The organism is Streptomyces sp. SCA2-17, assembly GCF_044336695.1.
Genome location: NZ_CP117521.1, coordinates 5581451 through 5639121, shown reverse-complemented (window position 1 = coordinate 5639121; position 57671 = coordinate 5581451). Strand labels below are relative to the sequence as shown.

Here is a 57671-nt window from a genome sequence, read left to right as displayed (position 1 = left end):
CGCAATGACGAATACCCCACCTTTCCTGCCATCGCGACGGGGCGCGCGGCGTCCGTGGGGCACACCCCTTCCTGCCCGTACCGACCAGTCGGTAACGTGCGCTCATGACTTCTCTCACCGGGTCCCTGCCGGAGCGTGCCGGACGCCGCTGTCAGCAGCCCCTCAACACCCTTCACGCCACGGTGTACTTCTCGCCCGACATCGTGCGGGAGATGGGCGCGCTGGGGATCGAGGACCGCTCCGCGGTCAACATCGCCGGGCGGACGGCCGCGTTCGGGCGCGTCGGCGCGGGCACGGTCGCGGCCGCGTTCTACAACTACAACTACGAGCTGCTCGCCCGCCACCTCCCGGGCGTCTGGGACGTCGCCGCCCCGCAGGACGTCCTCGCCGCGCGGCTGCGCGCGGCCGACGCCACCCTGCGCCGGCTGCTCGGCGAGGACGCGATCGCCTCCCCGGAGATGGCCGAGGCGGCGGAGCTCGCCCTGCGCGCCACCGAGGGCTGCAGCCGCGGCGGCCGGCCCCTGTACTCCGCCCACGCCGACCTGCCCGTGCCCGAGGCGCCCCACCTCGCGCTCTGGCACGCCGCGACGCTGCTGCGCGAGCACCGGGGCGACGGTCACGTCATGGTGCTCGTACGGGCGGGCCTCGGCCCGGTCGAGGCGCTCGTCAGCCACAGCGCGACCGGCGGCGGCATGAGCGACAAGTGGCTCGTCCAGACGCGCGCCTGGTCCCCGGAGGTGCTGGAGGCCGGCCGGGAGCGGCTGCGGGCGCGCGGGCTGCTGGACGGGGCCGGCGAGCTGACGGAGGCGGGGAAGGCGCTGCGCGAGGAGCTGGAGGCGGAGACGGACCGCCTCGACGCCGCGCCGTACGAGCACCTGGGCTCGGCGGGCGTGGCGCGCCTCACCGAGCTGGGCTCGGCCTTCGCCAAGGCCGCAATGCTGGCGGGCGCGTTCCCGGCGGACCTGCTCGGCAACGGCTGAGGCGTCGCGGGCTCCCGGACGTAGGGCGCCGCGCGGTCGGGCGCGGCGCTGTCAGCGGCACCTGCCACAATGCAGTCCGCAGCCCGAAGAGAAAGCGGAGCGTGATCGTGACGGCAATTGGTGCGTCGCCCGGGGCGTCGATCGAAGGCAGGATCGCCGAGGAGCTCGGCGTGCGGGAGCGGCAGGTGAAGGCCGCGGTCGACTTGCTCGACGGCGGTTCGACCGTGCCGTTCATCGCCCGCTACCGCAAGGAAGCCACCGAGATGCTCGACGACGCGCAGCTGCGCACCGTCGAGGAGCGGCTGAGGTACCTGCGCGAGCTGGAGGAGCGCCGCACGGCGGTCCTGGAGTCCGTGCGCTCCCAGGGCAAGCTGGACGAGGCGCTGGAGGCGCGCATCCGCGCCGCCGACTCCAAGGCCCGCCTGGAGGACATCTATCTGCCCTTCAAGCCCAAGCGGCGCACGAAGGCGCAGATCGCGCGGGAGGCCGGCCTGGAGCCGCTGGCGGACGGCCTGCTCGCCGACCCGGGCACCGAGCCGCTCGCCGCGGCCGCCGCGTTCGCCGGCGCGGACAAGGGCGTCGCGGACGCGGCCGCCGCGCTGGAGGGAGCCCGGGCCATCCTCACCGAGCGGTTCAGCGAGGACGCCGACCTCATCGGCGAGCTGCGTGAGCGCATGTGGACGCGCGGGCGCGTCGCCGCGAAGGTCCGCGAGGGCAAGGAGGAGGAGGGCGCGAAGTTCGCCGACTACTTCGACTTCGCGGAGCCCTTCACCGAGCTGCCCTCGCACCGGGTGCTCGCCATGCTGCGCGGCGAGAAGGAAGAAATCCTCGACCTCACGCTGGACCCGGAGCCGGCGCAGGAGCCGGACGGGGCGGCGGCCGCGGGCCCGAGCGCGTACGAGCAGATGATCGCGCAGCGCTTCGGCATCGCGGACCGGGGCCGGCCCGCGGACAAGTGGCTGGGCGAGACGGTGCGCTGGGCCTGGCGCACGCGCGTCCTCGTCCACCTCGGGATCGACCTGCGGCTGCGGCTGCGGCAGGCCGCCGAGGACGAGGCGGTCCGCGTCTTCGCGGCGAACCTGCGCGACCTGCTGCTCGCCGCCCCGGCCGGCACCCGCGCCACGATGGGCCTCGACCCCGGCTTCCGCACGGGCGTGAAGGTCGCGGTCGTGGACGCGACGGGCAAGGTCGCCGCCACGGAGACGATCTACCCGCACGTCCCGCAGAACAAGTGGGACGCCTCGCTCGCGGCGCTGGCCCGGCTCGCCCGGGAGCACGGCGTCGAGCTCGTCGCCATCGGCAACGGCACGGCCTCCCGCGAGACGGACCGGCTGGCGGCCGATCTGATCTCCCGTCACCCGGAGCTGAAGCTCACGAAGGTGATGGTCTCCGAGGCCGGCGCCTCGGTCTACTCCGCCTCCGCGTTCGCCTCCCAGGAGCTGCCCGGGATGGACGTCTCGCTGCGCGGCGCGGTCTCGATCGCGCGGCGCCTCCAGGACCCGCTCGCCGAGCTCGTCAAGATCGACCCCAAGTCGATCGGCGTCGGCCAGTACCAGCACGACCTGTCCGAGGTGAAGCTGTCCCGCTCGCTCGACGCCGTCGTGGAGGACTGCGTCAACGGCGTCGGCGTCGACGTGAACACCGCGTCCGCGCCGCTGCTCGCGCGCGTCTCCGGCATCAGCTCCGGCCTCGCCGAGAACATCGTCGCCCACCGCGACTCCCACGGCCCCTTCCGCTCCCGGCGGGCGCTGAAGGACGTGGCCCGGCTGGGCCCCAAGGCGTACGAGCAGTGCGCGGGCTTCCTGCGCATCCGCGGCGGGGACGACCCGCTGGACGCCTCCAGCGTCCACCCCGAGGCCTACCCCGTGGTGCGGAAGATGGTGAAGAGCACGGGCGGCGAGGTCGCCTCCCTCATCGGCAACACGTCCGTGCTGCGCTCCCTGCGGCCTGACGAGTTCGTCGACGCGACGTTCGGTCTGCCGACGGTCACCGACATCCTGCGCGAGCTGGAGAAGCCCGGCCGGGACCCGCGGCCCGCGTTCAAGACGGCGAGCTTCAAGGAGGGCGTCGAGAAGATCGGCGACCTGGAGCCGGGGATGGTCCTGGAGGGCGTCGTCACCAACGTCGCCGCGTTCGGGGCGTTCGTGGACGTGGGCGTCCACCAGGACGGGCTGGTGCACGTGTCGGCCATGTCCCGGACGTTCGTGAAGGACCCGCGGGACGTCGTCAAGCCCGGTGACATCGTGCGGGTCAAGGTCATGGACGTCGACATCCCGCGCAAGCGGATCTCGCTGACGCTGCGGCTTGACGACGAGTCGCCGTCCGGCGGGGGTGGCGGGGGCAGCCGCCCGCGCCCGGAGCGGGGTGCCGAGCGCGGCGGACGCCGTGGTGCGGGCACGCCCCAGCGTGGTGCGGGGGCGCCCCAGCAGCGACGCGGCGGCCCCCGCGAGGCGGCTCCGCCGGTGAACGACGCAATGGCGGAGGCGCTGCGCCGGGCGGGGCTCCGCTAGCGCGGGGCGACGTACGGGCCGGGTCCGGCGGACTACGCATTCCGCCGGACCCGCGCCGTCGTGGCGTATCGCCGTTGCGGCGGGCATTTTTCACCTGGCCACGGCACGATGCCCCTGCACGCGCCGGTCGCAGCAAGCCCCTCCGCCGCAACGGCGACCCTCTGCCCGCCGGTCACGGCATGCGCCTTTCTTCCGCCGCGGCGATCAGCCACAACGTGGCAACCCGGCGGTGCCGAGCCGCGGCACGGTGGCCCCCCAACTGCCGGTCACGGCATGTGCCCGCCGTGCGGCCCCTCAGGTGTTCTCCCCCTCCCCGGAGGGGAAGTCCGGGACCGGGGACTCGTACAGCCACGCGGTCAGCAAGGGGCGTAGCGGGCGGCCCGCGGTGGACTCCGCGTGGGTCACGAAGCGTTCTGTGTCCGCCGTCGAGCCCCGGTGCGCCGTGTGCCAGGTGCGGAGGATCCGGAAGAAGCAGTCGTCGCCCACCGCCAGCCGCAAAGCGTGCAGCGTGCACGCGCCGCGTACGTAGATCCGGTCGTCGAAGAGCTGCCGCGGGCCGGGGTCGGCGATGCACAGGTCCTGTCCGCCGCAGGCGAGCCCCTGGCGGGCCGCCCGGGCGAGCGTGTCCGCGTCGTCCTCGCCGAGGTGTTCGGACCACAGCCACTCCGCGTACGTGGCGAAGCCCTCGTTGAGCCAGATGTGCCGCCAGTCGGCGACGCCGGCGCTGTTGCCGAACCACTGGTGGGCGAGCTCGTGGGCGACGAGGGTCTCGGAGCCCCGCCGCCCGTCGACGTGGTTGCGGCCGAAGACGGACAGCGTCTGGTTCTCGACGGGCACGGCGAGCTCCGCGTCGACGATGACGGCGCCGTAGGTCTCGAACGGGTAGGGGCCGAAGAAGCCGCTGAAGGCGCGCAGCATCCGCGGCTGCCGGGCCAGGTCGTGGCGGGCCTGTTCGGCGAGGTGGGCGGGGTAGGCGTTGCGGAGGGTGCCGCGGACGTCGTGGGTGAAGCGGCCGGTGCAGACGGCCGCGAGGTAGGAGGCCATGGGCCCGGGGTGGTGGTAGGTCCAGGCCGTGGAGTCCGCGGTCTCGCGGCGTTCCCTGAGGGTGCCGTTGGCCAGGACGTGGTGGCCCCGGGGCACGGTGACGGTGAAGGTGTAGGCGGCCTTGTCGTCGGGGCGGTCGTTGCACGGGAACCACGACGGCGCACCGACCGGCTGGGAGGCGACGAGGGTGCCGCCGTGGGCGTCCCCCGTACGGTCCCAGCCGATCGGCCCGAACGGCGTGCGGACGGGTCCGGGCCTGCCGCCGTAGTGGACGTCGGCGACGAACGGCTGCCCGGCGGCGAGGTCCCGCGGGGCGGCGAGCACGGCCTTGCCGCCGTGCTGGTGCACGGTGACGGGCCGCCCGTCGAGGTACGCGCTGCGCACCTTCAGCCGGGCGAGGTCGAGGGCGACGCGGCCGGTGCGCTCGTTGGCGACGGCCCGGATGCGGGCGTGGCCGTCGAGCCGGGCCCGGCCGGGGTCGTAGCCGAGCGTCAGGTCGTAGGCGAGGGTGCGGTGGCCGTCGGAGCCGTTGCGGGGGAAGTAGCGCGGCCCGCGGGCGGAGTGCAGGGCGGCGTCGGCGGCGGCCGCGGTCAGCGGGAGGGCCGCCGCGGCCCCGAGCAGGGCGCGGCGGCTGCACCGGAAGCGGTCGCGAAGGCTCATGCGACCGCCTCCGGGGTGCTCCCCGAGGGAATGGCGCCGGCGCCCGGCACCGGCGCCGCGCCCGCGATCGGGTTGCCCGCCCAGCGCGTGCCCGCCGGAACCGTCTCGCCGCGCATGACCAGGGAGGCCGGGGCGAGGGAGACGCCCGCGCCGACGGTGCTGCCGGGCAGGACGATGCCGTGCGGGCCGAGGGACGCTCCCGCGTCGAGGCGGACGGCGTCCATGCGCATGATCCGGTCGTGGAAGAGGTGCGTCTGGAGGACGCAGCCGCGGTTGACGGTGGCGCCGTCGCCGAGGGAGACGAGGTCGGTCTCGGGCAGCCAGTGCGTGTCGCACCAGACGCCGCGCCCGATGCGCGCACCGAGGCTGCGCAGCCACCAGTTGAGGACGGGTGTGCCGGTGAACGGCCCGGCCAGCCACGGCACGGCGAGGGTCTCGACGAAGGTGTCGTAGAGCTCGTTGCGCCAGACGAACGAGGACCACAGCGGGTGCTCGCCGGCGGTGAAGCGGCCCACGAGGAGCCACTTGGCCGCGGTGGTGGTCAGGCCGGCGGCGAGGCCCGCGGCCAGCAGCAGCGGGGCGCCCACCGCGGCGGCGAGCAGCAGGCCGCCGGTGTCGAGGGCGTCCTGCTCGGCGAGGAGGACGAGCTCCGCGAGGGCGAAGCCGGCCATCAGCGGGAGCACGCGGCACAGTTCGACGGCGGCGCGGGCGGCCACGAGGCGGCGCGCCGGCTCGAAGGTGCGGTGCGCGTCGGTGACGGCCGCCTTGCGCGGCAGCGGCATCGCGGGGCGGCCGAGCCAGGAGCTGCCGGGTTCGCTGTGCTCGGGCGCGTCGGAGAGGACGCCGATCAGGGCGTGGTCGGGCACGCTGCGGCCGGGGCCGACGATCCCGGAGTTGCCGACGAAGGCGCGCCGGCCGATGTGCGCGGTGCCCAGGCGGAGCCGGCCGCCGCGCAGTTCGTACGGGGCGACGAGCGTGTCGTCGGCGAGGAACGCACCGTCGCCGACGGTGAGGAGGGAGGGCAGCGGGAGGACGGTCGAGATTTCGGCACGCCGGCCGACACGGGCGCCGAGGAGGCGCAGCCACACGGGCGTGGCGAGGCTCGCGTAGAGCGGGAAGAGGCTCGCCCGGGCGCCGTCCAGGAGCCGGGTGACGAGCCAGGCGCGCCAGGCGACGGCGCCCCACGCCGGGTGGTCGCCGGGCCGGATGCCCCGGCCGAGCAGGCGTACCGCGGCGGCGACGAGGAGGGCCCAGGACAGGCTGCCGGCGATGGTGAGCACGGGGACGGCGGCGAGCAGCGTCAGGGAGACGGACAGCAGGGTGGTGCAGTCCTTGACGAGGTAGTAGGTGCCGACGAGCGCGGGCAGGGCGGCGAGGAACGGCAGGAGGGGCAGGGCGCCCAGCGTGAGGGCGTAGGCGGCCTTCGCGCGCGGGGAGGGGAGCGCGGGCGCTCCGGCCGGTACGGGCTCGGCGCGGCCGGTGCTGCGGGCCGGCGACCCTTCCCACCGCTCCCCCGCCGCGGCGTGACCGTCCAGGCAGGCTCCGGGCGCGAGTTCGGCGCCCGGAGCGAGGGTCGCTCCGGGCATCATCGTGCTGCGGTGGCCCGCCCGGGCTCCCGCGCCGAGGGTGATGCGGCCGATGTGCAGGTCGTCGCCGTCGAGCCACCAGCCGGAGATGTCGGCCTCGGGCTCCACGGAGCAGCCGTCGGCGAGGGTGGCGAGGCCGGTCACGGGCGGCATGGCGTGCAGGGCCACGCCGCGGCCGGTGGTGCAGCCGAGGGCCCGCGCGTACCGGGCGGCCCAGGGGGTGCCCAGGAGCGCGGGGACCCCGAAGGAGGCGACGGTGCGTTCGGCGGCCCACAGCCGGATGTGCACGCGGCTGCCGCGCCGGTACGTGCCGGGTGCGATGCCGCGGGTCAGCAGGCGTGCGGCCGTGGCGCCGACGGCGAGGCGGGCGGGGGCGCTGAGGAGGACGAGCCAGCCGGCGAGCACCAGCCACCAGGAGGTGTGCGGGGCCCACTGCCGGGGCGCCAGCAGACCGAGGACGTCGTCGGCGGCGGCGAGGGCGACGAGCCCGCGCAGCCCGGCGACGCCGAACAGGGCGGTCTGTACGAGGATCTGGGCCGCGCCGGCGCGTCTGCGCACGGGGCGGACCGTGCGGGCGGCGTGCTCGGGGCGGGGGCCGGGGGCGGTGAGGGAGTCGAGGTGGGCGGCCATGTCGCGCAGGACGGGGTGCCGGTAGAGGCCGGCGACGGAGACCCCGGGGTGGTGCTCGCGCAGGGCGGAGGCCATACGGGCGGCGGTGAGGCTGGTCCCGCCGAGGGCGGTGAAGTCGGAGCCGGCGGTGGGCCGGGTGCCGAGGTGGAGCTCCCACAGGCCGGCCAGGCGGGCGGCGGTGCCGTGCAGTTCGCCGCCGTCCGGTTCGCTGCCGCCCGCTTCGGCGCCGGTCCCGGCGGGTCCGGGCGGCGGCCAGGGCAGGGCGTCGCGGTCGACCTTGCCGGAGGTGCGGGTGGGCAGGCCGGCGAGCTCGCTGAGGACGGGCACGAGCGCGGCGGGCAGGCGCTCGGCCAGCAGCGCTCTGGCCTCCTCGCGCCGGTAGGAGGCGTCCGGTACGACGTAGCCGACGAGGATGTGCCCGCCGGCAAGCGTGTTCCGTACGGCCGCGGCCGCCCCGCGCACGCCCGGCAGGGCGCCGAGCGCCGCGTCGATCTCGCCGAGTTCGACGCGCCGGCCGCCGAGCTTGATCTGGTCGTCGGCGCGGCCCGCGAAGACCAGGCCCTCGGGGTCGGCCCGGACGAGGTCGCCGGTGCGGTAGGCACGGGGGTCGCCGAGGGCGGGCGAGGGGCGGAAGCGGTCGGCGTCCTTGACCGGGTCGAGGTAGCGGGCGTTCCCGGCGCCGGCGACGACGAGTTCGCCCTCGGTGCCGTACGGCACCGCTTCCCCGGCCTCGTCGACCACGGCCAGCCGCCAGCCGGCCAGGGGCAGCCCGATGCGGACGGGCTCGCCGGGCAGCAGGCGCGCGGCGCAGGCGACGACGGTGGTCTCGGTGGGGCCGTAGGTGTTCCACATCTCGCGGCCGGGCACGGCGAAGCGGCTGACGAGGCCCGCGGGGCACGCCTCGCCGCCGACGATCAGCAGGCGCACCCGGTCGAGGGTCTCCGGGGGCCAGAGCGCGGCCAGGGTCGGCACGGTGGAGACGACGGTGATGCCGCGCTCGGCGAGCCAGGGCCCGAGCTCGTGGCCGGCGCGGACGAGGGAGCGGGGCGCGGGGACCAGGCAGGCGCCGTGCCGCCAGGCCAGCCACATCTCCTCGCAGGAGGCGTCGAAGGCGACGGACAGGCCGGCCAGTACGCGGTCGCCGGGGCCGAGGGGCGCGTCCTGGAGGAACAGCCCGGCCTCGGCGTCCACGAAGGCGGCGGCGCTGCGGTGGGTGACGGCGACGCCCTTGGGGGCGCCGGTGGAGCCGGAGGTGAAGATGATCCAGGCGTCGTCGCCGGGGCGGACGGGGCGGGCGGGCCGCGTGTTCCCAGGGGTGGAACCGTGCGCCGGGGAGAGCCGGCCGCCCGGGCCGAGGACCGCGCGGACGCCTGCCTCGCCGAAGACGGTGGCGGCACGCTCGTCGGGGTCGTCGGCGTCGACGGGCACGTAGGCGGCCCCGCAGCGCAGGACCGCGAGGATCGCCAGGTAGAGGTCGGCGGTGCCGGAGGGGACGCGGACGCCCACGCGGTCGCCGGGGCCGATGCCCGCCCGGTGCAGGAACGCGGCCCGGCGGGCGACCTCGTCGCACAGGGCCCGGTAGCTGAGGACCTCGCCCGCGGCGTCGAGGGCCGGAGCGCCGGGGTGGCTCGCCGCGGTGGCGTCGAGGATGTCGAGCAGGGTGCGCGGCGGAGCCGGCGGGGCGCCGCCGTAGAGCGCCCGGGCTCTGTGCGGGGTGCCGGGTACGGAGACGGTGGAGTGGGACATCGGGGCGGCCTCACTAGATGCCGTGGTGCGGTGGTGGAACGGGCGTCCTTCGGACGTCCGACACCACAGACGGCGGGTCGCGCGAGACCGGTTCGTATCCCGGTGCCAACATTCCGTAAATCGAACAGAGTCCGTACAGCCCCGTACGGCCCCGGGAAACCGCGATGACCCGCCCGCCGCAGGGGATTTGCGGCCGGCAGGTCAGGCGGTACGGCCGTGCGCCTTGGGGAAGGTTTGGCCTGGACCTGGAGTTGTTTTCGGACACCCGTGGGGCAGCGGCGTCAGAGCTCCGTAAGGCGTCCCTGTGAAACCTCTATGCGGCGGGTCGTGTGGACCGCGTCCAGCATCCGGCGGTCGTGCGTGACCAGGAGCAGCGTGCCGTTGTACGAGGCCAGGGCCGACTCCAGCTGCTCGATGGCCGGCAGGTCCAGGTGGTTCGTGGGCTCGTCCAGGACCAGGAGGTTCACGCCGCGGGCCTGGAGCAGGGCCAGCGCCGAGCGCGTCCGCTCCCCCGGGGAGAGGGTGGCGGCCGGGCGCAGCACGTGGTCGGCCTTCAGGCCGAACTTCGCCAGCAGCGTGCGCACGTCGGCGGGCGCGAGCTCGGGGACGGCCGCGCCGAAGGCCTCCAGCAGCGTCTCCGTGCCGAAGAACAGGGCGCGCGCCTGGTCGACCTCGCCGACGACGACGCCCGGGCCGAGCGCGGCGTGCCCGGCGTCCAGCGGCAGCCGGCCGAGGAGCGCGGCCAGCAGCGTGGACTTGCCGGAGCCGTTGGCGCCGGTGACGGCGATCCGGTCGGCCCAGTCGACCTGGAGGTCGGCGGGGCCGAAGGTGAAGGAGCCGCGGCGCACCTCGGCGCCGCGCAGGGTGGCCACGACGGCGCCGGAGCGCGGGGCCGCGGCGATCTCCATGCGCAGCTCCCACTCCTTGCGGGGCTCCTGGACGACGTCGAGCCGCTCGATGAGCCGCTCGGTCTGCCGGGCCTTGGCGGCCTGCTTCTCGGTGGCCTCGCTGCGGAACTTGCGGCCGATCTTGTCGTTGTCGGTCGCCTTGCGGCGGGCGTTCTTGACGCCCTTCTCCATCCAGTTCCGCTGGGTGCGGGCGCGCGCCTCCAGCCCGGCCCGGGTGTCCGCGTACTCGTCGTAGGCCTCGCGGGCGTGCCGGCGGACGGTCTCGCGCTCCTCCAGATAGGCGGCGTAGCCACCGCCGTAGAGCCGGATCTCCTGCTGGGCGTGGTCGAGCTCCAGGACCTTGGTCACGGTGCGGGTGAGGAACTCGCGGTCGTGGCTGACGACGACGGTGCCGGCGCGCAGCCCGGTGACGAAGGACTCCAGGCGGGCCAGCCCGTCGAGGTCGAGGTCGTTGGTGGGCTCGTCCAGGAGGAAGACGTCGTAGCGGCTCAGCAGCAGGGAGGCGAGCCCGGCGCGGGCGGCCTGCCCGCCGGAGAGGCTGGTCATGGGCCGGTCGAGCCCCACGGCGAGGCCGAGGGTGGCGGCGACCTCCTCGGCGCGCTCCTCCAGGTCCGCCCCGCCCAGCCCGAGCCAGCGGTCCAGGCTCACGGCGTACGCGTCGTCGGCGCCCGGCGCGCCCTCCACGAGCGCCTGGGTGGCGGCGTCGAGCTCGGCCTGGGCCCGCGCGACCCCGGTCCGGCGGGCCAGGAAGTCCCGCACGCTCTCCCCGGGGCGCCGGTCCGGCTCCTGCGGCAGGTGCCCGACGGTGGCCGTGGGCGGGCTGAGCGAGATCCCGCCCTCCTCGGCCCCGCCCAGCCCCGCGAGCAGCCGCAGCAGGGTCGACTTCCCGGCGCCGTTGGCCCCGACCAGTCCGATGACGTCACCGGGCGCGACGACGAGGTCGAGCCCGGAGAAGAGGGTGCGGTCGCCGTGTCCGGCGGCCAGGTTCTTGGCGACGAGGGTGGCACTCATATCCCGACGACTCTAACCGGCGGCGGGGGTGCTTTCGTACCGGTTTTCGGGGAGGTCGCGGGGGCACCTGCCCGAACGAGCGAACAACCTCCCGGACCGGCCGCGGGCCCGTGTCCGCTGGGGCAGCATGCCGGGCATGAATGCTGGTCGGAACGGACCCCCTCTGGTCAGGTGCTCGCACTGCCGCAACGCGATGTGGTGGGACGTGACGTACCCCTACAAGCCGACGTGGTACTGCTCCGTGTGCACCTTCCCGCCTGACCGGCAGCGCAGCGCCCACGCCGCTCCCCCGCAGTGCCCCGAGGGGTGTGCGAGCGCTGTGATCCAGACGGGGGACGACGGAAGCAGGACGTTCGTCTGCCACCGCAAGTAGGAAGGCGCCGCACCACCTGCGGCGCCCTGTCGCCCGGTTTTACAGTGGCCGCATGGCGAGCGGAGAGCACGACCGGGAGCAGCGGCACGTGTTCGGTGACGACGCCGAGCAGTACGACACGGCGCGGCCGGGCTACCCGGGCCGGCTGGTCGACGATGTCCTGGACTTCGCCGCCCTTCCCGAAGGCGTCCCCGCCGTCGAGGTCGGTGCCGGGACCGGCAAGGCGACGCTCGCCTTCGCCGCGCGCGGCACCCCGGTGACGTGCGTCGAGCCGGACGCGCGGATGGCTCGGGTGCTGCGGAGCCGCTGCACGGAGATGCCGCACGTCGCCGTCGAGGTCGCCGACTTCGAGACGTGGCGCCCGGACCGGCCCTACGGGCTGCTGTACTGCGCCCAGGCCTGGCACTGGGTCGACCCGGCGGTGCGGTGGGCACGGGCGCGGACGGCCCTGCGCCCGGGCGGGGCGCTGGCCCTCTTCTGGAACCACTGGCACCTGGAGGACCGCGGCCTGGCCGAGCGGCTGACGGCCCTCCACGCCCGGCAGGGGATGGAGATACCGCCCTACACCCTCCTCGATCCGCGCCCCCGTCCGGCCCGTCGCGGTCCGCAGGCGCGCCAGTGGCGCGAGATGGAGGCGGACGGCGGCTTCAGCGACGTGGCACACCGGCTGTACGAGACCACGCACGAGCGCACCCCGTCCGGGCTGATCGAGCTGCTCGCCTCCTTCTCCGGCTACCGGGTGCTCCCGGCGGCGGTGCGTGAACGGCTCTTCCGGGACGTGGCCCGGGTCGTGGAGGAAGGCGGCGGAAGCGCCGGGGTGCGGGTGACGAGCAGCCTGTTCCTGGCGCGGAGCCGGGCCTGACACCGGTCGGCCTCCGGTGCCGGGCCCGGCCGAAGGGCCGTTCCTTCAGCTTCTACGGCACATGCACCAGCGACGGCACCCCCAGCCCCCGCGGGGTCGCGGGCTTCGTGCGGGCGCCGCCCGAGGTGGCGCGGGCGAAGGCCCGGTAGCCGCCGACGAGCGGCAGGTCGGCCGAGGTGTCGCTGAGGTCCACCGTGACGTGCGGGGTGGTGGAGGCGGGTTCGATGAGGCCCGCGTCCGTGCCGGCGACGATCAGGGCCAGGCGGTGGCCCGCCGGGACGACGTGGTCGGTGGCGGCGAGGCCGAGCGTCATCGTGTAGGGCTCGCCGGGGGTCAGGGGCCCGCCCTTGCCCGAGCCGTCCCAGTGGCCGAGGTCGGCCCAGCCGCGGCTGAAGACCGTGTGGCCGACCCGGGCCGTGGCCGCCTCGGTGCGCTTGTAGCAAGCGCTGTCACCGGTGGTGCTGCTGCCCCAGCAACTGCGGTCGGCCAGGGTGCGGATGCCCTCGCCGGAGGCCGCGTAGTCGCGGATGGTGGCGGGCCCCAGGTCCACGAGGACGGCGGACAAATGGGCCGAGGTGGTGGACGGGGTCACCGTCAGGCTCACTGCCGACGAGCCGGAGAGCCGCAGGTCGCGGCTGAGCGGCGGGGTGACGAAACCGGCCTTGCCGGGCGTGGGCTTGTCGATGGCCGCGGCCCAGTCGCTCTCGTTCAGCTTCGGGTCGTCGGTGAACGCGGCGGTGGCGCCCTGCGGCGCGGGCGTCAGGCCCAGCGTGCCGACGCCCGCGACGGGCCCGGCGCCCGGGCGCAGCGCGGTCGTACGGGTGCCGGCCGGCGGCCAGGCGCGGTCGGTGGACCACTGGTCGGGGGCGCGCTCGACGTCGGCCATGGGCTCGCGCTCGATGCCGTTGTCGTAGCCGAGGAGGTAGTGGTCGAACCAGCGGTGGAGGGTGGGCACCCAGGCCTCGCGGCGGAAGTCGAAGGGGTCGACGTGCCCGGTCTGGGAGAGCCAGACCTTGCGCTCGACACCGTTCTCCGCGAGGGCGTCCCACCACTGGCCGAAGTGCTTGGTTCGTACATTGAGGTCCTGCATGCCGTGGACGGCGAAGACGCTGGCGCGCACGTTCCCGGCGTCCTTGACGTAGTCGCGGTCCTCCCACAGCGGCGTCCGGTCGCCGTTGCGCGGGGCGCCCTCGACGAGCGCGCGCTGTACGGCCTGGCAGCGGCCGCGCGCCGCGGGGCTCTCGATGCCGTTGGACAGGCCGTCGGGGCCGCCGTCGTAGAGGGCCGCGCCCTGGGCGAAGTAGTAGTCGTACCAGGAGCTGATGGCGCCGATGGGGACGATGGTCTTCAGGCCTTCGACGCCCGTCGCGGCGACGCCGTTGGCGATGGTGCCGTCGTAGCTCTTGCCGATCATTCCGACGGCCCCGGTGGTCCAGCCGGCCGTGGCGGCGTCGGTCCCGCCGCGCGTGGTGTAGCCGCGCGCCCGGCCGTTCAGCCAGTCGACGACGGCCTTGGCGGACTCGATGTCGGACCGGCCGCCGATGTCGACGCACCCGTCGGAGCGGTTGGTCCCCGCGAGGTCCACGAGGACCACGGCATAGCCGCGCGGCACGAAGTAGTTGTCGTAGTACAGCGGGAACTGGACCGGCCGTCCTTGCGCGTCGTACGTCTTCTTCTGGCTCTCGTTGCCGCGGCCGCAGCACGAGTAGTACGGGCTGGCGTCCATGATGACGGGGACGCGCTTGCCCTGCTCCGCCGCCTCCCGCGGCCGGATGATGTCCACGGCGACCCGGTCGGTCCGGCCGTCGCCGTCGGCGTCGACGCGGGTGTCGACCCAGACGGATTCGCGGACGGCGCGGTCGTACGAGTAGACCGGTGTGCTCTCCCCGCGGCGTGCCGGGGCGGCCTGCGCGCCGCCGGGCGGCGACACGAGAACCGTCAACAGGGCGGCCACGGCCGCCAGTACGAGTGATGTCCAGGGTATGCGGGCAGCCCGCCGGTGTCTGATCACGGCCGGACCGTAACGCTGCCGGGGCGGGAAACAGAAGGGGTGACGACGGCTTCAGGAGTTGACGGCCGCCCCGCTGCATGACGCGCACATGTCGATCACATGTCGGAAGGCGCCATGGACATACCCCCTTGCTTGGTGAGTACATAGGGTTCGAGTGATCGTTCTCCTCTACGAGTTGGAGTGACTCGTGCGTCAGAGACTCATCGTTCCGAGCACGGCCGCTGCCGCCTTCCTGCTGCTCGCGGTCCCGGCCTCGGCGGCGGACGCCACGCCCGGCGCCCCGGGTGCCGGGGACTCGTACTACCCGGACGCCGGCAACGGCGGCTACGACGTCTCCCACTACGACCTGCGGCTGAAGTACCAGCCCAAGACGGACCGGCTGGAGGGCACGGCGACCCTGCTCGCGACCCCCACCCAGGCGCTGTCCCGGTTCAACCTCGACTTCACGCTCGACGTGAGCGAGGTGCTCGTCAACGGCAAGAAGGCCGCCCACAAGCAGTCGGGCGCCCACGAGCTGGAGATCACCCCCGCCGGGCCCCTGGAGAAGGGCAAGCCCGTCAGCGTCGTGGTCCGCTACAGCGGCGTCCCCTCCGCCGTGAAGATCAACGGTTACTCGGCGTGGAAGCGCACCCCCGACGGCGGTGTCATCGCCCAGGAACCGGAGTCGGCGGCCTGGTGGTTCCCCAGCAACGACCACCCCACCGACAAGGCCACCTACGACATCTCCGTGTCCGTACCGGACGACGTCCAGGCCATCAGCAACGGCGTGCTCGCCTCCCAGACCTCCAAGCTCGGCTGGACGCGCTACAACTGGCGCTCCACCAAGCCCCAGGCCACCTACCTGACGACCCTCGCCGTCGGCAAGTTCGACATCACCACGGACACGACCGCGAGCGGCCTGCCCGTCGTCAACGCCTACAGCAAGGACCTCGGCGACAACCTCGCGCCGGCCAAGGCCAGCATCGAGCGCACCGCCGAGATCATCGACTGGGAGAGCACGGTCTTCGGCACGTACCCCTTCACCGCCGTCGGCGGGTACGTGCCGAACGTGACGTCCTCCTACGCCCTGGAGACCCAGACCCGGCCCTTCTACAGCCCCTCGTCGTTCGCGAGCGGGGCCAACCAGTCGATCGTCGTGCACGAGCTCGCCCACCAGTGGTTCGGCGACAGCGTCTCCGTCAAGGACTGGCGCGACATCTGGGTGAACGAGGGCTTCGCCACGTACGCCCAGTGGCTGTGGTCGGAGAAGGAGGGCGAGGGCACCGCCCAGGAGCTCGCCGAGTACGTCTACAACAGCGTCCCCGCCGAGAACGACTTCTGGAAGGTCAAGCCCGGTGACCCGGGCGCGGACCGGCAGTTCGACCGCGCCGTCTACAACCGCGGGGCCGTCGCCCTCCAGGCGCTGCGCAACACCGTCGGGGACAAGGCGTTCTTCTCGATCCTCAAGCAGTGGCCGGCGGAGAAGCGGTACGGCAACGCCTCCGTGCAGGACTTCGTGCAGTTCGCCGAGAAGGCCTCCGGCAAGAAGCTCGCCCCGCTCTTCGACACGTGGCTGTTCCAGCCGTCGAAGCCGGCCACGCTGCCGGCTCCGGCCACGGCCGCGGACGGCGGGGCCGCGAAGGCGAAGAAGTCCGTGACCTCCGGTCTCATTCCGCCCAAGTCGTGGAAGCAGATCCAGGACGCGGAGCGCGCCCACCGGCACTGACCGCTCCGGTGCCCGCCCCGCGCACGAGGCGCGGGGCGGGCACCGCCGGTTTCACAGCGGCGGTGGCACAGCAATACTGTTCGACACCGACGGGTGCGGAACAGAGAGCGAGGTGCCGCCCATGGCCACGGAAGCGGAGCCGGGGACCGGGCCGGGGGCCGGGACCGGCGAACCGGCCCTGACGGTGGACGAACTGGCCGCCCGGGCCGGGGTGACCGTCCGGACCGTGCGCTTCTACAGCACCCGCGGGCTGCTGCCGCCGCCCGAGCTCGGCCCCCGCCGGGTCGGGCGCTACGGGCCCGCCCACCTCTCCCGGCTCGCCCTCATCGAGGAGCTCCAGCACCAGGGCCTGACCCTCGCCGCCATCGAGCGCTACCTGAACCGGCTCCCCGAGGGCCTCAGCGCCCAGGACCTGGCCATCCACCGCGCCCTCGTGGCCTCCTGGATGCCGGACGAGGCCGAGGACACCAGCCGGGAGGAGCTGGAGCGGCGGGCGGGCCGCGCCCTCACCGAGGAGGACGTCGACCGGCTCGCCGCGATGAACGTCCTGGAGCGGGACGGCTCCGGCGGCGGCTTCCGGGTCGACCCGGGCCTCCTCCACCTCGGCGTCCGGCTGCTGGACGTGCCGATCGCCCCGGAGGCGATCCTCGCCGCGCGGACGGTGCTGCTGGAGCACGCCCGCGCCGCCGCGCGGGAGCTGTCACGGCTCTTCCGCGACGAGGTGGAGACGCGGACGCCGGACGTCGCGGCGATGAAGTCGCTGTCGGCCCATATGCAGCCGCTCGTCATCCAGGCGCTGGTCACGGCGTTCCAGCGCTCACTGAACGAGGAACTGCGGGCAGCGTACGGGGACGCGGAGCGGGGCACCTGACCGGTGCGGCGGCGTACGGGGCCCTGCGCGGTCCGGCACCGCCGATCAGGTACGCGGTGGCGCTTCGCCGTTGCGGCGGGTAGTTCGGTTGCTGCCGCCGCCGCGGCGATCAACCCCCACCGCGGCGACCGGCGGTGCCGAACCAGTCGGCCGTGTCAGAACCGCTCCCCCCGTTCCGCCTTCTCCAGCAGCAGGGCCGACGGCTCGAACCGCTCGCCGTACGTCGCCGCGAGCTCCCGCGCGCGGGTCACGAAGCCCGCCGGGCCGCCCTCGTAGCCGTTGATGTACTGCAACGCGCCGCCCGTCCAGCCGGGGAAGCCGATGCCCAGGATCGAGCCGATGTTGGCGTCCGCGACGGACGTCAGGACGCCCTCCTCCAGGCACCGGACCGTGTCCAGCGCCTCCGAGAACAGCATCCGCTCCTTCATGTCCTCGAAGGGGACGGCCGCGTCCTCGCGCGTGAAGTGCTCGCGCAGCCCCGGCCACAGCCCGGCCCGCTTGCCGTCCGCGTAGTCGTAGAAGCCGGCGCCGCCGCTGCGGCCCGTGCGGCCGAACTCCTCGACCATGCGGTCGATGACCGCGTCCGCGGGGTGCGGCATCCACGTCCCGCCGTCCGCCTCCACGGCGCGCCGCGTCTCCTCGCGGATCTTCCGCGGCAGGGTGAAGGTCAGCTCGTCCATGAGGGAGAGCACCTTCGCCGGATAGCCGGCCTGCGCGGCGGCCTGCTCGACCGAGGCCGGGTCGACGCCCTCGCCGACCATGGCCACGCCCTCGTTGATGAACCGGCCGATGACGCGCGAGGTGAAGAAGCCGCGCGAGTCGTTGACGACGATGGGCGTCTTGCGGATCTGCCGCACGAGGTCGAAGGCGCGGGCGAGCGCCTCGTCGCCGGTCCGCTCGCCCTTGATGATCTCCACGAGCGGCATCTTGTCGACGGGCGAGAAGAAGTGCAGGCCGACGAAGTCCGCGGGCCGCTCGACGCCCTCGGCGAGGACGGTGATGGGCAGCGTGGAGGTGTTGGAGCACAGCAGCGCGTCGGGCGCGACGACCTGCTGGACCTCCTGGAAGACCTTCTGCTTGAGCGCGGTGTCCTCGAAGACCGCCTCGATGACGGCGTCGCAGCCGGCGAGGGCGGCCACGTCCGCGGTGGGGGTGATGCGGGCGAGCAGGGCGTCCCGCTTCTCCTCCGTGGTGCGGCCCTTGGCGAGCGCCTTGGCCAGCAGGCCCTCGGAGTAGGCCTTGCCCTTGCGCGCGGCCTCCTCCGACACGTCCTTGAGGACGACCTCGATGCCGGCCCTGGCGCAGGCGTAGGCGATGCCCGCGCCCATCATGCCGGCGCCGAGGACGGCGACCTTCCGCACCTGGCGCGGGGCGACGCCGGCCGGGCGGCTGGCACCGGAGTTGACGGCCTGGAGGTCGAAGAAGAACGCCTGGATCATGTTCTTCGAGGTGCGGCCGGTGACGAGCTCGGTGAAGTAGCGGGCCTCGATGACCTGCGCGGTCTCGAAGTCGACCTGGGAGCCCTCGACCGCGGCGGCCAGGATGTTGCGCGGCGCAGGGTAGGGGGCGCCGCCGAGCTGCTTGCGCAGGTTGGCCGGGAAGGCCGGCAGGTTCGCGGCGAAGCGGGGGCTGGCCGGCGTACCGCCGGGGATCTTGTAGCCCTTGACGTCCCAGGGCTGCTGCGACGCCGGGTGGTCGTCGATGAAGGCCCGGGCCTTGGCCAGGAGTTCGTCCCGGTCGGCGGCCACCTCGTGGACGAGACCGGCCTCCAGGGCGCGCCGCGCGTCGTACTGGGTGCCCTGGAGCAGCACCTTCAGCAGGGCGTCGGTGATGCCGAGGAGCCGTACCGTACGGGTGACGCCGCCGCCTCCGGGCAGCAGGCCCAGGGTGACCTCGGGGAGGCCGATCTTCGTGCCGGGGGTGTCGAGCGCGATGCGGTGGTGGCAGGCGAGCGCGATCTCGTAGCCGCCGCCGAGGGCCGCGCCGTTGACGGCGGCGACGACGGGCACGCCGAGGGTCTCGATGCGGCGCAGGTCGCGCTTGATGACCATGCTGCCCTCGAAGACGCGCTGCGCGTCGGCGGGGGTCGCGGCGATCAGCTCGCGCAGGTCGCCGCCGGCGAAGAAGCTCTTCTTCGCGGAGGTGAAGATGATGCCGCGCACGGACGCCGGGTCCGCCCGGAGCTCCGCCTCCAGGCGGTCGGCGACCGCCGCGAGGGAGGCCTTGAAGGCCTCGCCCATGGTGTTGGCGGACTGCTCGGGGTCGTCCAGGACGAGGGTGACGACGCCGTCGTCGCTCCGCTCCCAGCGGATGGTGCTGCGCTCGCTCATGTGGATGCTCTCCATGGGGGTGTGTCGTCAGTCGCCGGACTGGTGGGATGGGGGGCCGGGGGGCCGCGTGACCGGCCTTGGGGGCTAGACCCGTTCGACTACGGTCGCGATGCCCATGCCGCCGCCCACGCAGAGGGTGACCAGGCCGTAGCGCTTGTCCTGGCGTTCGAGCTCGTCGATGACGGTGCCGAGCAGCATGGCGCCGGTGGCCCCGAGCGGGTGGCCGAGGGCGATGGCGCCGCCGTTGACGTTGATCCGGTCGAGGCCGATGCCCATCTCGCGGGCGAAGTGCAGCACCACGGCCGAGAACGCCTCGTTGACCTCGATGAGGTCGATGTCGCCGATGGTCAGGCCCGCCTTGGCGAGCGCCTTGCGGGTGGCGGGGGCCGGGCCGGTGAGCATGATGGTGGGGTCGGAGCCGGAGACGGCCGCGGAGACGATGCGGGCGCGCGGGGTCAGGCCGTGGCGCTCGCCGGTCTCGCGGTTGCCGATGGCGACGAGGGAGGCGCCGTCCACGATGCCGGAGGAGTTGCCGGCGTGGTGCACGTGGTCGATCTTCTCGACCCAGTGGTACTGCTGGAGGGCCACCGCGTCGAAGCCGCCCGCTTCGCCGATCGCGGCGAAGGAGGGCTTGAGCCCGGCGAGGGTCTCGACGGTGGTGCCGGGGCGCGGGTGCTCGTCCCGGTCGAGGACGACGAGGCCGTTGCGGTCGCGCACGGGGACCACGGAGCGGTCGAAGCGGCCGTCCTTCCAGGCGGCTGCCGCGTTCTCCTGCGAGCGGGCGGCGAAGGCGTCCACGTCGGTGCGGGTGAAGCCGCCGAGGGTCGCGATGAGGTCGGCGCCGATGCCCTGGGGCACGAAGTTGACGTCGATGTTCGTCATGGGGTCGTTGAACCAGGCGCCGCCGTCGGAGCCCATCGGCACCCGCGACATCGACTCCACGCCGCCGGCGAGGACGAGGTCCTCCCAGCCGGAGCGGACCTTGGCGGCGGCCATGTTGACGGCCTCCAGGCCCGAGGCACAGAAGCGGTTCTCCTGGACCCCGGCAACGGTGTCGGGCAGCCCGGCGGCGATGGCCGCGATCCGGGCGATGTCGGAGCCCTGGTCGCCCAGGGGGCTCACGACGCCGAGCACGACGTCGTCGATCGCGGCCGGGTCCAGGCCGGGGAGGCGGCGCCGGAGCTCGTGGATGAGGCCGACGACGAGGTCGACGGGCTTGGTGCCGTGCAGGGCGCCGTTGGCCTTGCCGCGGCCGCGCGGGGTGCGGATCGCCTCGTATACGTACGCTTCGGTGCTCAAGGTCGTGGGCCTTTCGGGGCGGGGGCTGGGGGCGGGACTGCCGGCGGGTTGCCGGCGGGCGGATCAGGAGAGCAGGGAACGGCCGATGATCTCCTTCATGATCTCGGTGGTGCCGCCGTAGATCGTCTGGATCCGGCCGTCGGTGTACGCCTTCGCGACCGGGTACTCGCTCATGTACCCGTACCCGCCGTGCAGTTGCAGACAGCGGTCGGCGACGCGCTTCTGCAGCTCCGTCGCCCACCACTTGGCCATGGAGGCGTGCACCGCGTCGAGCGTGCCGGCCGCGTGCTCGGCGATGCAGCGGTCCAGGAACGCGCGGGTCACGGCGCACTCGGTGGCCATCTCGGCGATCTCGAAGCGGACGTGCTGCAGCTTGGCGAGCGGGCGGCCGAACGCCTCGCGCTCCTTGACGTACGTGGTGGTGATCTCCAGCAGGTGCTCGGCGGCGGCGATGCCGGCCACGGCGATGTTCATCCGCTCCTGGGCGAGGTTGGTCATCAGGTGGACGAAGCCGCCGTGGAGCTCGCCCAGGAGGTTCTCCTTGGGCACGCGGACGTCGTGGAAGAACAGCTCGGCGGTGTCCTGCGCCTTCTGCCCGATCTTGTCGAGGTTGCGGCCGCGCTCGAAGCCCGCCATGCCGCGCTCCACGACGAGCAGGCTCAGGCCCTTGGCCCCGCCCTCGGGCGTCGTGCGCGCCACGACGACCACGAGGTCGGCGAGGATGCCGTTGGAGATGAAGGTCTTGGAGCCGTTGAGGAGCCAGTGGTCGCCGCGGTCCTCGGCGGAGGTGCGGATGCCCTGGAGGTCGGAGCCGGCGCCCGGCTCCGTCATCGCGACGGCGGTGATGATCTCGCCCGTGCAGAAGCCGGGCAGCCAGCGGCGCTTCTGCTCCTCGGTGGCGAGCCCCGTCAGGTACGGCCCGACGATGTCGTTGTGCAGCCCGACGGCGAGGCCGGCGGCGCCGGCGCGGGTGAACTCCTCGGTGAGCACGGCGCTGTAGCGGAAGTCGGTGGAGCCGCCGCCGCCGTACTCCTCGGGCACGGCGATCCCGAGCAGGCCCTGGCGGCCCGCCGCCCGCCACGCCTCGCGCGAGACGATGCCGTCGTGCTCCCACTGCTCGTAGTGCGGGGCGACCTCCTTGGCGAGGAAGGCGCGGACGGTGCCGCGGAAGGCCTCGTGGTCGGCGGTGAAGATCTGGCGCTTCATCTGTGCGGGCCCTTCGGGAGCGAGTCGAGGCTGGGGACGTCCCAGTCCCGCGCCACCGCGGCGGTGTCCGCGCCGGGCCGGGCCGGCGGGCGCCGCACGGAGCCGGGGGTGGCCGAGAAGCGCGGGGCGGGGGCGGGCTGGGTGAGGCCCTCGTGCTCCACGAACGTGCCGCGGGCCGCGAGGTGGGGGTGGGCGGGGGCCTCGCGCAGCGACAGCACGGGGGCGACGCAGGCGTCCGAGCCCTCGAAGACGGCCGTCCACTCGGCGCGGGTGCGCTCCCGGAAGCGGGCGGCGATGGCGGCGCGCAGCTCGCCCCAGCGGGCGGGGTCCTCGCGGGCGGGGGCCGTCTCCGGCAGGCCGAGGAGCTCCATGAACTGCACGTAGAACCGCTGTTCCAGCGCGCCGACCGCCATGTGCCCGCCGTCGGCGGTCTCGTACGTGCCGTAGAAGGGGGAGCCGCCGTCGAAGAAGTTGGCCTCGCGCCGGTCCTGCCAGGCGCCGGCCGCCAGCATGCCGTGGAGGAGCGCGGTCAGGTGCGCGGTGCCGTCGACGATGGCGGCGTCGACGACCTGCCCGGCGCCGCCCGCGCGGGCGTGGTGGAGGGCGGCGAGGACGCCGACGACGAGGTAGAGGGCGCCGCCGCCGAAGTCGCCGAGGAGGTTGGCGGGGAAGGCGGGCGGGCCGTCGGCCGGGCCGGACAGGCCGAGGGCGCCGGTGACGGCGATGTACGCGATGTCGTGGCCGGCGGTGTCGGCGAGGGGGCCGTGCTGGCCCCAGCCGGTCATCCGCCCGTACACGAGACGGGGGTTGCGGGCAAGGCACGCGTCGGGGCCGACGCCGAGCCGCTCGGCGACGCCCGGCCGGTAGCCCTCGATGAGCACGTCGGCCCGGGCGGCGAGGTCGAGGACCGCGCGGCGGCCGTCCTCGGTCTTGAGGTCGGCCGTCACCGAGCGCTTGTTGCGGTTGGTGACGTCGCGGGACGGGGCGATGTGCAGGCCCGGCCCGTCCGGCCGGTCGACGCGGACGACGTCCGCCCCGAGGTCGGCCAGCAGCATGGCGGCGAACGGGCCCGGCCCGATGCCCGCGAGCTCGACCACGCGCACGCCGCTGAGCGGACCGCCGGCCGCCGTCCCGGTCATCCGGACCCCCTGTGCGTCGGTGACACAACCTCTTGCGGCACAACCCTGCGACTGTGACACAACTGCTGTAACACTCGCGATGCTAAGAACAGGTTCCAGTTTTCACAAGACCTCATCTCAGGTCGCTCCAGCTCGCCTCAGCGGGCGTCGAGCTCCGCGACGAGCCGCTTCGGGGCGATGGTCCGGTAGCTCTCCTCCACCCAGTCGCACAGCACCTCCGCCGGGGCGCTCTCCCCGGTGAGCGGGACCGACACCCAGCCGTGCCGGCCGAGGCCGTAGCCCGTGGGCGTCGCGCCGGGGACGGCCAGGGCGTGACCGTGCACCTCCTCGTCCTTGAGCTTGACCGCGATGCCGGGCGACTCGGTGTTCCCCTCGGAGCCGAGGAAGACGAAGATCTTCTTGTTGACCTTGACGACGGCGTCCTCCTCCCAGGGGAACTCCTCCGCGGTGCCCGGCAGTGAGAGCGCGAATTCCCTGACCTTCGCGCGGGCCTTGAGGGGAACGGACAGGGCCATGGGTGCCTCCGGAGTGGGCGCGTGCGCCGCGTTGCTGTGGTGCCTCGTCGTCCGTACACGCTAGCCCGCGGGTCCGACATCGCCCGGGATCCCGGTGGCCCCGTCCGGGGTCACAGCAGGCCGGCCCGCGCCAAGTGCTGCCGCACGGCGTCCACGGCCTCGCCGGACAGGGGGCGCTGCGGCGCGGCCGTCGCCGGGCAGCCGATGACGCCGAGCAGGTGCAGGGCGGCCTTGAAGCCGCCCAGGGCGGACGCGGTCGGGCTCATGCCGGTGAGGTCGCCCGCCTCGGCCAGCGCGAACAGGGCCGCGAGCCGGTCCTGTTCGGCGGCCGCCTCGGCCCAGCGGCCGGCCCGGGCGTGCTCGTACAGCTGTACGTAGCCGGCCGGGTCCACGTTGCCCAGTCCGGGGACGACACCGTGGGCACCCGCCAGCAGGGCCGCGTCGGCCGCCAGTTCGGACCCGGTCAGGACGGCGAACGTGCCGTCCAGGCCGCGGCGGCGGAGCTCGACGAGGAGGCGGCGCAGCGCGCCGAGGTCGCCGCTGCTGTCCTTGAGCCCGGCGGCGGTCCCCTCCTCGGCCAGGGCGAGGAGGGTCCCGGCGTCCAGCTTGGTGTGCACGAACTGCGGGATGTCGTACGCGAGGAGCGGCAGCCCGGCACCCTCGCGGATGCGGCGGAAGTGGTCCCGGACCTCCACCGGATGGGTCGTCACGTAGAAGGGCGCGGTGGCGACGAGCGCGTCCGCGCCCAGAGCCGCGGCCGCGCGCGCGTGGTCCAGGACGCGGGCGGTGGTCATGTCGATGACCCCGGCGAGCACGGGCACCCGGCCGGCGACCGCGTCGACGGCGGCCCGCAGCGCGGTGCGGCGCCGGGCGTCGCTCAGGCAGGCGGTCTCCCCGCTGGACCCGAGCACGAACACGCCGTGCGCGCCGGCCGCGAGCACGTGCTCCACGAGGGACCCCAGCGAACGGGTGTCGACCTCGCCCGACGGGGTCAGCGGCGTGCAGAGCGGCGGGACGACACCGGACAGGGGAACGGGCAGACCCATGGCGACCGCCTTTCCGGCGCGACGGGGGTGCGCCGAACTCTCGGAGGGTGCGAGCTCAGTATGTCGGCGCCGTGCACCGCCGTGGGGCTGCTCTGCCGGCAAGGCAGGGCGCGCCCGCCCTTGCGGCCCGCCGCTTCAGCCCGCCACCAGCCCCTTCAGGGCCCGGCGGCACAGGGCGTCCGCGGCTCGTGTCGTCTCCGGGAGGCGGTAGGCCCGGGCCAGGGCGAGGGTGTGGGCGACGGCGTTGTCGAGGGTCGTGCGGTGGCCGACCGAGACGAAGACCGGTTTGACGCCGGGCCGGGTGCGCAGGGCGCGACCCACCTCCTCGTCGCCGTCGAGGAGGGGCGAGGTGTCGCCGCGGTGGGGTCCGGGGGCGTCGTAGCGGAAGGTGAAGGGGGTCTTGGCGACGCCGATCGTGGGCAGGCCCGTCACGACGCCGAGGTGGCTGGCGAGGCCGAAGCGGCGGGGGTGGGCGAGCCCGTAGCCGTCGCAGACGACCAGGCCGGGGGTGACGCCGAGCCGGTCCAGGGCGGCGAGCACGGTGGGGATCTCGCGGAAGGCGAGCAGCCCGGGGACGTACGGGAACGCGACCCGGCCGACCACGGTCGCCTCCTCGACGACGCGCAGGGTGGCGGTGTCCAGGGCGACGGCGGCCGCCACGACGACGTCCCGCTCGTCGTCGTAGGCGACGTCGACGCCGGCGGCCACGAGGGGCTCGCCGGGCGGCGGGCCGGGTTCGCCGAGGACGACGCGGCCGCGCAACTCGTCCTGGAGGGCGGTCGCTTCCGCCTCGGTGGTGGGCCAGCCGGGCGGTACGACCGCCGGTTCTGCCGGTTCTTCAGCGCTCATTGTGCGGCCCACCGTACCCGGCCCGTAGGCTGGTGATCATGTTCGTACTGGAGCTGACCTACATCGCGCCGATCGAGCGCATCGACGCCGCCCTTCCCGAGCACGTGGCCTGGCTGGACGCGCACTACGCGTCCGGGGTCTTCATCGCCTCCGGGCGCAAGGTGCCGCGCGACGGCGGCATCATCCTCGCCCTCGGGGACGACCGGAAGAAGATCGAGGAGATCACGAAGAGCGACCCGTTCACCGTGGCGGGCGTGTGCGAGTACACGATCACCGAGTTCATCCCGACGAAGACGGCCCCCGCGCTGGAGGACTACCGGCAGGAACTGCCCTCCTGACCCCGGCCGCCGCCGGGGCGGAGGCTACCCTTCCGGGCGTGCGGTGAGCCGGGCGATCCGCCCCTTCTCCCCCGCGGCCCAGCAGCCGCCGTCCGGCGCGCAGTCCACGGTGTCGTACGAGCCGGCGTCGAAGCCGTGCCAGGTGCGGCCGCCGTCCGTGGTGACGTCGCTGCCCGTCGGGCCGACGGCGAGCGCCGTAGTGCGGCTGCGGGGCAGCCAGGCGACGCCTGAGCGGTAGCCGCCGGGCGGCCGGGCGGCCGGGGCCCAGGTCGTGCCGCCGTCGCCGCTGGCGGCCGCGGCGCGCTCGGAGGGCTGCCCGGCGCGGTAGTCGCCGCCGACGGCCAGTCCGTGCGCCCGGTCGCGGAAGGCCAGGCCGAAGACGCCGCGCGCGGGGTCGCCGGCCGGTACGGGCGTGCCCGTGGCGCTCCAGGTGCGGCCGCGGTCGGCGGAGTGCAGGACGCGGGACGACGCGGCGCCGCCCGTCGCGATCCAGGCGTCGCGGCCTCCGGCCCGGGCGCCTGCGGTCACCACGCACTGGCCGCTCGCCGCGAACGCCGCCTCTCCGGGGAGCGCCGCCGGCATGCCGGCGGTGGGCAGGACGCGCCAGCTGCGGCCGCCGTCGCCGGTCGCGAGGATACGGAACCTGCCGTCCACGGGGTCGCCGAGCGCGATGCCGTGGCGGGCGTCGAAGAAGGTCAGGCAGTCGTAGAACGCCTTCGGGTCGGCGTTACGGAACGTCTCCGTCCAGGTGGTGCCGCCGTCGTCCGTGCGGAAGACCCGGGAGGCTTCGCCCTCGCCGATGGCCAGGACGACGGCGCGGCGCGCGTCGAACGCCTCCACGTCGCGGAATTCGAGGGCCGCGGCGCCGGGTGGCGAGACGTTTCGCCAGGTGCGTCCTCCGTTACGGGTCAGCAGGACGGTGCCCTTCGTGCCTGCGGCCCAGGCGGTGGACCGGCTGACGGCCGCGAGCCCTCGGAAGCGGGCGTCGCTTCCGCTGTCCCGGCGCTCCCACGCGGGGGCCTTGCCGGCGGCTCGGGCGGGGGTGGTGGCGGTGCCCGCGAGGGCGAGTGCGGTGCCGCACAGGGCGGCGGCGAGGGTGCGTAACGTCATGAACGTCCGTCTCATGACGGGGCAAGCTAGCAGTTGCGGGATGGGCTGCGCCCGGCTCCGGGGAAGTCCGGCACCGCCGGACAGCCGTGTTCGTGGTTGCGCGCCGTTGCGGCGGGAGATGGCGCCCGCCGCCGCCGGGGCTCCCTGCTGAGAGAGTCGGGAGTCGTCCAACGTTCATCCTTTTGGCCGGGGCGGAGTGGCTGTACGGGCGATCCGTCGGTCCCCCGGCGCGCCTAGCGTGAAGCGCATGACGCCGACATCCGTGCTGCTCGCCCCCGTCCGCGCCGCCCGGGTCGACCGTGCCGTTCCCCGGGGCCGGCGGCGCCGGGCCCGGGGGTGGTTGCTGGCAGGGCTCTGCGGGCTGTGGTTGCTGGAGGGGCGGCTGTTGTCCCGGGGGGCCGTCTATCCGGGGCAGACCGGCGGCCACCACGCCCACCTCGTGGTGTGGATCGCCGGGCTGCTGGTCGCCGCGTGCGTGCTGCCCTGGGCACCCCTCGCCCGGCGGGCCGCGGCGGCCGTGGGCGTGTCCTGGTCGGCGACCGGATACCTGATGGCGGCCGGCCTGCACCTGCCCATATGGGGGCTGACGGAGAGCGCCGCCCTGCTCATCCTGCTCGGTGTCGTGGCGTGGCGGGCGCCCGTGCGGGCCGCCGTGCCGGCGGGTGTCGCCCTGGCCGCCGGGGTCCTGGTGGCCCCGGTGCGCGACACGGGCGTGCCGGGCACGGCCGTCGTCGTCTACGCCCTCATCGTGGCGGGGGTGACGTCGGCCGGCCTGTGTCTGCGCTACCGGGACTCCGAGCGCGCCCTGGCCGTGGCCGCCGCGCGCGACGCGGAACGCCTGGAGCTGGCGGGCGAGCTGCACGACTTCGTGGCCCACCACGTCGCCGCGATGACCCTGCTGGCCAAAGCGACCCGCACCGTGGCCGAGGACGAGCGGGTCGCCGCGTCCCTGCGGGACATCCAGACGGCCGGCGACGAGGCGCTGACCTCGGCCCGGCGGCTGCTGCGCGTCCTGCACCAGGACGCGGCCCACCGCGCGCCCCTGCCCGGCCTGGACGGGGTGCGGGAGCTGGTCGACGACTTCCGCCGTACGGGGCGGGGGCCCGTGCGGGTCGACCTGCACGTCGACCCCGGCTTCGGCGCCGGGCTGCCCCCGGAGCTGGCCGCGTCCGTGCACCGGATCGTCGCCGAGGGGCTGGCCAACGTGGCCAAGCACAGCCCGGACGCGTCGGCGGTGCGCGTGACGCTGCGCGAGGCCGAGCGGGGCCTGTTCGTGTCGGTGCGCGACGACGGGCCCGCGGGGCAGCCGGCGCAGTGCTCGCCGGAGGACACCGGCGGGCTGGGTCTGGTCGGGCTGTCGGAGCGGGCGGACGCGCTCGGCGGGTCCCTGGCGGCGGGTCCGGTTCCCGGCGGCGGCTGGGAAGTACTGGCGGTTTTGCCGGTGCAACAGTGAGCAGAGAGGCTACAGAGCAGGGATTTGATGGCTGATACGGCAGTTGTCTTGCCCAATCCAAGGGACGTGATGCAGGTCACGCTCAAATCATGTGCACTGCAGCGATCGAACCGCCGTCTCTCCTGACGGCGTCTCTCCGGTGGGCGGCCCCTCCGGGGCCGGCCACCGCAGGAGAACCGCACCACCGCAAGGCCCCGCACTACCGCAGGACCCCGTACCACCCGCAAGGCCCCGCACCACCGCAACGAACCGCACCACGTCACAGCGATCGCGAGGGAGCACGCGTTGTCCACTGTCATCGACCAGGCTGTCCAGGCACGGCTCATTGCGTCGGCCCCGCAGGACCGCGCCGTCCCGGCGCAGTTGCGCTACGAACCCTCCGATCCCTTCGCCGTGCACATCGGTTTCCCGGCCGCGGCCTCCCTCGACGGGGCGGACGTGGCATGGGTCTTCGCCCGTGAGACGCTCGCCTGCGGCCTGATCGCACCGACCGGAGGCGGTGACGTGCACGTGTGGCCGTGCGGGCCGGACCGCACGGTGCTGGAGTTCCACGCCGTCGAAGGCGTGGCCATGGTGCAGATCGACACGTCGGAGCTGCGGCGCTTCCTCGCCCGCTCCTACGCGCTGGTGCCGGCCGGCAGCGAGGGCGGGCACCTGGACGTGGAGGGAGACCTGGCCGCGCTGCTGCGGGACGCGTGACGCCTGACGCCGGCGGAGGGGCGTCAGGGAACGTACGCGTCAGGGGGTACGTACAACGGCAGGAGTACGTACTGCATCAGCGGTACGCAGCGGCGGTACGAGCGCGTGGACGTACGCGTCACGGTACGTACGCCGTCCAGTCGGTCCCCGGGAGCTTGTGGGGGTGCCAGGTGCGGGCGTACGGCGGGAGGTAGGCGTCGGCCGGGTCGTAGAGGACGGCCATGGGCATGCGGCGCGCGGTACGGGCCAGGGCGGCGTCCGTCGTGGACCGGTTGTTGCCCATGGTCTGGGCGGAGGCGCAGCCCGCCGCGTAGGCGATGGGCTGCGCCCGCGGGCCCGTGACCGTGCACGGTGCGGACAGGCCGAGGCGCCGCAGGCCCTCGGCGGCGCGCTGGTAGCGGACGGCGGTGTCCCGGGCGTCGGCGGTGTTGACGCGCAGCTCCTTGAGCTGCACCGAGAGGTGGGCGGCGAGGACCGCGCACAGCGCCGCGGCCACCGCCCACCGCGGCGGCCCGGCGCGGACGGCGGCCGGGGCGCGGGCCGCGAGGTCCGCCACGGGCAGGGCGAGCAGGGCGTAGGCGGGGAGCAGGAAACGGGGCGCGGAGTAGTCGAGCAGGAGCAGGTACGGGGCGGCGAGGGAGAGCGCGCAGGCGACGGGGAGCAGGACGGCGGCCCGCGTGCCCTTGCGCTCCCTCCGGAGGGCCAGGGCGCAGGCTGCCGCCACCAGGACAGGAAGCAACAGCCACCACAGGGAGTGCGTGACGGACGGGTTCGCGATGCGGCAAGGGCGGCACAGCTGGGGGCCGTTGAGGCTGCGGCGGGCGGCGGTCAGGCCCGCGCCGAGGTGCGCGCCCATGCCGCCCTCCGTGTCGCTGGAGTCGGCGAGCCGCCGCGCGATGCCGCCGAAGCGGACGTACGCCTCCACGGCCCACTGCGCGCCGCCCGCCGCGAGCCCGCCGAGGACGGCCGCGACGACGCGGAGGCGGCGCCAGGCCCGTACGGTCGCGCAGGCCGCGAGCAGGGGCAGGGCCAGCCAGACGGCGTCGGGGGCGCGGAGGAGCGCGGCGGCGGCGAGGGTGGCGGCGAGGCCGGCGAGGTTACGGCCCTCAGCACGCCGGCCGTCGGCGCTCCGGCCGGCAGCGCTCCCGCCGTCGGCGCCGCCGCGGGCGCGCAGGAAGAACCCGGTCGCGGCGACGGCGGCGAGGGCGATCCAAAGGTTCGGCATCACCTCGGGCCCGCTGAGGACCGTGATCCACAGCCCGGCGAACAGGGCCGCCGCGAGCGCCGTACGGCCCCTGCCGAGCAGGGGCCGCCAGACCGCGAAAGCCCCGTACAGGGCTGCCGACGACAGCAGCACCAGCGTCACGCGCAGGGCGGGGGTGGACGCGGTGAGTGCCACGGCCGGTGCGGCGAGGAAGCTGATGCCGCGCGAGCGCGGGGCGCTGAAGTACGCCGCCGGGCTGCGCGGGTCGACCTGGGAGAGGTAGACGCTCTCGTCCCAGCCGAGGTCCATGTGCGCGACGGCGTAGCACAGTTGCAGCACGGCGAAGGCGGCGGCCACGGCCGCGAGGGGCGGAACGGTGCGGCGCATGCCCCTGCTTCTCATGCCCCTCTTCTACCGCATCCGGCTGTGAGCCGTTGTCCCGCGTCCGGCTACGGCCGGGCCGCGGACGCCCTCTCGTACGACGCGGCGATCTCCTCCTCCGCGGCGGCGCGGTCGGCCCAGCGGGCGCCGTCGTCCACGGATTTGCCGGGTTCGAGCTCCTTGTACACCTCGAAGAAGTGCTGGATCTCCAGCCGGTCGAACTGCGGGACGTGCCGCAGGTCCCTGACGTGCTCGTGGCGGGGGTCGCCCGCGGGCACGCACAGCACCTTGTCGTCCTCGCCCTGCTCGTCACGCATGCGGAACATCCCGATGGCCCGGCAGCGGATGACGACCCCCGGGAACGTGGGCTCGCCGGCGAGGACGAGGGCGTCGAGGGGCTCGCCGTCCGCGCCGAGGGTCCGCTCGATGTAGCCGTAGTCGGCGGGGTAGCGGGTCGAGGTGAACAGCAGCCGGTCCAGCCGGATGCGGCCGCGGTCGTGGTCCATCTCGTATTTGTTGCGGCTGCCTTGCGGGATCTCCACGACGACGTCGAACTCCACGGGGCACCTCCGGAGGGGGTCGGCCGGGCGACGGGCCCCATCGTGTCGCGCTTCCGGCGGGGTGGCCATACCTCCTCACGGAGGGCACTCCCCGGCTACTCCGGCTCCGCCATCCCCGCATGCGTCAAGCACCGCCGCGCCCCCGGCACCCCGGCGCTGCCCCGCACCGTGATCGTGGTTGCCCGCTCCCTCCGGTCCGGGGTGAGGCGGCTCAAGGTCACCACGCCCGCCGTGGCGAGGCCGCTGGCCACGACCGCGAGGAAGCCGCCCGCCACCCCGTAGCGAAAGGTTTCGCCGAGCACCGTCATACCGACGGCCGCGGCGACCACGGGGTTCACGATCGTCACCGTGGCGAGCGGCGCGGCCAGGCCCGCGCCGCGGTAGGACGCCTGGGACAGCAGCAGGCCCGCCGAGGCGAGGACGGCGATGGCGAGGAGCGTGAAGACGAGGGAGCCCGCCTTGTGCGAGGTCCAGTCCTGGGCGGCGGCCTTGGTGAAGACGGAAGCCATGCCGAACGCGGCGCCGGCGGCCGCGGCCAGCACCACTCCCCGGACGACGGCCCGCCGCGCCCAGCGCGCGCCGAGCACCAGAACCGCGGCCGCGGCCGGCACCGCGGCCGCGAGGAGGGGCCGCTGCGCGGCGTCGAGGGTTTCGGCGTGCGGCGGCCGGGTGAGGGCCAGGAGCCCGGCGAGACCGGTGGTCGCGAGGAGGGCGCCGCGCCATCCGGCCGGGCCGACGGGTCTGCGGGCGAACGCCGCCGCCATGGGCAGCGCGAAGACGATCGTGAGCGCGCCGAGCGGCTGGACGAGGCTCAGCGGCCCGTACGCGAGCGCCACGACGTGCAGCCCGGCGCCGAGCCCGGTCAGGGCGACCGCGCCCCACCAGCCGGGCCGCCGCAGCGGGCCGCAGGGGCCGTCCGCCGTCGTGGCGGCGACCCGCTCCTGGACGACGGCCGCGCCCGCGTACGCCACTGCCGACACCAGGCAGAGCAGGACCGGCAGCAGGAGCGCACTCATGCCCTCCACGATGCCTCGCCGCACCGGATCCGTCGTCGTACCGGAGGACGGATCTGCGCCTCATCCCAGCGGAGTACGGGATACCTGAGACGTACGGGCGGAGCAGGTCACCGAGCAGGTCACCGGCGTCCGGCCGCCATCGCCAGGAGCAGCCGGCCCGCTGCCGCCCGTGGTTACTCCCGCGGGAGTAGCAACCGCCCCGTTGCACCCGGCGGATTAGCTTCCGCTTCGGTCTGCGGGCCGACGCCCCGGGCGTTTCGCGCCGGAACCCTGGAAGGGTCAGCGAATTCCGGCTTCGAGGAGGCGGCGAGCACCATGGCCCCGGCGGCGGACACGCAGCAGAAGGAGGGCCGGGAGCGACCGGCCCGCGAAGGCAAAGCGAGGCGGCGCGCCCTCCCGTGGGCGGTGATCGCCTTCTGGATCGTGATCCTTGCGGTCACGGCACCCTTCGCCGAAAAGCTCAGCGGCGCCGCACGGGACCGTCCCGTGGACTACCTCCCGGCCAGCGCCGAGTCCACCCGGGTCGAGCACCTGTTGCAGAAGCTGCCGGGCGGCAACACCTCGGACGCGCTGCTGGTGTACCACCGCGACGGCGGGCTGCGGCCGGCCGACACCAAGGCGGCGCAGGAGCACCTGAAGAAGATCGCGGGGCGCTACGAGGTGCGCGGCGGCGACAAGGCGCCCACCGTCGTGTCCAAGGACGGCGCCACGTCGATGACGGCGCTGTCGGTGAGCGGCCTGGAGGACGCCGCCGCGCAGGGCAAGGCGGTCGACGGGATCCGGGACATCGTCAAGGAGGACAAGCCCGGGGGCCTCAAAGCCGAGGTCGGCGGGCAGGTCGCCCTGATGTCCGATCAGAACGAGGTCTTCCAGTCCATCGACGGCGTCCTGCTGCTGGGCACCGCGGGCGTCGTGGCGGTGCTGCTGATCCTCATCTACCGCAGCCCGTTCCTGTGGCTGGTGCCCCTGGGGGTGGTCGGCGTGGCGGCCTCGGCCGCGATGGCCGGCGTCTACGGACTGATCAAGGCGTTCGACCTGACGGTGACGACGATGAGCACGTCCGTGATGACGGTGCTCATCTTCGGCGCGGGCACCGACTACGCGCTGCTGCTGGTGGCCCGCTACCGGGAGGAGCTGCGCCACGTCGAGCAGCCCTACGACGCGATGCGGTCCGCGATCCGCGGCTGCGGCGCGGCCGTCCTCGCCTCGTCCGGCACGGTGGTGGCGGGCCTGATGTGCCTGATGGCGGCGGATCTCAACAGCAGCAGCGGCCTGGGCCCGGTCGGCGCGGTGGGCGTCTTCTGCGCGCTGGCGGCCATGATGACGCTGCTGCCCGCGGTGCTGGTGCTGCTGGGCCGGCGCGTGTTCTGGCCGATCGTGCCGGTGTACGGGACCGAGGCGCCGCACCGGCGCTCGCTGTTCGCGGCGATGGGCAACTCCGCCGCCCGCCGCCCGGGTCTGGTGCTGCTGTGCGGCGTCGCGGCGCTCGTCGCCCTGTCGGTCGGCGCGGTGAAGCTGCCGGGCACCCTGAAGCAGGAGGACGCGTTCCTCAACAAGCCCGACTCGGTCAAGGCGATGGCCACGGTCGCGGACGCGTTCCCCGACGCCAGCAGCCTGCCGATCACGGTGGTGACGCGTACCCCGCAGGCGGCCGGGGTGGAGAAGGCGGTCAAGGGCACGAAGGGCGTGGCCACGGTGCAGCCGGGCCGCAGCGGCGAGGAGCGCACCGAACTCCAGGTGTTCGCCGTGGCGAAGCCCGAGTCGGCCGGCGAGAAGAAGACCATCAGCGCGCTGCGCGGTGCGGTGCACGACGTCAAGGGCGCGCAGGCGATCGTCGGCGGCCCCACGGCGCAGCAGATGGACCTCGACACCACCAACGCCGACGACCGCCGCAAGGTGATCCCGCTGGTGCTGGTCGCGGTGATGATCGTGCTGATCGCGCTGCTGCGCAGCCTGGTGGCGGCGGCGGTGCTCGTGCTCGCGGTGATCGCCTCGTGGGGCGCGGCGATGGGGCTCAGCGGCCTGGTGTTCGGGCCGGTGCTGGGCTACGAGGGGCTCGATCCGAGCCTGCCGCTGCTGACGTTCGTCTTCCTCATCGCGCTCGGCGTCGACTACGGCATCTTCCTGATGCACCGGGCGCGTGAGGAGCGGCTGAAGGGGGCGGGGCCGGAGGAGGCGGCGCTCACGGCGCTGCGCACGACGGGCGGGGTCATCACGTCCGCGGGCGTCGTGCTGGCGGCCACGTTCGCCGTGCTGGCGACGCTGCCGCTGGTGGCGCTGGTCGAGATGGGCTTCATCATCGCGGTCGGCGTGCTGCTGGACACCTTCCTGGTCCGTACCTATCTGGTCACCTCCGCAAGCCTGTTGCTGAAGAGGTGGATGTGGTGGCCCGGGAAGCTCTCCCGGGGTTCCATGGAATCGTGATGCCGTCCCGGGACCCGGTTACCCCCTTGATCGCACGACTGCTGCTGCCGCGGCACGAGATCTCCCGCCGCAGCGTCCTGGTGCAGGACTTCGGCATAGCGCTGACCGTGCTCGCCGTGCAGAGCGTGCTGTTCGTCGCCACCTCACGGCGGTCGCTGGACCTCCCGGGCTGGGCCCTCCTCACCGGCGCCGCGCTGTCGCTGACGGCGCGGCGCCGGGCGCCGTGGCTCACGGTGGTCGCGGTGGCCTGCATGAACGGCCCGTTCTACCTGTTCGGTTACCCGCGGGCGGCGGTGCTGCCCGCGGGCCTGGTGGCGCTGTGCACCCTCGCCGTGGTGGGGCCGCCGCGCCGCAGCTTCCTGACCCTGGGCGGCATCTACGGCGTGGCGACGGCCGTGATGCTGGCCCTGGGCAAGGCCCACGAGATCCTGCCGACGCTGGTGAGCGCGGGCTGGATCGCCGACGTCGTCCTGATCGGTGAGGCGGTGCGCCTGCACCGCAACTACGTGGGGGCGATCGTGGAGCGCGCGGAGCGCGCCGAGCGCACGCGCGAGCGGGAGGCGGCGCGCAGGGTCGCGGAGGAGCGCGTGCACATCGCGCGCGACCTCCACGACCTGCTGGCGCACAGCATCACCCTGATCGGCGTGCAGACCGCGGTCGCGGCCCACGTCCTGGTCGCCGACCCCGAGCGGCTGGACCGCACGGCGCTCGCCAAGGCGCTGGACGGCATCGCCGACACGTGCCGCGACGCCCGCGCGGAGCTGCGCGCGACGCTGGAGGTGCTCCGCGGGAACGACGCGGCCGCGTACGGTCCGCTGCCGGGGCTCGACGGGCTTCCCGACCTGGCGCGGGCCGCGGAGGCGGCGGGCGCGCGGGTGAGCCTGAAGGTGCACCTGGGCGGGCCGGTGGAGACGGCCGCGGAGCGCAACGGACAGGCCCCCGAGCGCAACGGACACGCTGCCGGTGCCGCCGCAACCGCCGTGCTGGCCCCGGCGGTCGGGGCCGCCACGTACCGCATCGTGCAGGAGGCACTCACCAATGCGGTCCGCCACGGCGGGCCCGCGGTCCGCGTCTGGGTGACGGTGGCGCGCGGCGAGGGCGACGGCGCCCTGCGGGTCACCGTGCTCGACGACGGCGGCGCGGAGGCGCCGGGGCGGGCCGCCGTGCCGGGGAACGAGCCGAACGGCACCGGCGGTTACGGCATCGTCGGCATGCGCGAGCGCGCCCGCAGCGTCGGCGGCGGGTTGCAGGCCGGTCCGCGGCCGGGCGGCGCCGGGTTCGCGGTCTCCGCCGTCCTGCCGGCCGCCCCCGCGGACGGAGCCGCCCTCCAATGAGCCCGAGACCCTCCCCCGCGCACCGACGCGTGCGCGCACCAGCGGAACGACCCGCGCAGAAACGACCCGCCTCCCCGCGGGGCGCGGGTCCCCACCCGAAGGATGGCCGATGACAGCAGCACCGAGTCCGGCGGCACCGTGCTCCCGTGGAGGGAGGGTCCGCCGATGAGCACGCAGATGAGCACGCAGCAGCCGATCCGGGTCCTGCTCGCCGACGACCAGCGGCTCGTCCGCTCCGCCTTCGCCATGCTCGTGGACACCGCCCCGGACATGGAGGTCGTGGGCGAGGCGGGCACGGGCCGGCAGGCCGTCGAGCTGGCCCGGACCGCCCGCGCCGACCTGGTGGTGATGGACATCCGGATGCCGGACCTGGACGGCATCGAGGCGACCCAGCGCATTGCTGCCGACGAGGACATGGCGGGCGTGAAAGTGCTCGTCCTGACGACGTACGACACCGACGAGTACGTCATCGACGCGCTGCGGGCGGGCGCCTCCGGATTCCTGGTGAAGGACACCCGGCCGGCGGCGCTCCTGGAGGCGATCAGGACCATCGCCGCCGGGGAGGCGCTGCTGTCGCCCGGCCCGACCTCGCGGCTGATCGCCCGGGTGCTGCGGGCGCCGCGGGCGGACATCCCGGCGAGCTTCGTCACCAACGGCCTGGCGGTGCTGTCGGTGCGCGAGCGCCAGGTGCTGACCCTGGTGGCCCGGGGCCTGAACAACGCCGAAGTGGGCGATGTACTGGGCCTCAGCCCCTTGACCGCCAAGACCCATGTCAGCCGCATCATGGGCAAGTTGTGCGCCCGCGACCGGGTGCAGCTGGTCATCGCCGCGTACGAGGCGGGCCTGGTGTCGCCGGGCTCGGCGCCGGGCGGCGCCCCGGGGAACGGCGTCCGCCCTTCCTGAAGCCGGGCTGAAGAAATCGGACACTTCCCCTACGCCGCGCTGCCGAGCAGGGCGCCGCGGCACCGTCCTCCGTGTGTTGACGCCACGTTGAGCCGGGCGGCCACGCGCCTCAATGAACGTACGGGGCGGCCGCCCGGCTCCGCCATCCGTTGAGGGCGGAAAGGGGCCGGGGGATGGATGACGCCAGTTGTTCCGCGTTGCGAGGATTGGGCGCCGAAAGGGGGAAAAGCCGGTACCGGCTTCTGTTCTGATCTCCGGCGGAAACCGCTGTGTGGGGGAATTTCGTGCAAATTGAAATACTCGGTCCGGTGCGCGTCAGCGCTGCGGAGAGGAGCAGTGACATCCGGGCCGGCAAGGTCCGGTCCATGCTCGCGACCCTCGCCCTCCGGGCGGGGCGGGCGGTGTCGCACCTGGAGCTCGTCGACGAGCTGTGGTGCGGTTCGCCCCTCGGCAATCCCCGGAACGCCCTGCAGGCGCAGGCGACCAGGGTGCGCAAGGTACTGGAGGCACACACGCCGATGCACCGCACGACCGTCCTGCGGTCCGTACCGAACGGCTACCTGCTGGACGTGGCGGCGGAATGCGTCGACGCCAACAGATTCCTCGATCTCGCCTCTCGCGGCGGAGCCGCGCTGACCACCGACCCCGAGCGGGCGGCGAGGTTGCTCGAGACCGGCCTGCGGCTGTGGCGCGGCCCGGCACTGTTCGACGCCGGGGAGGGGCTGCGGTGCGCGAGCGCCGCGACCCTCTTCGAGGAGCGCCGGCTGACCGCGTGGGAGGACCTGGTGAGCGCCCGCCTGGTGCTGGGGCACAACACCCAGGTGATCGCCGAACTGCAGCAGCTCGTCGCGCAGCACCCGCTGCACGAGCGGTTCTGCGAGCTGCTGATGCTCGCGCTGTACCGGTCGGGGCGGCAGAGCGAGGCCCTGGAGCGGTTCCGGCTCACCCGGAAGCGGCTGGACGAGCAGCTGGGCATCCAGCCGGGTGCCGGGCTCCAGCGCCGGCACGCCGAGATCCTCGCCCAGGATCCCGGGCTGGCCCGGCCGGACGCGCTGGCGCCCGCCCGCCGGGTCACCTCGGGCGTCTGAGGCCCGGCTGCCGGTCTCGCGCCGGATCGCTGCTGTTCCCGCCGTTGCGGCAGGCACATCCGCTGTCACCGCAACGGCGGGAACCACCACGGCGCAGCCCGGCCGGCGCCGCACCACTTCCTTCGCCCGTCCGTCGCTTCGCGGGCCGGGCCGAGAACACCTGGAGCCGTTCCGACATGCACTCCGAGCTCGGCGCGCGCGGCGCCCCCGGTGCCGCGCGCGCATCGCAGGACCGGACCGCACCCGAACCCGAACCCGTAGCGATCGTCGGCATCGCGGCGCTCTACCCGGGCGTTCGGGGAGCCGGCGCCTTCTGGAGGTCCCTGACCGAACCACCGCCGCCGCCCGGGACGGGGGTCCCGTCGCTCGCGGACATCGAGGTCGACGTCGCGCAGTTCGGCATTCCGCCCGCCCAGGCCGGCGCGCTGACGCGGATGCAGCTGCTGATGCTGGAGGCGGCCCGGGAGTGCCTGGAGGACGCCAAGGCCGGCGACCGGTCGCTGCAAGCCGAGCGGACGGACGTGGTGGCGGGGGTGTGCGCGGGCCTCGACCGGCAGTACGCCAACGCCCTGCGCGTCGAGGGCAGCCGGTACGCCCGCGAGCTGGAACGGGCCATGACCGCGCCCGAGTTCGGCGGGTCGGCCCGTACGGCCGCGCAGGCCGCCGACGAGCTGCGCACCGCCCTGGTACGGCGCCTGGGGGCGTCGCCGCACGACCGGGTCGGGGAGATGGCCAGCACCATCCCGGCCCGGATCGCGGGCGCCTTCAAGCTGCGGGGCCGCACGCTGGCCCTGGAGTCGGCCGACGCGACGTCGTTCCTCGCGCTCGCCCACGCCCTGGACAGCCTGCGCGGCGGCCTGTCGGAGGCGGTGCTGGTGGTCACGGGTCAGCGCGAGGAGGGCCCGTTCCTGCGGGCGGCGCTCGCGGCGAAGGGCCTCATCGCCGCGGAGACACGGCCGTTCGCCGCGGACGGCGGCGGCTTCGCGCTCGGCGAGGGCGTCGGCGCGCTGCTGCTCAAGCGGCTGTCGTCCGCCGTCCGCGACGGGGACCGCGTCTACGCGACCGTGCGCGGCTGCGCGGTGCGCCACGAGGGGCGCCCGGGCGTGTTCCGTTACTCCACGTCCGTGGAGCGGCGCGCCGGGGCGGCTCGCGACGCGCTGGACTCCTGCGGCGCGTCGCCGGAATCCGTCGGCTACGTGGAGTGCGGCGGCTACGGCGTGGCGCACGAGACGCGCGCCGAACTCGGCGCGCTGGCGGCGGTGTACGCGGGGGCCGGCCCCGTGGTCGTGGGCAGCGTGCGCGACCGGCTCGGGCACACCTTCGCCAACGCGGGCCTGGCGAGCGTCACCAAGGCGGCGCTGGCCCTGTACCACCGGCGCCTGCCGGCCCAGTTCCCGCCGCAGCCCGGGCCGGGCTCCCCGTTCCGTACGCTGCCGGAGCCGCGGAAGTGGCTCCGGGAGGCGGGCGCCGGGCCGCGCCGGGCCGCGGTCAGCGGCGCGTCACTGACCGGCACGCTCTGCCACCTGATCCTGGAGGAGCACGACCCGGACGCCGACCCGCCGGCTGCGGAGCGTCCGCGTACCGCTCGTGCCTCCGCCGCGTTCTCCGGCGCGCGCTCCGCCGCGCCGGAGCCCGTCGCGATCGTGGGCTACGGAGGCCGCTTCGGGGACGCGCCCGACGCCGGCGCCTTCTGGGCCGCCATGCTCACCGGCGAGGACCGCATCGGGCCGCTGCCGGAGTCCCTCCTCGACCGCGAGCTCTACTACGAGCCCGGCAAGCTGAGCCTCACCCGCAGCTACACCGACCAGGGCTCGCCCCTGGAGGTGCCGGCGCAGCCCCCGGAAGGGCTGCGGATCCCGCCGCGCCGCTGGGCGGTCATGGACGCCGCGCAGCGCGTGGCCCTGTCCGTGGCCGGCGAGCTCCTGGCGCGGCGCGGCCCGGCGGCCGCCGCGCTGCGCGGGCCGGGCCTGGTCGCGACGGGCACCAACCTGAGCCTGGCCCGGGAGCGGCGCGCGGCCGCGGCCCTGGCCCTGGGCGAGGTCGAGTCGGCCGTCGGCGGGCTCGCCGCGCTGGGCCGGCTGGATCCGACCGAGACGGCGACCCTGCTCGACCTCGTCCGCGAGCGGTACGCGGCGGAGCCGGGCCCGCGCGGGCCGGAGGACCTCGACGGCGCCCTGGCCGGCGGCGTCGCGGCCGTGATCGCGGGCGAGTACGGCCTGGACGCCGTGCCGCTGGGGATCGAGGCGGCGTGCGCGTCGTCGCTCGCCGCGCTGGACGTGGCGGTGGGCCGGCTGCGCTCCGGCAGCGTGGACTACGCGCTGGCGGGCGGCGTCGAACTGCCCTGCAACGCCCGCGACATGGTGCTGTGCTCGGCGCTGGGGCTGCTCTCGCACGGGCGGATCACGCCCTTCGACGCCGCGGCGGACGGCTTCACGCCGGGCGACGGCTGCGCCCTGTTCCTCCTCAAGCGCTACGCGGACGCCCGGCGCGACGGGGACACGATCCACGGCCTGCTGTGCGGGATCGGCGCCTCGAACGACGCGAAGTCCCTGATCGCCCCGGACGCGGACGGCCAGGTGCGGGCGATGCGCCAGGCGTTCGGGCAGGCGGGCTTCGACCCGGCCGACGTGGGCTACCTGGAGGCGCACGGCACGGGCACCCGCGTGGGCGACCGCGTCGAGATCGCCGCGGTCGCGCGGGTGTACGCGAGCCCGCACCGGCGGCGGCCGCTGGAGATCGGCTCCGCCAAGTCGCACTTCGGCCACACCTTCGCGGCGGCGGGCGCCGCCGGGCTGCTGCGCGCGCTGCACGCCCTGCGGACCGGGGTGCTGCCGGCCAACGCGGGCCTCACCACCGTCAATCCGGAGCTGGAGCTGGACCGCGTGCCCGCGCGCGTCTCCACGGCCTCGCGGCCGTGGGCGTCCGCGCCCGGGCGGCCGCGGCGCGCGGGCGTCAGCTCCTTCGGCACCGGCGGCATCAACTATCACGTGCTGATCGAGGAACACCTGGACGGGCGGCGATGAACTTCGACTTCGACACCGAGACCGCGGAGATGCGCGACATGGTCGTGCGCTTCGCCCGGCGCGACCTCGGCGGCGGCACGGCGGCGCACGATCCGGAGGGCTTCCGGCGCCGCTGGCAGCTCGCGGGCAAACAGGGCCTCACCGGCGCGAGCGTGCCCGCCGCGTACGGCGGCAGCGGGCTCGGCGCCGTCACGACCGCGGCGCTGATGGAGGCCCTCGGCTACGGGTGCGCCGACCAGGGCTTCGCGTTCTCCGTCGCCGCGCACCTGTTCGCGGCCGTCATGCCGATCACCGAGTTCGGCACCGAGGAGCAGAAGCAGCGCTGGCTGCCGCCCCTCGCCTCGGGCGAGGCGATCGCCGCGCACGCCATCACCGAGCCCGCCGCCGGCTCCGACGCCCTGAACCTGCGCACGCGGGCCGTGCGCGAGGGCGACGCGTACGTGCTGAACGGCAGCAAGTGCTTCACCACCAACTCCCCCGTGGCCGACGTGTTCGTGCTCCAGGCGGCGACGTCGCCCGGGGGCGGCTTCTTCGGCCTGACGACCTTCGTCCTGGAAGCGGGCACACCCGGCCTGACGGTGGGCCCGCGCTACGACAAGACGGGCCTGCAAGGCTCGCCGATGGCCGACGTCTACCTCACGGACTGCGTGGTGCCGGCCGCGGACGTCCTCGGCGAGGAGGGCTCCGGCGCGGGCATCTTCTCCTCGTCGATGAAGTGGGAGCGCACGTGCCTGTTCGCCACCTACCTCGGGGCGATGCAGCGCGTGCTGGAGTCGACGATGGAACACGCCCGGGAGCGTGAGCAGTTCGGGCGAGCCATCGGAGAATTCCAGGCCGTCAGCCACCGCATCGTCGACATGACGGTGCGGCTGGAGTCGGCCAGGCTGATGCTCTACAAGGCCGCGAGCGGGCTGGACGCCGGCAGCGACGACGAGATCGCGCCCGCGCTGGCGAAGCTCGCGGTGAGCGAGGCGGCCGTGCGGCTCGGGCTGGACGCCGTGCAGCTGCGCGGCGCGCTCGGGATCCTCGGCGGCGAGGCCGAGACGTTCCTGCGGGACGCCCTGCCTTCCCGCATCTTCTCCGGCACCAACGAGATCCAGAAGAACAATGCCGCCCGCGCACTGGGCCTGGGCGGCCGGCGCTCCCGAAAGCACCGGCAACGGTGAACCACACGGGAATACAGAAGGGACTTCCGGCATCGTGGACCTGATTGTGCACCGAATTCGGCTCCGCCCCGGCATCGCACCCGGCCGTTTCGAAACGTGGGTACGGGAGACCGACTACGCGACCTGTCCGGAACTCCCGAGCGTGCTGTCATTTAGCGTGCAACGGGTTTCCGGCGACCCGTCCGCACCCGTTCACTTCTTCGAAGTCATCAAAGTGCGCAGCCGGGCCGAGTTCGAGCGGGACACCACGAGTGACGCCTTCGCCCGGCTGGTCGCGGATTTCGAGGAAATGGCCGAGGTGGTGGACGAACTCTCCGGGGTGCGCGTGGAGCCCGGATACCGTGCCGGCGTGGGCTGACGGGCTCCGCGCGGCGGCGCCCGCGGCGTCAGGGGCTGCGCTCCGCCTGCCGCTCCATGACGTCGATCAGACCCGTCTCGTAGGCGATGGCGACCGCCCGGGCGCGGGTCCCGGCGTCCAGCTTCCGCAGGACGTGGTGGACGTGGGAGCGGACCGTCGCGTTGGAGATGGAGAGCTTCTCGGCGATCTCCGCGTTGGACCGGCCCTGCGCGAGCAGCAGCATCACCTCGGCCTCACGCGGGGTCAGCGTGCCGGCCGGCGGTGGGGCGGGGGCGGGCGGCTGCTCGGTGCGGAGCTGGTCGAGCGCCTTGCGGGCGGTCAGCGGCGCGACGATGGCGTCGACCTCGATGACCGTCTTGATCATGCGGATGAGCTCCTCCGGCGGGTCCTCCAGGGAGAGCACGGCGCGGACGCCGATGCGCAGCGCCTCGAAGGCCCTGGGCGTCGTGTCGGGCCGGGCGAGCAGGATGACCTTGGCCATCCGCGAGAGTTCGGCGAGTTCGTGGGTGTCGTCGATGCTGAGCGCCGGGGCCACGATGACAATGGCGTCGGGCGCCATCTCCTTGGCGGCCGCCACCGTGCTGCGCACGGATGTTTTCGTCTGTGCATCCAGGCCGTGCTGGCCCAGCAGTGCCTGCATACCTGCGCCCAGGATGAGCTTGTCGCAGCACAGCAGTATGCGCATACTCATCGAGCCTGCTTCCATTAAACGGAACGGTTCCGAACGGAGTCGCTTCGGGGAGCAGGCGCTATTGTGGCCGACGGGGTAGAGGGGGTGAAGAGCACCCGAGTCCCCCCGACGGCGGTGCGATGGCTGATTGACGTCATCTCCGTGGCCCACGGCTTCCCCCTGAACGTCTCACCCGACTGTACGCCAGCGGCAACTGACGACCGGGCGTCCCGCCAGGTTTTGGCGGGAATCTGTCACGGTAAAGACGGCGGCAAGGGAGCAGTATCCCCGGCCCCGCGGCGTACGCGATCCGGGCCTGGCCGGAATGCTCCGATGCTTTCCGCCCCCGGTTCAGACCGTGCGGTGCTCCGCGGCGCCGGGACACCGGGGCGCCGGCGGGAAGGCCGTACGGGGCCGGCCCACGCGGCTGACGAAGAAGAGCCTGCCGGAAAGGCCCAGCCGGCCTTGGAGTGCCGTGCGCAGGGAGTCGTGCTGCATGACGACGCTCATCGGGTGGAGGGCGAGACCGGCGGCTGCCGCGTGCAGCCAGTAGTCGGCGATGCGGGCGCCGCCCCGGAAGGCGTCGGCGACCCCCGGGGACTCGTCCGCGAAGTGCATCAGGACGACGGCGGGGGTGCGCCGGACCTCGGCGGCCAGGCCCCCGGCGAGCGAGCGGTCGTAACCGAACCGGCACAGCAATTTCATCACCGGCGGAGCCAGCGCGATCCGCTTGGCAAGCCGCTGCCGGGCCGACATCGGTCCGAAAAGCTGCGTCGCGGGGAAGCCGTCGCCGTGCGCGCGCACCGCCGCCGGGCTCCACCGGATGTAGGAGTGGGTTTCACGCCAGGCGGCCGGGTGGCTGAAATCAATACCTCCGTGGCGGGCCAGGAACTCGGCGAATATGCCGCATTCATGAGGTCCCGTCAGGTGCCGGACGGCGATTGGGCGGCCGCCCGCGGGCGGGTGGCGCGCGAGGTCGCGGAGCAGTCCCGGGGCGAGCGGCTCGTCGTCGTACGGGCCGCGGTTGGTGTGCCGGGCGCGGGCCGCGGCGTCCAGGGCGGCGAGGCTCTCGGCCGCCTCGCCGGTGCGGCGCAGCGCGGCCGTCCACAGCAGCGACCAGTCGCGGGGCCACGGGCCGCCGGGCAGGCGCGAGTCCGCGGCTCCCCCGGCTTCGTGGGCCCGCTCCCGGACGAGCGTCCAGCCCTGCGCGGCCAGGGCCCGGCAGAGCATGCGCCAGTACGCGGCGCAGCTCAGCCGCATCTCCAGGGTGTGGGCGGGCAGGGCGGTGAGGCTGCGCCGGCGGTCGACGGCGAGCGCGAGGTAGACGGCGGAGCCGTCGTCGGGGCAGCCGAGCAGGTCGGCGGCGGCGCGGCGGGCCGGCCGGCTCTCCAGGCGGGCGAGCGCCCACGGCTGGCAGTTGTGCGAGGAGGGGCTGAGGGCGGCGATCCCGGTGGCGCGGCGCAGCGCTTCGGGGAAGGACTCGCCGAGGCCGGGGGTCCGGGGGGCGGTGGGTGTCGTGGATTCGCTCATCACGTCCATACCAGGGCGAGGAAGTATCCGTCGATGCACCGGGCCCAGCCGTGCAGCGGGCCGTCGCCCGCCGGGGGCGCGTGGTGCAGGAGTCCGGGGCCGGGCCGCCACGTGAAGCCGTGGTCGGGGCGCCAGGTGTGCAGGGCGACTTCGCGGGGGTCGACGCGCAGGCCGAATCCGTAGTGCTTGAGCACGGCCTCCTTGCAGGCCCAGCGCAGCGGCAGGGGCATGGTGGCGAGGCGGCGCCGGTCGGGGTCGGCGTGGGCGGCGGCGCGGTGGTCGTCGGCGGTCAGCAGTTCGGTGAGCATCGGCGGCATGCTGCGCCGGCGCTCCAGGTCGACGCCCACGGGGCGCGGGCCGCACACGGCGACGGCGAAGTCCCCGGAGTGCGAGAGGCCCACGTCGACGGGGGCGTTGACGACGGGCCGGCCGGCGCGCGGTCCGTGCGCGACGGCGCCGACGCGGACGTCGCGGGTGCGGCCGGCCCGGCGCCCGTGCCGCCGGGCGTGGGCGAGGACGCCGTGCTTGAGGGCGAGGCGGCCGGCGAGCCACTCGCAGCGCCGCTCGGGCAGGCGCAGGCCCGCGGCGTGCGCGGCCTCGTCGCCGGTCAGGTGCCGGGCTTCGAGCGCGGCGCGGACGGCGTCGCCCCGGGCGCGCAGCCAGGCGATGGAGACGACGGCCGCGGTGAGCCCGCCGTCGAGGGGCGCGAGGTGCAGCGGGCGGGCGGGGTCGAGGGTCAGGGTCGCGCCGGCGAGCCGGCCGGCGCGGGGGCGCGGCGGGGCCGGGGCGAGGGCGTCAGCGGTCGACATCGGGCGGCAGGAGGAAGGGGTACGGGCGGCGGCGGATCGTGAGGTGCCAGGCGCGGTCCGCCTTGCGCAGCCGCTGGATGAGCTCCCACATCGCGGCGTCGCCCTTGTAGTACGTGGCGACTTCCCCGGCGGTGAGGGCGGGCGTGATGCGGGCGTTGGCCTGTTCGAGGAAGCCGGGGATGAGGGCGGCCAGCTTCTCCTTGTGGAGGTTGCCGAGGAAGTCGAGGACGACGCCGCGGGGCGTGTAGAACTTGTCGAAGATGGACTTGGCCATGGCGATACGGACGGCGTCGCGCAGGATCCAGGGCAGTGAGGTGAAGAAGAGCCGGACGTCGAGGAGTTCGCGGCCGCGGGCGTCGCGCATGAGGGGCGAGGTGACGTCGAGGTAGACGAGGTCCCCGTCGAGGTCGATCCAGTTGGAGGCCTGGGCGTCCAGGCCCAGGGCCGGTGAGACGGCGCCGTGCACGGTGCCGAGGAAGCGGGCGAAGAACTCCTCGGCCCAGTCGCGGCCCTCGGTGTGCAGGAGGTGGGAGACGAGCCGTTTGACGGGCAGGGTCTCCTGGACGCAGTAGCCGACGGTCTTCCCGGAGGGCAGCGCGGTGTCCCACAGGCGGGTCTCGGCGACGTGGACGCCTGCGGCGGCGAGGCGGGTCGTGTACTGGCCGAGGGTGCGCCCGTAGGCCTCGTAGCGCTTGCGGCTGTCGAAGAGGGGGAGCCGCTTGCAGGCGAACGCGCCGCGTTCGGTCTCCAGGGCGAGGACGAGGGTGACTTCGCCGTATCCGAGGACGGTCAGTCCGCGGGGGTCGCCTGCGGCGAGCGCGGCCTGGACCTGCTGTTCGAGCGCCCGGAGGTCGTCCTCCGGGACGGTGAGCGTCATGGTGCGTGCCTTTCGTGTCGGTAGCGGTGGTCACTTATGCCGCCGGACCCTCGCCGCGGGGGTTTCCCGCCGTGGCGGCGGGTTCTTTTCGGCCGGAGCGGACGAATCCTGCTCCCGCAGCGGTGGCTTGCCGCGGCGGCGGCCGCGGGCGTTCCCGCCGTTGCGGCGGCCGCTTCTTCTTCTGCCGGAGCCGGGACACCTCCTCCCCGCTGCGGCGCTTCCCGCTGTAACGGCGGCGGCTTCCCCCCCTGCCGGAGACGGCGAACTCTCCTCCCGCCGCAGCGGCGAAGCGCCACAGCGGCGAGAGTCCGGCGGCATACGTGACCGACGGCACCGCCGGGACGGTACGTCATGGCCGATCGCCGTTGCGGCGGAGGGAAATCACCCGCTGCGGCAGCAGCAGTGCTCTCCCGCCGCCACGCCGAGCCACCACCGCGGCGAGGGTCCGGCGGCATACATGGCCGGCAGCACCGCCGGGCCGGCACGTCATGGCCGATCGCCGTTGCGGCGGAGGGAAATCACCCGCTGCGGCAGCAGCAGTACTCTCCCGCCGCCACGGCGGGAAACCACCGCGGCGAGGGTCCGGCGGCATACGCGACCACCGGAGCGCCGAGTTCGTCATCCGCCGGTAAGGCACTACGCCGCGCGGAACACCAGTGCCGCGTTCTGGCCGCCGAAGCCGAAGGACGTGCTCAGGGCCGCCTCGATGGGCGCCTTGCGGGGTTCGCCCGCTACGACGTCCAGTTCCACGGCCGGGTCGAGTTGTTCGAGGTTCGCCGTGGGCGGGATGAGGGAGCGTTCGAGGGCCAGGACGGTCAGCGCGGCCTCGATCGCGCCCGCCGCGCCGAGCGTGTGCCCGAGGACGCCCTTGGTGGAGGTGACCGCCGCGCCGTCGCCGAGCGCCCGCCGCAGCGTCGCGGCCTCGACCGCGTCGTTGAGGCGCGTCGACGTGCCGTGGGCGTTGACGTGCCCGATGTCGCCGGGCGCCGCGCCCGCCTGGCCGAGCGCGGTGCGGACGGCGGCGAGGACGGCCCTGCCCTCGGGTTCGGGCGCGGTGAGGTGGTGGGCGTCGGCGGAGGCCCCGTAGCCCGCGAGGAGCGAGCGCACCCGGACCCCGCGGGCGCGGGCGTCGGCCTCCCGCTCCAGGACGAGGATGCCGCTGCCCTCGCCGATGACGAAGCCGTCGCGTCCGGCGTCGAAGGGCCGGGACGCGGCGGCGGGCTCGTCGAGCCTGCGGGACAGCGCGCCCATCTGCGCGAAGCCGGTGACCATGAGCGGGCTGACGCCCGCTTCCGCACCGCCGGCGACGACGATGTCGCAGGCGTCCTCGCGGAGCAGCTGCGCCGCGGTGCCGATGGCGGTGGCGCCGGAGGAACAGGCCGTGGCGGTGACGAAGTTGGGGCCGCTCGCACCGAGGTCGATGGCGAGGTTGCCCGCGGCCATGTTGGGCACGAGCATCGGGACGAGGAGCGCGGAGACCTTGCCGGGCCCGTGCTCCAGCATCCGGCGGTGCTGTTCCTCCCAGGTGCTCACGCCGCCGAGGCCGCAGCCCACGACGACGCCGACGCGCGCGCCGTCCCAGCGCCGCGGGTCGAGCCCGGCGTCGGCGACGGCCTCGCGGGCGGCGACGATGGCGAGCTGGGTGAAGCGGTCGTGCATCAGGACGCTGCGGCGGCCGACGTGCCGGGCGGGGTCCAGGCCGGGGACGGTGCAGGAGATGTCGACCGGGAGCCCGTCCAGGGCGGGGTTGCGGGCGGCCGCGGAGACGCCCGCGCACACCCCGTCCCAGGTCGCCTCGGTGCCGATGCCGGCCGCGGTGGCCAGGCCGAGGCCGGTGACGGCGACGGGGGCCACGGGCCGCGCGGCCGCCCCGGCTGTCGCGGCCGCCCCGGCTGTCGCGGCGCTCACGGCGCCGTGGCCGCGATCTGATCCGTGATCACCTTCACCACGGTCGCGATGGTGTCCGTCGGCGCGGCGGCGTCCTCGCCGATCTTCACCTGGAACTCGGACTCGATGACGAGGAGGAGCTCCACGAGGAACAGCGAGTCCATCTCCAGTTCCTCGAAGGTCACGTCCGGGCCGATCGTGCCGCGGTCCACCGCGAAGCGGTCGACCAGCAGGTCCACCAGCTTGTCGTAGACAGGGCTCATGGTGCGTCCGCCTTTCGTGTGCGTGCACGCCGTCAGGCGCGGTGTGCCGGTCAGTCTGGACGGCCGCGCTGACGGGGGGCTGACGGATGCCTGACCCCGCCGCGGGTCAGTCATCCGTCAGCGTCCGGTCAGCCCGGGTGAGCAGACTCGGCACGCCGGAGCCGTTCCGGCTGTCCTCATCGGAGGAGCGCTCGCGTGGTTTGCTTCCGTCCCAGCCCCACATCTCCCGGGAACGCCCAGCACGGGCACCGGCACCGCGGCGGTGCCCGGTGACGCCGGCGGCCGTCGTGGCCGGCGTGGGCAGCGCGCTGCCGCCGGTGCCCGTGACCAACGCGGAGCTGGTGGCCGCGCTGGACACGTCCGACGGATGGATCCGGTCCCGTACGGGCATCAGGCAGCGCTACTTCGCCCCGGACTCCATGGCCACCTCCGACCTCGCGGCGGGGGCCGGCGCGAAGGCGCTGAAGTCTGCGGGCGGCCTGCCTGTCGACACGGTGGTCGTGGCCACCACCACGCCCGACCGGACGTGCCCGGCGACCGCCCCCACCGTGGCGGCCAAGCTGGGCCTCGGCCACGTCGCCGCGTACGACGTCGCCGCGGTGTGCTCCGGCTTCGTCTACGCCCTGGCGACCGCGGCGGGCCTCATCGCGTGCGGCGCCTCCGAAGGGGCCCTGGTCATCGGCGCGGAGACGTTCTCCCGGATCCTCGACCCGGCCGACCGCTCCACCGCGGTGATCTTCGGGGACGGGGCCGGGGCGCTGGTCCTGCGGCCCGGCACGGAGGGCGAGCCCGGCGCGGTCGGCCCGTTCGACCTGGGCAGCGACGGCGAGGGCCTGGAGCTGATCACGGTGCCGGCCGGCGGCTCCGAGCGGCGCCCGCACGCCCCGAGCGCGGCGGACCACTACTTCCGGATGCAGGGCAAGCAGGTCTTCCGGCTCGCCGTGCAGCGCATGAGCGGCTCGGCGCGCACTGTGCTCGCCCGCGCCGGCTGGCGCGTCGCGGACGTCGACCGCCTCGTCAGCCACCAGGCCAACCACAGAATCACCGCCCGCCTGGCCGACGAGCTGGGCGTTCCGCGGGAGCGCTGCGCCGGCAACATCGCCGAGGTCGGCAACACGGCCGCGGCCTCCATTCCCCTGGCCCTCGACCACGACCACGCCGACGGGACGCTGCGGCCCGGGGCCCGGCTGCTGCTGACCGCCTTCGGCGGCGGCCTCACCTGGGGGGCGACGGCGCTCACCTGGCCCGCCCTCGACCGCGACTGACGGCAAGGAAAGCGATGACCCCTCAGAAACTGATCACCGACTACATCGTCGAGGTCTGGATGGACGGCGACGCCGACGGGCTGGAGCCGGACACCCCCATCGACGAGCTGAACATCATCGACTCGGCGGGCGTCTTCGACCTGGTCCACTACTTGCAGCAGGAGTTCCGGATCACCGTCCCGCTGCGGCAGATCTCCCTGGCGAACTTCCGTTCCGTCAACGCGATCTCGGACCTGGTCGGCCGGCTGCAGACAGGCGAAGGGACGGCCTCCGCATGACGCACCTCATGGACGGCCCGCAGGACACCGTGCGCATCCACCGCAAGGTCGTGGAAATCGTCGCGGAGCGGACCCTGTACGACGAGGCCCAGCTGCTGCCCGACAGCCACTTCGAGGGCGACCTCGGCATCGACTCGGTGATCCTGGAGTCGGTCCTGGTGTCGGTCGGCGAGCAGTTCGGCCTCGCGGAGCGGCTGCCCGGCGACGTGACCACGATCCGCGAGCTCGTCGCCCGCGTGGAGGCGGCGCTGGGCCTGCCCTCCGCGACGGCGGAGCAGACGGCCCCGGCCGGGCCGGAGGGCGCGGACGACGTCCTGGAAGCGGTGATCGCCGGAGCCGTGCGGCAGACGCAGTACCAGCGCGGTCAGCTGGCCCTCGACGCCGACTTCGAGAGCGAGCTCGGCATCGACTCCGTCATCCTCACCTCGCTGGTCGCCGAGGCCGCGCAGGAGCTGGGCCTGCCGGAGACCGTGGTGGGCACCGTCACCGCGAAGACCCTGCGCGGCCTGGCCGCCGAGCTGGCCGCCCTGCGGACCCCGGCGGAGGGGCCGCCCGCGGCACCCGGCAACGGCGCCCGGGACAGCGCCTGGGACGGCCGCTCGATGAAGGACTTCACCGAGCAGCGCGACCCCGACCTGTTCGCCAAGGCCCGCAGCTTCGGGGCGTACCGGCGCAGGCGCGAGGAGGAGCGGCTGTACTGGTACGGCATGCCGCTGGTCTCCCGCTGCGAGAACCGGGCCGTGATCTACGACGAACTGGCGGGTCGCGAGCGTGAGTTCCTCATGTTCGCCTCGAACAACTACCTGGGCCTCGCCAACCACCCGCGCGTGGTCGACGCCGTGTGCGACGCGACCCGCACCTACGGCGCCACGCACACCGGCTCCCGCTTCATCGGCGGCACCAACATGCTGCACAAGGAGCTGGAGCGGCGCCTGGCCGCCTTCAAGCAGCGCCCGGCCGCGATCGTCTACCCCGGCGGCTACGCGGCCAACGTCGGCGCGATCTCGGGCCTGGTCAAGAGCTACGACACGCTCGTCGTCGACAAGCTCAACCACATGAGCATCGTCGACGGCAGCCGGCTGTCGGGCGGCATCCGCCGGATCTACCGGCACAACGACATGGAGGACCTGGAGCAGGTGCTGCGCCGCGGCGCGGAGCAGGGCACGGGCGGCGGCACGCTGATCGTCGCCGACGGGGTGTTCAGCATGCACGGCGACATCTGCGACCTGCCGGAGATCGTGCGGCTGGCCAAGACGTACGGCGCCCGCGTGATGATCGACGACGCGCACGCGACCGGCGTCCTCGGCGCGCGCGGCTCCGGCACGGCCGAGCACTTCGGGCTCAAGGGCGAGGTCGACCTCGAACTCGGCACGATGAGCAAGTCCCTCGCCGGCATGGGCGGCTTCGTCGTCGGCGAGGAGGAGGTCGTCGAGTACCTGCGCTACTACTCGAACTCGTACGTCTTCGCCGCCAACATCCCCGCCGGGGTCGCGGCCGGGCTGATCGCCTCGCTGGACGTCATCGAGTCCGAGCCCGAGCGCCTCAAGCGGCTGTGGGCCAACATCACCACGCTCCGGGACGGGCTCCGCAAGGCGGGCTTCGACCTGGAGCGCACCGAGAGCGCCATCCTCCCCATCGTCATCGGGGACGAGCGCAAGGCCATGGAGATGGGCCGCGCCGTGCGGGCGCGCGGCCTGTTCTGCCAGACCGTGGTCTACCCGGGCGTGCCGCTCGGCGACGCCCGCCTGCGGGTCAGCGTCACCTGCGAGCACACGCCGCAGGACCTGGAGCTCGCGACCGGGATCTTCATCGAGTCAGCGACGGAGACCGGCGTCCTGCCGCGATCCGAGTGAGCGAGGAAGTGCACACCACCATGCACACCACCATGGGCGCCCTGGGCGCCGGAGTGATCCAGCTGCGGCGGGACTTCCCCGCCGGGCAGGCCGCACGGCCCGCCTTCACCGGCGAACACCCCCTCACCTACGGCGAGTTCACCGCCGCCGTCGACGCACTCACCTGCCGCCTCCTCGACCTCGGGGTCCGGGCCGGCGACCGGATCGCCATCTGGACGGACAAGCAGCCGCGCTACGCCGAGGCGATCGTGGCCGCGGTGCAGGCGGGCTGCGCGTACGTGCCCCTGGACGGCGGGCAGCCGGCGGGCCGGGTGGAGACGATCCTCCAGGACGCGGAGCCGGTCGTGCTGTTCACCGACCGGCGGCGGCTGGAGCAGCTCGCGGGACGTACGCCGCCGGCCTCCTTGGAGGCCATCGTGACGACAGGCGAGGCACCGGAAGTGTCTGAGGAGCCGGTGGGGGACGTCTGCGGCGTGCCGGTCCACTCCTGGGAGGACTTCGGGCGGGTCCGGGCCGGCCGGGTGACGATCCTGCCCGCGCTCCAGCCCTCCGACCTGGCGGCGATCCTCTACACCTCGGGGTCGACCGGCGTGCCCAAGGGCGTCCGCATCTCCCACCGGAACCTGGCCAACTTCGTCGGCTGGGCCCGCAACGAGCTCGACGTGGGACCCGGCGACGTCTTCGCCAACCACGCGTCGTTCAACTTCGACCTCAGCACCTTCGACCTGTTCGTCGCGCTGTCCGTCGGCGCCGCGGTGTGGATCGTGCCGGACGCCGCCGCCCGCGACGTCACCGCACTGGCCGCGGGCCTGCACGAGCACGGGGTCACCGTCTGGTACTCGGTGCCCTCCGTCCTGCACCTCCTCACCGCGTCCGGCCTGCTCACACCGGCCGTCACCCGGAGCCTGCGCTACGTCCTCTTCGCCGGCGAGGTCTTCCCGATCCCGCAGCTGCGCGCCCTCGCGGACCGGCTGCCCGCCGGCACCGCCCTGTACAACCTGTACGGGCCGACCGAGACCAACGTCTGCACCTATCACCGGGTGCGCCCCGAGGACCTCCTGCGCGACACCCCGGTGCCGATCGGGGCGCCGATCACGGGCGCCCGCGTCAGCGTCGTCGTGGACGGCCGGGCCGTCCGCATCCCCGGCGCGATCGGCGAACTCGTCGTCGAGGGCGACTGCGTGACCCCGGGCTACTGGCGGCGCCCCGACGAGCCCGCAGCCGCCTTCCACTGCCAGGGCCGCCACCCCACCGGCGACCTCGTCAGCTACGAGGACGGGCAGCTCGTCTACCGCGGCCGCAAGGACCGCATGGTCAAGCTCAGCGGCTACCGCGTCGAACTCGGCGAGATCGAGGCCGCGGTGCTCACCCACCCCGCCGTCGCCGAGGCCGCGGTCGTGGTGAAGGCGGACCCGCAGGAGGGCGCCTCCGGCTCCTCCGGCCGTATCTCCCTCTACTACACGCTGCGCCCCGGCGCCGCCCGGCCCGGCCTGGTGCGGCTCAAGCAGCACTGCGCCCGCCTCCTGCCCCGCTACATGCTGCCGCACACGGCGACCTGCCTGGACCGGCTCCCGCACAACGCCAACGGCAAGACCGACTACCGGCGCCTTGACCACGAGGCGGCGCAGCCCACCGCAGAGCCCGCCGGCACTGCCAGCACATGACGGAGACCATCTTGAGTCGAGGACCGATCGGGAAGCTCCGGCCGGGCGGCGAACCGGAGACCGTGGCCGCGCTGCTCCGGAGCCGCGCCGCCCGCACGCCGGACGCGCTCGCCTACCGCTTTCTCCCCGGTACCGACGACGCGAGCGAGTCGTGGAGCTACGGGGAACTGGACCTGCGCGCCCGCACCGTCGCGGGGCGGCTGCTGCGCGAGGACCTGCACGGGCGGCCCGTGCTGCTGCTCCACCCCCCGGGGCTGGACTACATCGCCGCCTTCTTCGGCTGCCTGTACGCCGGCGCGATCGCCGTGCCCGCCTACCCGCCGGACAGCGCGCGCTTCGGCCAGACCATGCCGCGGCTCGCGGCCATCGCGCGGGACTCCGGGGCCACGCACGCCTACACCACCGCCGACGTCCGCGACGCGGCCCGCGCCGAGCCCGCCGGCATCGAGGCGCTCGGCCTGACCGGGCTGACGTGGCTGACCGCGGACGACCTCGCGCCCGGGGACGCCGGCGCCTGGCAGGACCCCGGCACGGACGGCGACGCGCTCGCCTTCCTCCAGTACACCTCCGGGTCGACCGCCGACCCCAAGGGCGTCATGGTCAGCAACACCAACCTCGTCCGCAACCTGCGCTCGATCCACCTGCGCCTGGAGCACGACGAGGACTCCGGGATGGTCTCCTGGCTGCCGCCGTACCACGACATGGGGCTCATCGGCGGCATCCTCACCCCGCTCTACGGCGGCTTCCCCGCCCACCTGATGGCGCCCGCGACGTTCGTCCGGCGCCCGCTGCTGTGGCTCGACACGCTGTCGCGGACCCGGGCGTCGACCAGCGTCGCGCCCAACTTCGGCTTCGAGCAGTGCCTGCGCCGCATCACCGACGAGCAGCGCGACGCGCTCGACCTGCGGCACTGGCGGCTCGCCCTCAACGGCGCCGAGCCCGTGCGGGCGGAGACCCTGGAGCGCTTCGCCGACCGCTTCGCCCCCTGCGGCTTCGACCGGCGGGCGCTGCTGCCCTGCTACGGCCTGGCCGAGGGCACCCTGATGGTCACCGGCATCGGCGCCGGGGAACCGCCCGTCCTCGGCTCCTTCGACGCCGCGGCCCTCGCGGACGGCGAGGCACGGCCCGCCGGGGACGGCACGGAGCGGGTGGCCCGGGTCGTGGGCTGCGGCGCGCCCGTGCCGGACGTCGAGGTCGCCGTGGTCGACGCCGGGAGCCGCCGCCGGGCGGAGGACGGCCGCGTGGGCGAAATCTGGGTGGCCGGGCCGAACGTGGCCGGCGGCTACTGGGACCGGCCGGCGGCCACGGACGAGTCGTTCCGCGCGCGCATCGCCGACGACGGGCCCACGCCGTACCTCCGCACCGGTGACCTGGGTTTCCTGCGGGACGGCCAGCTGTACGTGGTGGGCCGCACCAAGGACGTCGTCATCGTGCAGGGCCGCAACCACTACCCGCACGACATCGAACTGACCGCCGAGAAGGCGACGGACGCCGTCCGCGCGGGCTGCGGCGCCGCGTTCGGCATCGCCACGGAGCAGGGCGAACAGCTCGCGCTGGCGTACGAGTTCGGCAGCGGCGACCCGGCGGCGGCGCTGGCCGCGCTGCGGACGGCGATCGCCGAGGAGCACCAGGTCGCGCCGCACACCGTCGTCCTCCTCAAGCGGTCGACGGTGCCCAAGACCACCAGCGGCAAGATCCAGCGCCAGGCGTGCCGGGCGGCCCTCACGAGCTTCGGGCTGACGGTGGTGGCGGCGAGCGTGGTCCGCGACGACGCGGGCCCCGCGCCGAAGGCCCGCCCGGGCCGTGAGCAGGTGGTGGAGGCGGTCGCGCGCGTGCTGGGCACGGACGAGGTCGCGGACCGCGGCTTCGCGGAACTGGGCCTGGACTATGCGGGCCTCCTGGACGCGGTGGCCGCTCTGGAACGGGAGTTCGGCGTACGGGTCCCGGTGGGCGATCTGCTGGTGCGCCCGCGGGCGGAGACGCTGGTCGAGCTGCTGGCCGGGGAGGGCTCGGGCGAGCGGGAAGCCGCGGGCTCAGAAGACGAGAGCACGATCGCGGACAGTGCCGGCGAGAGCACGCCCGTAGACCGGGCTGACCCGGGCACACCCGCGGACCCGCCCGGCGAGGGTACGCCCGCGGCCCGGGCTGGCCGAAGTGCGCTCGCCGGCCTCCCCGCCGACGGCGCTCCCGCGGACGCGTCGCCCGGCGAGGACGCCCCGCTCCGCGCCGCCGGCATCGAGGCCTGGCTGGCCGCCCGGATCGCTGAGCGGCTCGGGCTTCAAGCGTCCGCCCTCGACCGGGATCTGCCCTTCACCTCCCTCGGGCTGGACTCCCGGCAGGCCGTGGCCGTCGCCGCCGAGCTCGGCGGCCGGCTGGGCCGCGAACTGCCTACCGGGCTGATCTTCGAGCATCCGTCCATCCGTGCCGTGGCCGCCCGCCTCGGCGCGGAGGAGCGACCGCAGCCCACGGCCTCCCCCGCCGCGCAGGCATACTCCCCCACGGCCGGCGAGCCCATCGCGATCGTCGGCATGGGCTGCCGCTTCCCGGGCGCGCCCGACGTGGACAGCTACTGGCGCCTCCTGCTGGACGGCCGCGACGCCGTCGGCGAGGTGCCGCGCGACCGCTGGGACCCCGAGCTCGTGGAGGCGCCCCGGCACGGCGGCTTCCTGGACGGCGTCGACGCCTTCGACGCCCGGTTCTTCGGGATCTCGGCGCGCGAGGCGGAACGCATGGACCCGCAGCAGCGGCTGCTGCTGGAGGTCGCGTGGCAGACGTTCGAGGACGCCCACGTCACGCCGGCACGCCTCGCCGGCAGCGAGACGGGCGTGTTCGTCGGCATCAGCAGCCACGACTACGCCGACCTCCAGATGCCGCACCTGTCGGCCGTGGACGTCTACTCGGCGACCGGCAACGCCCAGTCCGTGGCGGCGAACCGGCTCTCGTACCACTTCGACCTGGCCGGGCCGAGCCTCGCCGTGGACACGGCGTGCTCGTCGTCGCTCGCCGCCGTGCACATGGCCTGCCAGAGCCTGCGCGCCGGCGAGTGCCGCACCGCTCTGGCCGGCGGGGTGAACCTCCTGATCACGCCCGGCCTGTCGGTGGCGTTCGCGCAGGGCGGCATGCTGTCGGCGGACGGGCGCTGCCGGACGTTCGACGACGCGGCCGACGGCTACGTGCGCGGCGAGGGCGCCGGGCTGGTGTACCTCAAGCCGCTGTCGGCGGCGCTGGCCGACGGCGACCGCGTCCACGCGGTGATCCGCGGCTCGGCCGTGGGCCACGGCGGGCGCAGCAACGGCCTGACGGCGCCGAAGGGCTCGGCCCAGCGGACGGTGATGGCGCGGGCCCTGGAGCGGTCGGGGCTCACGGCCTCCGCGGTGGGCTACGTCGAGGCGCACGGCACGGGCACGGCGCTCGGCGACCCGATCGAGTGGGAGGCGCTGGCGGCGGTCTACGGGCGGGGCCGGCCGGCGGAGGAGCCGTGCGTGGTCGGCTCGGTGAAGACGAACATCGGCCACTTGGAGGCGGCCGCGGGGATCGCCGGGCTCATCAAGGCGGCGCTGGTCGCCAAGCACCGTCAGGTGCCGCCGTCGCTGCACCTGACGACGCCGAACCGGGGCCTGGCCCGGGAGGGCGCGGGGCTGGAGGTGGCCACGGACCGCCGTCCGCTGCCCGTAGCGGACGTGGCGCGGGCGGGGGTGAGCTCGTTCGGGTTCGGCGGCGCCAACGCGCACGTCGTCCTGGAGGCGGCGCCGGACCTGCCGCCCGCCCCGGCGAGCACGGTCCGCCGACCGCGGCACGCGCTGTGCCTGTCGGGGCACACGCCCACCGCGCTGACCGCGCTCGCCCGCCAGTACCGCACGCACCTCGCGGCCCGCCCGGACGCGGACCTGCGGGAGGTGTGCCACTCGGCGAACACCGGGCGGGCGCACCTCGCCCACCGCGCCGTCGTCACGGGCGCGTCGGCCGCGGACCTGGACGCCGCGCTGGACGACCTGGTCCGGGAGCGGGCGTCGACGGCGGCGGTACGGGGTCACGTGCTGGGCCGGCCCGAGCCGAAGGTGGCGTTCCTCTTCGGTGGGCAGGGCACCCAGTACACGGGCATGGCGCGGGAGCTGTACGGCACGCACGAGGCGTTCACGCGCACCCTCGACCGCGCCGCGGCCGTGCTGGACCCGCTGCTGGGCACCCCGCTGACCCGCCTCCTCTTCGACGAGGAGGGCGCCGCGCAGCTGCGCGA

41 protein-coding genes (1 of these 41 cut by a window edge) are annotated in these 57671 nt (G+C 74.5%); 20 read left to right on the top strand and 21 right to left on the bottom strand.

Features of this window, described 5'->3' with window-relative positions; translation table 11 throughout:
• Positions 1-104 precede the first annotated feature (104 nt).
• Positions 105-980: an SCO6745 family protein gene (locus PS271_RS25330; RefSeq protein WP_398384896.1), complete on the top strand. Its 876-nt coding sequence runs from the start codon at positions 105-107 to the stop codon at positions 978-980.
• Positions 981-1087: 107 nt separating this feature from the next.
• Complete coding sequence (locus tag PS271_RS25325; RefSeq protein WP_398384895.1) at positions 1088-3490, top strand: Tex family protein; 2403 nt, start codon at positions 1088-1090, stop codon at positions 3488-3490.
• Positions 3491-3784: 294 nt separating this feature from the next.
• On the opposite strand, the gene PS271_RS25320 is transcribed toward PS271_RS25325, so the two are convergent.
• The 3 genes from PS271_RS25320 to PS271_RS25310 form a co-directional block, all read right to left on the bottom strand.
• Positions 3785-5194 carry a M1 family metallopeptidase gene (locus tag PS271_RS25320; protein WP_398384893.1) on the bottom strand — a complete coding sequence of 470 codons (1410 nt, stop codon included), beginning with the start codon at positions 5192-5194 and terminating at the stop codon, positions 3785-3787.
• The gene (locus PS271_RS25315; RefSeq protein ID WP_398384891.1) at positions 5191-9156 is read right to left on the bottom strand and encodes a Pls/PosA family non-ribosomal peptide synthetase; all 3966 of its coding nucleotides are present in this window, start codon (positions 9154-9156) and stop codon (positions 5191-5193) included. The genes PS271_RS25320 and PS271_RS25315 overlap by 4 nt, the downstream gene beginning before the upstream one ends.
• Before the next feature lie 281 nt (positions 9157-9437).
• Positions 9438-11075, bottom strand: a complete 1638-nt coding sequence (locus PS271_RS25310; protein WP_398384890.1) for an ABC-F family ATP-binding cassette domain-containing protein — start codon at positions 11073-11075, stop codon at positions 9438-9440.
• A 425-nt stretch (positions 11076-11500) separates the two neighbouring features.
• On the opposite strand from PS271_RS25310, the gene PS271_RS25305 reads away from it, so the two are divergent.
• Positions 11501-12310 carry a class I SAM-dependent methyltransferase gene (locus PS271_RS25305; protein ID WP_398384889.1) on the top strand — a complete coding sequence of 270 codons (810 nt, stop codon included), beginning with the start codon at positions 11501-11503 and terminating at the stop codon, positions 12308-12310.
• Between the two features lie 52 nt (positions 12311-12362).
• Here PS271_RS25305 and PS271_RS25300 read toward each other — a convergent pair whose 3' ends face one another.
• Entirely contained in the window at positions 12363-14321 is a 1959-nt protein-coding gene (locus PS271_RS25300; RefSeq protein WP_398384887.1) for a Xaa-Pro dipeptidyl-peptidase, read from the bottom strand.
• A gap of 187 nt (positions 14322-14508) precedes the next feature.
• Between PS271_RS25300 and PS271_RS25295 the strand changes: the two genes are divergently transcribed.
• Together PS271_RS25295 and PS271_RS25290 are read left to right on the top strand one after the other, a co-directional pair.
• Positions 14509-16026 (top strand): M1 family metallopeptidase, encoded by a 1518-nt coding sequence (locus PS271_RS25295; protein ID WP_398384886.1) that lies wholly within the window; start codon positions 14509-14511, stop codon positions 16024-16026.
• A gap of 121 nt (positions 16027-16147) precedes the next feature.
• Complete coding sequence (locus PS271_RS25290; RefSeq protein ID WP_398384885.1) at positions 16148-16897, top strand: MerR family transcriptional regulator; 750 nt, start codon at positions 16148-16150, stop codon at positions 16895-16897.
• A gap of 155 nt (positions 16898-17052) precedes the next feature.
• Here PS271_RS25290 and PS271_RS25285 read toward each other — a convergent pair whose 3' ends face one another.
• From PS271_RS25285 to PS271_RS25255, 7 genes are all read right to left on the bottom strand, one after another.
• Positions 17053-19227: a 3-hydroxyacyl-CoA dehydrogenase NAD-binding domain-containing protein gene (locus PS271_RS25285; RefSeq protein WP_398384883.1), complete on the bottom strand. Its 2175-nt coding sequence runs from the start codon at positions 19225-19227 to the stop codon at positions 17053-17055.
• An 84-nt stretch (positions 19228-19311) separates the two neighbouring features.
• Entirely contained in the window at positions 19312-20526 is a 1215-nt protein-coding gene (locus tag PS271_RS25280) for an acetyl-CoA C-acetyltransferase (protein ID WP_398384881.1), read from the bottom strand.
• A 63-nt stretch (positions 20527-20589) separates the two neighbouring features.
• A complete protein-coding gene (locus PS271_RS25275) occupies positions 20590-21732 on the bottom strand; it encodes an acyl-CoA dehydrogenase family protein (RefSeq protein ID WP_398384880.1) in 1143 nt (380 codons plus the stop codon).
• Positions 21729-22871, bottom strand: coding sequence for a CaiB/BaiF CoA transferase family protein (locus PS271_RS25270; protein WP_398384879.1), 1143 nt, complete (start codon positions 22869-22871; stop codon positions 21729-21731). The genes PS271_RS25275 and PS271_RS25270 overlap by 4 nt, the downstream gene beginning before the upstream one ends.
• 137 nt (positions 22872-23008) lie before the next feature.
• Positions 23009-23386, bottom strand: a complete 378-nt coding sequence (locus PS271_RS25265; protein WP_398384877.1) for an MmcQ/YjbR family DNA-binding protein — start codon at positions 23384-23386, stop codon at positions 23009-23011.
• Between the two features lie 110 nt (positions 23387-23496).
• Positions 23497-24432: a dihydrodipicolinate synthase family protein gene (locus PS271_RS25260; protein ID WP_398384876.1), complete on the bottom strand. Its 936-nt coding sequence runs from the start codon at positions 24430-24432 to the stop codon at positions 23497-23499.
• Between the two features lie 135 nt (positions 24433-24567).
• On the bottom strand, positions 24568-25281 hold the full coding sequence (locus tag PS271_RS25255) for an endonuclease V (protein WP_398384875.1): 714 nt from the start codon (positions 25279-25281) through the stop codon (positions 24568-24570).
• 38 nt (positions 25282-25319) lie between these two features.
• On the opposite strand from PS271_RS25255, the gene PS271_RS25250 reads away from it, so the two are divergent.
• Positions 25320-25619: a YciI family protein gene (locus PS271_RS25250; RefSeq protein WP_398384874.1), complete on the top strand. Its 300-nt coding sequence runs from the start codon at positions 25320-25322 to the stop codon at positions 25617-25619.
• Positions 25620-25643: 24 nt separating this feature from the next.
• Here PS271_RS25250 and PS271_RS25245 read toward each other — a convergent pair whose 3' ends face one another.
• Entirely contained in the window at positions 25644-26729 is a 1086-nt protein-coding gene (locus tag PS271_RS25245) for a WD40/YVTN/BNR-like repeat-containing protein (protein ID WP_398384873.1), read from the bottom strand.
• A gap of 247 nt (positions 26730-26976) precedes the next feature.
• Here PS271_RS25245 and PS271_RS25240 point away from each other — a divergent pair, with 247 nt between their 5' ends.
• Positions 26977-28182 (top strand): sensor histidine kinase, encoded by a 1206-nt coding sequence (locus tag PS271_RS25240; protein WP_398384872.1) that lies wholly within the window; start codon positions 26977-26979, stop codon positions 28180-28182.
• Between the two features lie 285 nt (positions 28183-28467).
• Positions 28468-28881 carry a spore wall synthesis regulator SsgD gene (gene ssgD / locus PS271_RS25235; protein ID WP_120758471.1) on the top strand — a complete coding sequence of 138 codons (414 nt, stop codon included), beginning with the start codon at positions 28468-28470 and terminating at the stop codon, positions 28879-28881.
• Between the two features lie 118 nt (positions 28882-28999).
• Here ssgD and PS271_RS25230 read toward each other — a convergent pair whose 3' ends face one another.
• The 3 genes from PS271_RS25230 to PS271_RS25220 form a co-directional block, all read right to left on the bottom strand.
• Positions 29000-30472 carry a hypothetical protein gene (locus PS271_RS25230; RefSeq protein ID WP_398384871.1) on the bottom strand — a complete coding sequence of 491 codons (1473 nt, stop codon included), beginning with the start codon at positions 30470-30472 and terminating at the stop codon, positions 29000-29002.
• Positions 30473-30534: 62 nt separating this feature from the next.
• Positions 30535-31026 carry an inorganic diphosphatase gene (locus PS271_RS25225; RefSeq protein WP_398384869.1) on the bottom strand — a complete coding sequence of 164 codons (492 nt, stop codon included), beginning with the start codon at positions 31024-31026 and terminating at the stop codon, positions 30535-30537.
• 95 nt (positions 31027-31121) lie between these two features.
• A complete protein-coding gene (locus tag PS271_RS25220) occupies positions 31122-32042 on the bottom strand; it encodes a DMT family transporter (protein WP_398384867.1) in 921 nt (306 codons plus the stop codon).
• A 315-nt stretch (positions 32043-32357) separates the two neighbouring features.
• Between PS271_RS25220 and PS271_RS25215 the strand changes: the two genes are divergently transcribed.
• The 7 genes from PS271_RS25215 to PS271_RS25185 all read left to right on the top strand — a co-directional run bounded on the left by PS271_RS25215 (position 32358) and on the right by PS271_RS25185 (position 42338).
• On the top strand, positions 32358-34466 hold the full coding sequence (locus PS271_RS25215; RefSeq protein ID WP_398384865.1) for an MMPL family transporter: 2109 nt from the start codon (positions 32358-32360) through the stop codon (positions 34464-34466).
• 26 nt (positions 34467-34492) lie between these two features.
• Positions 34493-35800 (top strand): histidine kinase, encoded by a 1308-nt coding sequence (locus tag PS271_RS25210; protein WP_398384864.1) that lies wholly within the window; start codon positions 34493-34495, stop codon positions 35798-35800.
• Positions 35801-35965: 165 nt separating this feature from the next.
• Entirely contained in the window at positions 35966-36703 is a 738-nt protein-coding gene (locus tag PS271_RS25205; protein ID WP_398384863.1) for a response regulator, read from the top strand.
• A 308-nt stretch (positions 36704-37011) separates the two neighbouring features.
• Positions 37012-37791 (top strand): AfsR/SARP family transcriptional regulator, encoded by a 780-nt coding sequence (locus tag PS271_RS25200; RefSeq protein ID WP_398384861.1) that lies wholly within the window; start codon positions 37012-37014, stop codon positions 37789-37791.
• A gap of 176 nt (positions 37792-37967) precedes the next feature.
• Entirely contained in the window at positions 37968-40814 is a 2847-nt protein-coding gene (locus tag PS271_RS25195) for a beta-ketoacyl [acyl carrier protein] synthase domain-containing protein (protein ID WP_398384859.1), read from the top strand.
• The gene (redW, locus tag PS271_RS25190; RefSeq protein ID WP_398384858.1) at positions 40811-41980 is read left to right on the top strand and encodes an L-prolyl-[peptidyl-carrier protein] dehydrogenase; all 1170 of its coding nucleotides are present in this window, start codon (positions 40811-40813) and stop codon (positions 41978-41980) included. The genes PS271_RS25195 and redW overlap by 4 nt, the downstream gene beginning before the upstream one ends.
• A 34-nt stretch (positions 41981-42014) precedes the next feature.
• The gene (locus tag PS271_RS25185; protein WP_398384856.1) at positions 42015-42338 is read left to right on the top strand and encodes a RedY/HapK family protein; all 324 of its coding nucleotides are present in this window, start codon (positions 42015-42017) and stop codon (positions 42336-42338) included.
• 28 nt (positions 42339-42366) lie between these two features.
• On the opposite strand, the gene PS271_RS25180 is transcribed toward PS271_RS25185, so the two are convergent.
• The 6 genes from PS271_RS25180 to PS271_RS25155 all read right to left on the bottom strand — a co-directional run bounded on the left by PS271_RS25180 (position 42367) and on the right by PS271_RS25155 (position 48374).
• Positions 42367-43029 carry a LuxR C-terminal-related transcriptional regulator gene (locus PS271_RS25180; RefSeq protein ID WP_398384854.1) on the bottom strand — a complete coding sequence of 221 codons (663 nt, stop codon included), beginning with the start codon at positions 43027-43029 and terminating at the stop codon, positions 42367-42369.
• Positions 43030-43359: 330 nt separating this feature from the next.
• Complete coding sequence (locus tag PS271_RS25175) at positions 43360-44538, bottom strand: nitroreductase family protein (RefSeq protein WP_398384853.1); 1179 nt, start codon at positions 44536-44538, stop codon at positions 43360-43362.
• The gene (locus PS271_RS25170) at positions 44538-45347 is read right to left on the bottom strand and encodes a 4'-phosphopantetheinyl transferase family protein (RefSeq protein ID WP_398384852.1); all 810 of its coding nucleotides are present in this window, start codon (positions 45345-45347) and stop codon (positions 44538-44540) included. Before PS271_RS25170 ends, PS271_RS25175 begins: the two co-directional genes overlap by 1 nt.
• Entirely contained in the window at positions 45334-46224 is an 891-nt protein-coding gene (locus PS271_RS25165; RefSeq protein ID WP_398384851.1) for a DUF6206 family protein, read from the bottom strand. Before PS271_RS25165 ends, PS271_RS25170 begins: the two co-directional genes overlap by 14 nt.
• Before the next feature lie 636 nt (positions 46225-46860).
• Positions 46861-48078 carry a beta-ketoacyl-[acyl-carrier-protein] synthase family protein gene (locus PS271_RS25160; protein ID WP_398387050.1) on the bottom strand — a complete coding sequence of 406 codons (1218 nt, stop codon included), beginning with the start codon at positions 48076-48078 and terminating at the stop codon, positions 46861-46863.
• 50 nt (positions 48079-48128) lie between these two features.
• Positions 48129-48374 (bottom strand): acyl carrier protein, encoded by a 246-nt coding sequence (locus PS271_RS25155; protein ID WP_398384850.1) that lies wholly within the window; start codon positions 48372-48374, stop codon positions 48129-48131.
• A gap of 269 nt (positions 48375-48643) precedes the next feature.
• On the opposite strand from PS271_RS25155, the gene PS271_RS25150 reads away from it, so the two are divergent.
• The 5 genes in view from PS271_RS25150 to PS271_RS25130 are tightly spaced (at most 20 nt apart) and all read left to right on the top strand, a layout consistent with a single transcriptional unit that may run on beyond the window.
• Positions 48644-49639 carry a beta-ketoacyl-ACP synthase III gene (locus tag PS271_RS25150; RefSeq protein ID WP_398384849.1) on the top strand — a complete coding sequence of 332 codons (996 nt, stop codon included), beginning with the start codon at positions 48644-48646 and terminating at the stop codon, positions 49637-49639.
• Positions 49640-49653: 14 nt separating this feature from the next.
• The gene (locus PS271_RS25145; RefSeq protein ID WP_398384848.1) at positions 49654-49917 is read left to right on the top strand and encodes an acyl carrier protein; all 264 of its coding nucleotides are present in this window, start codon (positions 49654-49656) and stop codon (positions 49915-49917) included.
• Positions 49914-51770: an aminotransferase class I/II-fold pyridoxal phosphate-dependent enzyme gene (locus PS271_RS25140; RefSeq protein WP_398384847.1), complete on the top strand. Its 1857-nt coding sequence runs from the start codon at positions 49914-49916 to the stop codon at positions 51768-51770. Before PS271_RS25145 ends, PS271_RS25140 begins: the two co-directional genes overlap by 4 nt.
• Before the next feature lie 20 nt (positions 51771-51790).
• On the top strand, positions 51791-53434 hold the full coding sequence (locus tag PS271_RS25135) for a D-alanine--poly(phosphoribitol) ligase (RefSeq protein ID WP_398384845.1): 1644 nt from the start codon (positions 51791-51793) through the stop codon (positions 53432-53434).
• 11 nt (positions 53435-53445) lie between these two features.
• Positions 53446-57671, top strand: the 5' portion of a protein-coding gene (locus tag PS271_RS25130) for an aminotransferase class I/II-fold pyridoxal phosphate-dependent enzyme (protein ID WP_398384843.1). The gene runs 2464 nt beyond the window's last position; the window shows 4226 of its 6690 coding nt (coding positions 1-4226); it begins with the start codon at positions 53446-53448; its stop codon lies beyond the right edge, outside the window.

What these genes read in the sequence shown, in the direction of transcription:
- PS271_RS25310 (WP_398384890.1), bottom strand. Translation starts at nt 11,075, where the DNA reads ATGAGTGCCACCCTCGTCGCCAAGAACCTGGCCGCCGGACACGGCGAC.
- PS271_RS25215 (WP_398384865.1), top strand. Translation starts at nt 32,358, where the DNA reads ATGGCCCCGGCGGCGGACACGCAGCAGAAGGAGGGCCGGGAGCGACCG.
- PS271_RS25140 (WP_398384847.1), top strand. Translation starts at nt 49,914, where the DNA reads ATGACGCACCTCATGGACGGCCCGCAGGACACCGTGCGCATCCACCGC.
- PS271_RS25320 (WP_398384893.1), bottom strand. Translation starts at nt 5,194, where the DNA reads ATGAGCCTTCGCGACCGCTTCCGGTGCAGCCGCCGCGCCCTGCTCGGG.
- PS271_RS25245 (WP_398384873.1), bottom strand. Translation starts at nt 26,729, where the DNA reads ATGACGTTACGCACCCTCGCCGCCGCCCTGTGCGGCACCGCACTCGCC.
- PS271_RS25135 (WP_398384845.1), top strand. Translation starts at nt 51,791, where the DNA reads ATGCACACCACCATGGGCGCCCTGGGCGCCGGAGTGATCCAGCTGCGG.
- PS271_RS25240 (WP_398384872.1), top strand. Translation starts at nt 26,977, where the DNA reads ATGACGCCGACATCCGTGCTGCTCGCCCCCGTCCGCGCCGCCCGGGTC.
- PS271_RS25205 (WP_398384863.1), top strand. Translation starts at nt 35,966, where the DNA reads ATGAGCACGCAGATGAGCACGCAGCAGCCGATCCGGGTCCTGCTCGCC.
- PS271_RS25180 (WP_398384854.1), bottom strand. Translation starts at nt 43,029, where the DNA reads ATGAGTATGCGCATACTGCTGTGCTGCGACAAGCTCATCCTGGGCGCA.
- PS271_RS25265 (WP_398384877.1), bottom strand. Translation starts at nt 23,386, where the DNA reads ATGGCCCTGTCCGTTCCCCTCAAGGCCCGCGCGAAGGTCAGGGAATTC.
- PS271_RS25250 (WP_398384874.1), top strand. Translation starts at nt 25,320, where the DNA reads ATGTTCGTACTGGAGCTGACCTACATCGCGCCGATCGAGCGCATCGAC.
- PS271_RS25165 (WP_398384851.1), bottom strand. Translation starts at nt 46,224, where the DNA reads ATGACGCTCACCGTCCCGGAGGACGACCTCCGGGCGCTCGAACAGCAG.
- PS271_RS25155 (WP_398384850.1), bottom strand. Translation starts at nt 48,374, where the DNA reads ATGAGCCCTGTCTACGACAAGCTGGTGGACCTGCTGGTCGACCGCTTC.
- PS271_RS25270 (WP_398384879.1), bottom strand. Translation starts at nt 22,871, where the DNA reads ATGACCGGGACGGCGGCCGGCGGTCCGCTCAGCGGCGTGCGCGTGGTC.
- redW (WP_398384858.1), top strand. Translation starts at nt 40,811, where the DNA reads ATGAACTTCGACTTCGACACCGAGACCGCGGAGATGCGCGACATGGTC.
- PS271_RS25255 (WP_398384875.1), bottom strand. Translation starts at nt 25,281, where the DNA reads ATGAGCGCTGAAGAACCGGCAGAACCGGCGGTCGTACCGCCCGGCTGG.
- PS271_RS25315 (WP_398384891.1), bottom strand. Translation starts at nt 9,156, where the DNA reads ATGTCCCACTCCACCGTCTCCGTACCCGGCACCCCGCACAGAGCCCGG.
- PS271_RS25260 (WP_398384876.1), bottom strand. Translation starts at nt 24,432, where the DNA reads ATGGGTCTGCCCGTTCCCCTGTCCGGTGTCGTCCCGCCGCTCTGCACG.
- PS271_RS25220 (WP_398384867.1), bottom strand. Translation starts at nt 32,042, where the DNA reads ATGAGTGCGCTCCTGCTGCCGGTCCTGCTCTGCCTGGTGTCGGCAGTG.
- PS271_RS25175 (WP_398384853.1), bottom strand. Translation starts at nt 44,538, where the DNA reads ATGAGCGAATCCACGACACCCACCGCCCCCCGGACCCCCGGCCTCGGC.
- PS271_RS25145 (WP_398384848.1), top strand. Translation starts at nt 49,654, where the DNA reads ATGACCCCTCAGAAACTGATCACCGACTACATCGTCGAGGTCTGGATG.
- PS271_RS25170 (WP_398384852.1), bottom strand. Translation starts at nt 45,347, where the DNA reads ATGTCGACCGCTGACGCCCTCGCCCCGGCCCCGCCGCGCCCCCGCGCC.
- PS271_RS25230 (WP_398384871.1), bottom strand. Translation starts at nt 30,472, where the DNA reads ATGCGCCGCACCGTTCCGCCCCTCGCGGCCGTGGCCGCCGCCTTCGCC.
- PS271_RS25195 (WP_398384859.1), top strand. Translation starts at nt 37,968, where the DNA reads ATGCACTCCGAGCTCGGCGCGCGCGGCGCCCCCGGTGCCGCGCGCGCA.
- PS271_RS25290 (WP_398384885.1), top strand. Translation starts at nt 16,148, where the DNA reads ATGGCCACGGAAGCGGAGCCGGGGACCGGGCCGGGGGCCGGGACCGGC.
- PS271_RS25330 (WP_398384896.1), top strand. Translation starts at nt 105, where the DNA reads ATGACTTCTCTCACCGGGTCCCTGCCGGAGCGTGCCGGACGCCGCTGT.
- PS271_RS25305 (WP_398384889.1), top strand. Translation starts at nt 11,501, where the DNA reads ATGGCGAGCGGAGAGCACGACCGGGAGCAGCGGCACGTGTTCGGTGAC.
- PS271_RS25275 (WP_398384880.1), bottom strand. Translation starts at nt 21,732, where the DNA reads ATGAAGCGCCAGATCTTCACCGCCGACCACGAGGCCTTCCGCGGCACC.
- PS271_RS25285 (WP_398384883.1), bottom strand. Translation starts at nt 19,227, where the DNA reads ATGAGCGAGCGCAGCACCATCCGCTGGGAGCGGAGCGACGACGGCGTC.